Here is a 54,444-nt window from a genome sequence, read left to right as displayed (position 1 = left end):
AATGGCGCAAACAACCCGGAGCGGCGCAGATTATCGATCACAATCTGAGTCAATTCGCTGCCCAATTGCGGGTCGGTCGAGCTGAAGGTCGGAATGCCGATCGGCATCGGCTCAAAATCTCCACCAGTCACCACAATTTTCACCAACGCGGCGGCAGGCTGCGCGAAAACAGTCGCTCCCATGCTGGCGGCACCCAATTTCAAGGCATGTCGACGCGAGATCTTTATCATGTCCATCTCCTTTTCCGCCCCCTAAACGCAAAACCCGGACCGGCGTTGCATTTAACTATCTTATATCTCTTGGATCAAAAGTAACATCGACCTGACGCCACTCTTCATATTTTTCTGCGGCCAACTGATAGGGCCCACACCGGCGCACCGCCCGTTGGGCGGCAGAGGCCGTGGCCTGACCAACCTGTCCGGTTACCGAAATGTCCAACACTTGTGGCGTGCCCGCCACTGAGCCATCCCGGTTCAAATCTACCAGCAGCCGAACGGTCAGGCCATCGACATCCAGCGCTGAAATCGGTGGATTCCAGCATTTCCGCATCTGGGCGGCCAGGGCCGCCCGTTCGGATTGGGTTAAACGCGCCGCTGTGCCCGTTGTCTTGCCCGCAGTTTTCTGCCCGCCATCACCGGTGGTGCCGCCGCGACTATCTTCTTTGTTGATGATATCGGAAATCTTGTCCGCTTCTTCGCTCTTTTTCGCTTCTTCCGCCCGCTGCGCCTCAGCCAGTCGCTTGCGCTCTGCCTCTTGCGCCGCAAAAGCCTGGCGTGCCTTCTCGACCGCGCTGGTGGCTGCAGGCGGCGATGGGGGAACGGGGGTCGGTTCTGCCGCGGGTTCGTCACTGGCAACGTACTGTTCAACTGGTTCTTCCACCGGTTCCGGCGTTGGCTCTTCCACAGGTTCCGGCACGCTGGGCGCAGGCTCTTCCGGCTGGGTCGCCGGTTCCACAGGCTCGGGCGTTGGCGCGGGCGTCGGCGGCGTTGGTGGTGTCGGTTCAGGCGCTGAATTGTCGGTCGGCGCCGGGCTTGGCTCCGGCGTGTCCTTTGGCGTGGGCTGATCTTCCTCAGTGTTGCCGGTGGGCTGGGCCAACTCAGCAGGCGTTTCCGTATCCACCGCAGACGGAGTTTCGGTTTCAATCACATTGCTGTCCAGCGAGCCTTGCCGAATATTGGAAAACTCCTCAATCGGCACCAGCTCGATCGGGATCGCCTCGATCTCTTGCGGATCAAACGCATCGGCCTGGCCGAAGGACATCAGCCCAACAGCAATCAGGGCGGCGTGGGAAACCGCAGATATGGTGATCCCTAAACGCATCTTTACTGGCTTTGCTCCTGCTCGGTGATCAGGCCAATTTTGCTATAGCCTGCGCCGGACAATTGCCCCATCACCCGCATCACCGCGCCATAATCGGCCACATTGTCACCGCGCACATAAATGCGCTCTTCCGTGCCATTCACGGCAACTTCATCCAGTTTCGACAACAAGGTGCTGCGATCCACCAGCTCTTCAAGCACATAGATTTGCCCATCCGCGGTCACCGTGACCGTGACCGGCTCACTTTCTGTGTTCAGGCTTTTGGCCTGGCTCTGCGGCAAATCGATGGGTACACCCACTGTCAGCAACGGCGCGGCCACCATAAACACGATCAACAATACCAACATCACGTCGACCAGCGGCGTGACGTTAATCTCGCTCATCGGTTCAGACCGGCCCCGGCGTCTGCCACGACGGCGCACAGCTGACCCGCGTGAAATTCCTGCGCCCATTAGTGCTGCTCCCGGCTTTCCAATTGACGGGTCAAAATGGCGGAAAACTCATCCGCAAACCCTTCCAGACGCCCAATCAGCTTATTGGCGTCAGATGACAATTTGTTATAGGCAATCACGGCCGGAATGGCAGCCAACAGGCCAATGGCCGTGGCGAACAAGGCTTCGGCAATGCCCGGCGCTACAACCGCCAGGTTAGTGCTTTCCGATGCCGCGATGGATTGGAACGAATTCATAATGCCCCACACCGTGCCGAAAAGGCCGATAAAGGGCGCTGCCGACCCCACGGTCGCCAAAAAGCCCAGGCGGCTTTCCAGCACATCGCTCTCGCGGCCAATGGTGATGTCCAGCACCTTATCCAACCGCTGCTGCACCCCGATATAGGACGAGGCACCCTGCTCATGGCTGCGCTTCCATTCCTTCATCGCCGCAACAAATACGGCACCCATGCCGCGTGGTTCGTCTTCTGACAGGCGCTGATACAGATCTTCCAAGGATTGGCCAGACCAAAAATTCTTTTCAAACTTATTCATGGCGCGTTGCGCGCGACCATACATCACCCCTTTTTCGATGATGATCGCCCAAGTCCAGATCGAGGCACCCAGCAGCCCGAGCATAACCGCCTTCACCACCCAGTCCGCAGCCCAAAACAAAGCAAAAAGCGACAGATCGGCAGTGCCGTGCGCGGCAAGTTCTGCTTCCATAATAATCCCCTAATCCTTCACAATTAAAGCGGTCAGCTTGACACATCTCACCCGTCGCTTTTGGCATGACGGGCAATTTTGTCAAATTTAAGAAGTCACAACTCAACTTTGCGCAATTGTCACTTCAGCTTACCGGTTTACGCCGCCATGGTTCATTTATGGTTAATAAAGCGTTGCTGAAGGGGGAATGAATGGTGTCAGCCACATATTTTTCGCATCGTGAACTCCAATGGTCCGCGTTTGAAGTTCTGTGCCCAAAAATAAGCGAACATTATTGCAGCACCACAAAAGGTCAATGAAGCCAACCAGACCGCTTCGATGGTCTGGCCGGAAAGCATATCCAGCGCCTCCAGCGTGCCCATACCAATAAGAATGTGCGCCATATAAAGCGTCAGTGTTTGCCGCCCGGCAGGCAGCAGCACCGGCAAAAGTCTGATCTTTTGAAGCAACGGGGCCAGCAACAGGCACGCCCCGATCAGCACGCTCGCCCCACTGGCCCCGGCCAGCATGTAAAGCGGGGTGGGCGGCACCGGGGCCGTGCCGAACAAGAGCGCCAGTTCAGAATTAGTCACCGCCTGTTGCACCAGATTTGCCCCAAAATGGTTAGCCAGATAGACGATCAAGCCGCCGGCAACCATCACGCCTTGCACCCGCACTTCTCCCAGCTTTTGCCGACTGAGCCAAATGCCGAAAGCAAGAAAGCTGAGCCAGGGCAAGACTGGATGCCAGCCATTGAACATCAAATTGCGCACAAACCCCTCAAAGGTCCAGAAATCCACATAGTCAAACGTGATCCAGTTCCACCCGGCATCATAATCGAGCAACAACAACCCGGCCAAAAAGACGAGATTGATGCCGATAATTGCCCACCAAAGAGACTTGTTATTCAGCGTCAGCAGCCAGGCGGCGAACAGAAAATAGATGGCGTAATAATGAATAATGTCCGCGGGAAAGATCAGCAAATTGATCATGCCGATACCAAAGAGGAACGCGGCGCGCTTGAACAGCAGCGCATAATTGACCCGCTCTCGAAAGGCCAACCCCAGCCCAACGCCCGCCAACACCACAAAGCTGGCCGCGGCGCGCCCTTCCAGCCCTTGCGCCACGCCGAGGGCCATCGCGTTGCCAGCAATGGGCGCGCCCATCACCAGATTAAAATTGACCACCACCATGCCAATAAAGGCAAAGAGCCGCGCCAGATCCAACCCATCCAATCGCCCGGACATATATCACTCCAATTTCAATGAACATTCGTTCATTCATTTAAGCGTTGCGCGCGCGGATGCAAGGGGCTAAGAGACATTATGGTAAAGACTGAGCGGACCAAACGCGAAAAGGCCAAACACGCCAAGCGGCGTTTAATCGTCGAAAGTGCCATGACCTGTTTTATCAAACGGGGCATTGCCCAAACCGGCATCCGCGACATTGCCGATCATGCCAAGATCAGCTTGGGCAATCTCTATAATCATTTCGCCAGCAAAGACGCACTGGTGGCCGAGATTGCCCAGATCGAAGCAGAAGAGTTAAAGCACTTGCTGGAAGACCTGGCGGCGGGTCTGCCACTGCACGCATTTATGCTGCGCTATTTGGCACAAACTGCTAGCCCGGAACATGCTATATTTTCCGTAGAGATTTTGGCCGCCGCCCTGCGACAGCCCGAATTGGCGGCCCCCTTTGATGCCAACCGCAAAGCACTGATCAAAGCTTTGGTGATCCAGACCAACGCCCGCTCCTCAGACATGGAATTGCTGCTTGATGCCATCGAGGCGCTTGGCCTGCGTTGCGGGCTGGACCACCGCAAACCGAAACGAACAGAAATAGAAAGCCTCCAGAAACTGGCGGCAGCACTCACCTAGCCACCAAAGCGGGAACGCAATTCAGCAGGCAGGCGCGTGGGGCGGCCATTGGCCTTCATGGTCACCGCCACCACTCTGGCACGGGTGATCACCTCATCACCCCGGCGCAAAATCTGCTCAAGGATGAAGCGCGATCCTTTCATTTCCAGCACTCTTGTGGTGGCTTCCAATATATCGTCAATATGCGCCGCCCGGTCATAATCGATCTGCATGGAACGGACCGCAAAGGCGATCCCCTCCTCATCAAATAATTGCTGGTGGTGCACGTCATGCGCCCGCAAAAATTCGGTGCGCGCCCGCTCAAAAAACTTCAAATAAGCGGCATGATAGACATTGCCGGAAAAATCTGTGTCTTCATAATAAACCCGGACGGGAAAAATATGCGACCCGTCCGCCTGTAGCGCGCCACCAAACTTCACTTATTGCACCACCTTCGCACAAGTCATATCACCAACGCCATCGCATGGCCGATAGGTCATGACCTCGGTTTCACTGTCATCTTCAAACACGAGTTGTACAGAGAGGGTTTTTGCCGTTTGCGGCGGCAGATTGATCAGCGTCGCATCCCAGGGCGCGTCGCTTGGCAACGCAAAGGGCATATCCGGGATGCACCGCACCATTTCAAACCGCTCGTCAAGCGCATCTGAGTTCACCGAATAACGGATTTCTTTTAGGCGACACCTCGCGGTCAGAATATTTGAAAAATAGATCCATTGCTTGCCATCATATTCCCGAAAAGCCACCCAATTGCTCTTGCTGGCCTCCAGCATCGTCTTGAACATGGAGACTTCCGGCACGCCAGATTTATCCATCGCCATCCCGCTGGTCGGCCAAGCCAACCCAGCCATCACCACCAACGCCAATACTCGTTTCATAAGTCCTCTCGCTTTTCAGCCTTCAAACACAATGTGCAGCGGCAAGGGCGGCAGGTCAATAAAATGCGCATGCAAAGCACGCGGTTGCAGATCAAACTGCTTCAAGGTCGGGCCATTCAACTCGATCCAGCGATAACGATAAATCCGACCCTCTTCTTCATGGGTGTGACAATCCTGATCCGTGACAAACCGGACCTCAGGCGGACATTCAGCGACATAATAAAGGGCCAACTCGTGATAGCGCTCATCATGCAGATCAAAAAAGCTCTCGGCGATAATATGCGGCGCATCTACCTCGATCTTCGCATTCAGTTCTTCGCGAAATTCGCGCTTTAAGCCCTCGACCGAGGTTTCGCCGCGCTTGGGTCGCCCGCCGGGCAGAAACCAGAAACCAAGACCCTCAAAACTGGTGCATAGAATATGATCATGCTGCCGAATAATGGCAGCGCTGCGCACATTAAAATGTTCTTTTGAGGTGCTGAAGCTGAGATCTACCGCCATGGATCAATAATCCGGGTCGATCACACATTCATGCACAAAGGCCTGCGGCAGTTCCACCAGTCGTGAGCGCATGGCAAAGGGATGAAGATTGATCTCAACCAACGCGTCCGGGCTATTGTGCACCCATTCAAAACTGAGGGTCTTGCCATCATCTTCGCCTGTCATACACACGCCTTTTTCAAACGGCACATGCACCGGTTTTTCAATTTCATAATAAAAGCCGAATTCATGAAAACGCTTGCCATAGCGCCAGAAGAAATTCTCCAACATATAGCGCAATTGTGGCGCCTCGATCCGGGCGTTCAGCTCTTCATCCATTTCACGATGGATCGCATCCAAAGAGCTTTCGCCGCGCTGCACCCGCCCACCGGGCAGGCAGACAAAATCATCATCATCTTCCCGCACCACCAGCACATGATCTTCATGGCGAATAATGCCCGCGCAGCGCACATTGACGCGCTCAATGCCCTCATCAAATGTCAAATTGCTCATCAAAAAAACCCTAAAACAAATCAGCCCAGCTCAATCAGATTTATTTCAGGCGGCACCCCAAAGCGCAATGGCAAAACCGAGTAGCCCAACCCGCCTGACACGATCAGATGCCGATCATCCTCCACAATATGCCCATAGGAATATTGCGTGCCATAGCGTTTGCGCGCCGACTTCGCCTTTTTGCGCACCCGCACCTGGCCGCCATGGGTGTGGCCGCTTAATGTGACAGCCACCCTATCCGGCATTTTCTCAAAAATATTCGGCTCATGCGCCATCATCACGATCGGCTCGTTAGTGGTGACTTGCGCCAGCGTACCCTCCAGGTCGTCTAGCCCTTCAATATTGCGGCGGGGATAGCGTCGATTGGCCAACAACGCCAGCTGGCTTTCCAACCCGGCCAGCCAGAAGCCGTAACCGTCTTTCTCCAGCCGGGTTACGTCATTGCTGTAAAGCTTGATGCCGACCTCTTCCAGCGCCTTGCCCGCCATGGTGGGGCCGCCACGCCGCGCTTGCGCCTGCAAATCTTCCCACCAATCATGATTGCCCAGCACCGCATGCACCCCCAAAGGTGCTTTCAACCGCGCCAGCGACTCGGCCCAATGATCATGCGGTAGGCTTTTGAACATAAGATGCATGCCCGACAGATAGTCGCCGAGCAGCACGACAATATCGGGTTTGAGAGCATTGGCCTTTTTCACAATCTTGTCGATGCGTGGCACATTCATCCAAGTGGTGCAGGCGTGTATGTCGGCCAGCGCCACAATGCGCAGCTTAAAACCTGCGGGCCAGTTTGGCGGGGTGAACCGGTCATGTTTTACGTTCAAACGAACCATAAAGGCCTTTCATCGCGTTGGGGGTTGCCCCATCATCGCAAACAATCAGGCACCAATAGGGCAGCAACTATTGGTCGTCGCCTTCGCCCTCTTCGAACAGGCTGGCTTGCACGCCGACAAAACCCTGCGGCACACCCATATTGAGATGCTGGAACGCGCCAGCGGTCAACAGGCGACCACGCGGGGTGCGTTGGATGAAACCCTGCTGGATCAGATAGGGTTCCACAATTTCTTCAATCGCATCGCGCGGTTCCGAAAGCGCAGCGGCGATGGTTTCAATGCCCACCGGCCCGCCGCCATAATTGGTGGCGATGGTGCCCAGATAGCGCCGGTCCAACTGATCCAGCCCGCGCCCATCCACATCCAGACGCCCCAGCGCCTTGTCGGCCACGGGAGCCGTAATCTCGGCCACATCATCCACCTGCGCAAAATCCGCCACCCGGCGCAACAAGCGCCCGGCAATCCGCGGCGTCCCGCGTGAGCGCCGCGCAATCTCCATCGCGCCATCATCGCTCATGCCCACGCCCAAAAGCCGCGCGCCGCGCCGCACAATTTTCACCAGCTCTTCCGGCGTGTAAAACTGCAACCGCACCGGAATGCCGAACCGGTCGCGCAAGGGCGTGGTCAATAGCCCCGCCCGCGTCGTCGCCGCCACCAGCGTAAATTTGGCCAGATCGATCCGCACCGAACGGGCCGCCGGCCCTTCGCCAATGATCAGGTCGAGCTGGAAATCCTCCATTGCCGGATAAAGCACTTCCTCCACTTGCGGGTTGAGGCGGTGAATCTCGTCAATAAACAACACATCGCGTTCTTCCAGATTGGTGAGCAGCGCTGCCAGATCTCCGGCCTTGGAAATCACCGGCCCCGAGGTGGCACGAAAGCCCACGCCCAATTCCTTCGCCACAATCTGCGCCAAGGTGGTTTTGCCCAAGCCCGGCGGGCCAACAAACAACACATGGTCCAGCGCCGTGCCGCGCTTTTTGGCGGCATCGATAAAGACCTGCAAATTCTCGCGCGCCTTTTCCTGCCCCACAAAATCGTCAAACAAGGAAGGTCGCAAGCTGACATCCAACTCTTCCGGCTTCGGCTTTTCAATATTTCGAACGTCGCTATCGGACATAAAGGCCCACCTCTTTATTGGCCGCGTCTGGCCGTTGGGCTGGCCAGCATCCAAATCACCTGCGCCCAGATAAATGAAATCATGGTGCCCGCTATAACGCCTGTCACAAGACTAAACAATATTTGTCCCAAGCCAACGTTATTTAACCCCGAACCCAGCATCAGCCCTAAAGCCACGAGAACCGTGCCGCCAAAGATCGCCCCGGCCAACAAGGCCCGGCGGATGAAGATTGCCCGTTGCAGCACGCGCCCCTTCTTGATGGCCATAGCATAAGGCCCCAACACCAAAAGGCTGAAGGGCAGCGCGGCAACGCCGATAACAAGGGCCATGCCGAACACCCGACCAAGCTGCACCCAATAGCTTGAAACAAGCGGATTGGTGAGTGCGCGCCAAATATCGGAAAAGCTGAACAAGGTGATCAGCAACAGCGCGCTGGCCAGCGGCCCCACAAGGGCGCTGACCCAGACAAACCGTGCCGCTTTTTCCTGCGGGCCCTTTTCTTGAGGCTCTGGTTTGCGCTTGGGCGGCGGTTGGAATTTGACGACATTGCTCAAGAACTCAACTCCTTAAGCCCCATCCGGATCAGTTTTTCGGTGTCTACATCGTCGCCCTCTTTCGCCACAATGCGCGCCACGGCGGCGCTGGCCTGGGCCTGGGCATAGCCCAGATTGGTGAGGGCCGAGACCGCGTCGGCCACATTGCCGGCGGCCACGCCTTCGCCAAGGGCTTCTTGAAGCCCTTGAACGCCCGCATCGATGGTGCCGCCAACCGGGGCCTTGCCTTTGAGTTCAGACACGATCCGCTGTGCCACTTTCGGGCCAACGCCGGGGGCGCGGCCCACCATGGCTTTATCCTGCAAGGCAATGGCAGAAGACAATTCAGAGGCCGAAAGGGTCGACAAAATGGCCAAGGCCACTTTCGCGCCAACACCCTGCACCGTCATCAACAGCAAGAACCATTGTTTCTCGCTTTCGGAAATAAAGCCGAACAGTTTCAACTGGTCTTCGCGCACATAGGTTTCGATAAACAGCGCCACCGCCTCGCCCTTGGCAGGCATGGCCGTCAAGGTGCGGCCGGAACAATGGGTTTCATAACAAACGCCATTGACATCAATCAGCGCCTTGTCGTCGGCAACGCTTTCCACCAAGCCTTTCAACTTCCCAATCATAGACTTGCCTCTTTTCGATTCAGCGCCGGGCGATGGTGGGCATGGGCCACCGCAATCGCCAGCGCATCCGCCGCGTCCGCACCGTTAAACTTGGCCGTGGGCATCAGCACCTTGATCATCATTTGAATTTGTTTTTTATCCGCATGGCCCGCGCCTACCACAGACTTTTTAACCGCATTGGCAGCATATTCGCCCACGCGCAACCCGCACGAGGCCGGCGTCAACAAACACACGCCCCGCGCCTGCCCCAACAGCAGTGCTGAGCGCGGCCCGGCATTGACGAAGGTTTCCTCCACCGCCGCTTCATCGGGGGTAAATTCCTCAATTAGCTTTTTTATTTCGTCGTGAAGACAGAGGAGCCGCTCGCTTAAATCTGGTTCGGTGGGCGGCTTGATGGTGCCCGAGGCGACAAATTTGAGCCGGTTCCCCTCCGTGTCGATCACGCCCCAGCCGGTCTGGCGCAAGCCCGGGTCCAGCCCCAATATACGAATTGAATGTGCGCTCACCGCAGCCCCATCATTTGAATCAAAAGCGGCGCGCACATTGTGTGCACGCCGGTTCAGTTTGAACATGTTCTTGTTCTGTACGCAAGTCAGTTGGCGACATTTGCGCCAGTTTTAGTGGTTGTTATGATCCATGGCGGGCGCACCCAAGGGGGCTGCAGGGAACATCACATCCACGTCGCCCGCCTCTTCAAAGACAAGCGTAATGCTGATCATCTCATCCACTTTGATGGTTTGGTTGAGCCCCATCATCATAATGTGGAAACTGCCCGGCTTCAGCTCAACAGTTTCGCCCGGCTTGATCTCCAGCCCGGCTTCAAGCTGCTGCATATTCATCACGCCGTCCGTCATGTTCATTTCATGAATTTCGACATTTTTCGCCACATCTGACTTGGCATCAATCAGCCGATCTGCCGCTTCGCCCTGATTGGTCAGGGTCACAAAGGCCCCACCCGCCTTGGCGCCATTTGGCGTGGCGCGGGTCCAGGCTTTTTCGATCTTGATGTCGCCGGCCATCACCATTTTGGGATGTTCGGCAAAGCTGGGGGATAGGGTCGCCGCGATCAGCATCAGGGCGGTCATCAACACGCCCACCGGGTTTAAAAATTTGCTCATTTTAGTCCTCGTAAACTTGATTTGAATTGCTGGGTCACATTCAAATCACTTGAGGCGGGGCCCTTTGCGCTTGGGGCCGATAATCGTCCAGCCGTGAATACCCGGAAAAAGGCTCATTCACGTTTGGCAGGACGAGCAGACCAGCATCATGTGCGTCCAGTTCAATCACAGGCGCAATATGCGCCCCGAACCCGGCCAGTTGCGCCAGAACACAAAGCCCGTCTTCTTCGGTCGGCACGTGAGGCGTTTTCGGCACATCCTGCTGGCTGACATTGATCAGCCCATGCGATGTACACAGAATCAAGCCATCTTCATGATTGGAAGAGGAGAGCGCTGCCGCATAGCTGGGCAGCATGGCTTGAAACATCAAGAAAATGGCCAGCGCCACGCCGCACTCTTGTTTAGAGAAACGCGGCAGCAGCAAACCAGCCATTCTTAAACAGTGACGAAACATGGTTCGCCCGATCTTTGATAAGTGTCAGTTACTCTTCCGACAATTTCGCCATATCTTCATCAGACATATCGTAATTGACGTAGATGTTCTGAACATCATCATCATCTTCGAGCGCTTCCATCAACTTAAATAATGTCGCACCCTTTTCCGCATCGATCGGTGTCAGATTTTGCGGCTTCCAGATCGGGTTCACCGATTTGGGTTCCCCAAGGCTCTCTTCCAACGCCGTGGACACGTCGTTCAAATCCTCAAACACGCAATAAATGATGTGGCCATCTTCGCTTGATTCCACATCATCGGCACCCGCTTCAATCGCGGCCTCCATCACGGTGTCTGCGTCGCCAACTTCAGCCGGGTATGTGATTTCGCCCATGCGATCAAACATAAACCCAACAGAACCGGTTTCGCCCAATGCGCCACCATTTTTGGAAAAAATCGCGCGCACATTGGCTGCCGAGCGGTTGCGGTTGTCGGTCAAAGCTTCAACGATCACGGCCACGCCGCCCGGGCCATAACCCTCATACCGGATTTCATCATATGTTTCCGCGTCGCCGCCAATCGCCTTTTTAATGGCCCGTTCGATATTGTCTTTGGGCATCGACTGGGCCTTGGCATTTTGAACGGCAAGGCGCAAACGTGGATTCATTTCTGGATCCGGCATGCCCATTTTAGCGGCAACCGTGATCTCTTTCGACAGTTTTGAAAACTGCTTCGAGCGCGCCTTATCTTGACGGCCCTTGCGGTGCATAATGTTTTTAAACTTGGAATGGCCTGCCATGGTCTTACGGACATCCTTTTGATGAATGAGTGAGTTTGGCTCCTTATATGGCGGGACGCAGCGAAAATAAAGCCTTGCGATCCACTTTTCGTGCCCCGATGCAGCTCTACCCAATCTGCATTCATCCTGACGTGTGAACCAATCTTACTTCCTGGCAACAGCCCCATTATTCAGCAATTGCTGGAACATGTCTTCGAGTGCCGGTTCCAGCGGCCGATAGGTCAGCCCAAGCGCTTCTTTCGATTTGCTGTTGTCGGCGGCCCAAGGGTGATCCACATTTTTGGCCACCATTTCCCGCGTCAGCGCTTTGTTGGCCATTGGGCCAATCAACCACACCAACCACTTGGGCAAATAGCCCTTGGCAAAGGGATAGTGTTCGCCAAATTTGTCGCGCAGCACTTGGCAAATATAGAGAAAATCTCTTGTTTCTTTCGACACAATATGGCGCCCTGCGGCCTCGTCAATAAAACCGGCCCGCAAATGGGCTTCTGCCACGTCGCGCACATCCACCATACCGATTTCCATTTTCGGCACACCCATTTTGAAGGTGCCATCGCCTGCCTGCTTCACCAAATTAAAGCTCTCAGATGTTTGCGTTTCCGCGGTACCTGGCCCGATGATAAAGGATGGATTGATGGTCACTAACTGCCACCGATCTTGCGCCTTCTCCATTTCCCAGGCCGCCTTTTCCGCCTCCACTTTGGAAAAGGAATAAGCCTGATGGTCGAGCCGTGAAGTGGTGTTCCAATCCTTCTCAGTCAATTTGCTCCCTGACGATTTCGCCACATCCACAGCATCGCCATAAATGGCGGCGCAGGAGCTGGTGACCACCACACGTTTCACACTGTCGGTGCGGTTGGCCGATTGCAGTACATTGCGGGTGCCTTTAACCGCCGGATCCACCAGATCTTTTTGCGGATCTTTCACATCCGACGTGAATGGCGAGGCCGTGTGCATCACCACATCGCACCCGGCCATCGCCGCATCAAAACTGCCTTCGTCCAACAAATCGGCTTTGAAATATTTGATCTCACCGGGCAAATCAGCCGCCATCTTATCCAGATGGGCGATCTTTTGGCTGTTGTTCGGGTCGCGCACAGCGGCATGCACCGTTTTGCCCTCTTCCAACAGGCGTTTCACGATCCATCCAGCCAGATAGCCGGTGGCCCCGGTCACCAAAACAGGGGCTTTCGAGGAATAATCAGGTATAGATTGGGACATGTTCATCTCCGTTCGGCTTCGCCTCTGGTCAAATTTGTAATCAGGTGTATACTTAAGCAGTGAATCTATATAAGTCAACAGTTGATTACTTATCATGCCCCCTGCCACGCCAAAGCGCCGCAATGCCGAAAAGACCCAACAAGCCATTCTGGACGCCGCCCGCCAGACCTTTTTCGAAAAAGGCTATGATGCAGCCGGTACGCGCGAGATGGCCGATCGGGCCAATGTGAATGTGGCCCTGATCAATCGCTATTTCGGCTCCAAGGAAGGTTTGTTCAAAAAAGCCATCCTGCCTGAGCTGAATATTGAGTTTTTGTTGGCGGGGGATATGGCGGATTTTGGTCAACGTGTGGCCAATATGTTTGCGGCCAAGACCGGTGAAAAAGAATTTGATCCGCTGGTTGCCCTGTTACGCGCCTCCACCAGCAAAGAAGCGATCCCCCTGCTGCGCCAGACGGTTGAAGACCAGATCATCAAACCCTTGGCCTTGCGCCTTAACGGTAATACCGCGCACGAACGCGCCAGCTTGATTGTCACCCAACTGGCGGGCTACGATCTGTTAAACCGCGTTGTGGATGTGCAAACCACCAGTACCGGAGGGACTGAAGATATGGTCCGACTGTTGGGCAAAACCCTGCAGGATTTGGTGGATCGCGTTTAGCCGCTTGACGCCGTCCCGAACAAAAAGTGGCGTTCGCCACGCATTCTGATCTTAGGCAAGCTAAATCCGACTTGATCCCGGCTCAAGGCCGGGAATGCGCCAGAGGTAAAAGCAGGGTGACTATCAAATTGAGAAGCGTACGTAAGATTAGCTCTCCCCTAACCAAACTCACCACCGTCATTGCAAGACTTGATCTTGCAATCCATTTCACTTGAGCGACGCGGTAAGATCGTACGTTCTTTCACCTGCAGTGCATCGGGGAAACATGAAATGGATTACGCGGGCAAGCCCGGTAAGATAGTTAGTCTTGGTTAACTCTTTCAAAAATCCAATCTGATTTTTGGACCTAATCAAAGTCCGGCAGCGCCTGGCCGATTGAGCCGCCCACCCGCAAAGGCTGGATGGAGGTACAAAGACCTGTGCGATTGTCAGCTTCAATGGCAACGCCGCAAAGGCTCGGGCTGCCCTCTGCCGGGGTAAAGCGTTCGCGGGTGAGGCCGGTGAGAAACCGGTTGACCGGCTCTTCGGCGTCCATACCGATCACGCTGTCATAATCGCCGCACATGCCCGCATCGCTCATCAGCCCTGTACCGCCTTTCAACACACGATGATCGGCGGTTGGAATATGGGTATGGGTGCCCACGACCAGGCTGGCACGGCCATCCAGAAATTGGCCCATGGCCTGCATTTCTGAAGTGGCTTCCGCGTGAAAATCCAAAATGATGGCATCCGCCACTTCGCCCAGCGGGCAGTCGGCAATGGCTTTTTCAACCGCAAAAAAGGGATCTTCAATCGGGTTCATAAACACCCGCCCCAGCGCATTGATCACCAGCACGCGCTGGCCATTGGGCGCATCATAGAGCATGGCCCCGCGGCCCGGTGCCGCATCACTCATATTGATCGGGCGCAGCAGGCGATTGTCGCGGGCGATCACGCCAAAGGTTTCGCGCTGGTCGAAGGCATGATCGCCCAGGGTGACCATATCGGCGCCCGCATCCAGCAAGCATTCAAAATGCTTTTCGGTCAGCCCGCGCCCGTGCGACGCATTTTCCCCATTGACGATAACAAAGTCGAACCGATAGCGCTGCTTGATGTCGGGCAGATAATCAACAACTGCCCGTCGGCCCGCCCGGCCCATCACATCGCCCAAAAACAAAATCCGCATATAAACGCGCCCTGCTGTGCGGCCGGGGCCTAGCCCTCGGAAAACCGCCTTACTCCATTTTCCGTGACCACCATATCCAAGGGCACATCATGCGTGTCACGCGGCAAATGGTCAAATTCCTGCACGCCAAAGGCGTAGCCCACCAATAAGGGTTTTTGCGGCCAGGATGCAAGGCTGCGATCATAATATCCGCCCCCATAACCCAAACGCGTGCCCGTGCCATCAAAGCCAAGAAGCGGCGTCACCACAATATCGGGCACCACGGTTTCGGCGCCGGCGGGTGGCGCCATGGTGTTGAACCCGTTGGGCACGAGCGGATCGGTGGGCGCCCAGAGCCGCATTTCCAGCGGCAGATCGCGCCCCATCACCACCGGCAGGCAAACCCGATGTCCATCATCCATAAAGTGGGTGAGCAAGGGCGTGCAATCCAGCTCGTCGCGAATGGCCCAATAAATGGAAATGGTCTGGGCATAAGGCACCGGCACCGCGGCGATAAAGGTTTCTGCTGCGGCTTTGGCCGCCTCTTTGCGATAGGTATCCGAAAGGCTGGCGCGGCGCGCATGCGCCTCTTTGCGCATTTGCGCCTTTACCGCATCAATCGCGTCTTGCTGTTCCAATGTGGTGTCGGTCAACTTACCCGCCCTCAAAAATGAAATTGCCGCCCTGGCCGTCGGAAATTTAGATCCTGGAACCTACAATAGTAGGTGGGCGCCGTGATGAAAAAGCCCACGAGCCTAATCAGTGACAGCTCCCTTAAGGATCGGTAAGGCCCCGTGGATGCTTATTTCCGGCACGAACCGGGCAGCGGGTTAGATATAGTGAAGACAAAGGCAAAACGAAACCCCAAATTTCGGCTAATTTTGCATCTCTTCTTCGGCGTCCAGCTCCAGCTGTTTCGCAAGGGTTTCCACACGCTCCGCTATCATCACCACCTGATTGGCGAAATTTGCCTCCAACTGGTCGCGATCACTGATCAGATTGTTGCATTTGGACGAAAGTTTTTCCAAAGCGCCGCGTGCATCTTGCAGTTCATCTTCAAGCGCTTTCATATCATCCATCACGGTGAGCGCCGCCATGACGGTGAGCCGCACATCCCCTGCCTGGCCAAATTCTGATTTAAGGGCTTCCACATAGGCTGAAAACCGATCCGCCAAAGCCCGCACATGGCCTTCCTGGCCATCTTCACACGCCATGCGATATTTGCGCCCGTCAATTTCAACCTGTATGTCCGCCATAAAAAGATCCTGTTACGCTTCGTCTTCCCCATTTAGGGCCACTTGCACCTTTTCCATGGCACGCATTATCCGTTTTGAAACATCCTTTGCGGATTGTTCAACTGTGCGGGCATAGGCGCGCGTTTGATCCAGTTCGTTGGCCAGACGTGATCGATCGGTTGCCAGATTTTGCACTTGATGCTCGATCTTACTCGCATCGATCACCTTGGACCGAGCCCGATGCGCCAAGCGCTCCAAGCGGTCCAACGCCTTGTCGAGGCGCCGATTTGCGTCTTCAATCGAATATTTTTGTTCGCCCATAATCGTCCAACATCAAAGCGTAAGTATGGCTACATACGCCGAACTTTATTTTGATTCTCATAGATGTATAGCTAAAAGCTCACCTAAAAGACCATATTCGCCTAGCTTTGTACAACAAGTTTGGCGAAATTGGGGGAATTGACTCAAAAGGTGTAGCTGCTATGAGTGCGCCAAAATATTTCTTGCTTACGCAACAGATTTAACCGGGGCAGCATTTAAATGACTGATCTAGCCAAAACAAGCGCAATGGCCAACGCAATTCGCGCACTTTCTATGGACGCGGTGCAAAAAGCCAATATCGGGCATCCGGGTATGCCGATGGGCGCTGCCGACATTGCGACGGTTTTGTTCACCAAAATCATGAAATTTGATCCCAAAGCGCCAAACTGGGCCGATAGGGACCGTTTTGTGCTTTCCGCCGGTCACGGCTCCATGCTGCTTTACTCGTGCCTGCACCTGCTGGGCTATGAAGATATGACCATGGACGAAATCAAAAATTTCCGTCAGTTGGGGTCAAAAACGGCAGGTCACCCAGAATATGGCCACGCGACAGGTATCGAAACCACCACCGGCCCACTGGGGCAAGGCATTTCCAATGCCGTCGGCATGGCAATGGCCGAAGCCAAAATGGCCGCCGACTTTGGTGAAGATTTGGTCGACCACTACACCTATGTAATTGCTGGCGACGGCTGCCTGATGGAAGGCATCAGCCAGGAAGCGATTGGCCTTGCCGGTCACCTAAAGCTGAAAAAGCTGATCGTGATCTGGGACGACAACGACATCACCATCGATGGCAAAGTCTCTCTTTCTGACTCAACTGACCAGCATGCCCGCTTCCGCGCCGCCGGCTGGCACACCATTGCGGTGGATGGCCACGACGAAGATGCGGTGGAAAAAGCCATCCTCGAAGCGCAGAAATCTGACAAGCCCACCATGATCGCGGCAAAAACCGTTATCGGTTTTGGCGCCCCCACCAAGGCAGGCACATCTGCCGCCCACGGTGCGCCGTTGGGCGATGAGGAAATTGCCGGTGCCCGCGCAGCCCTCGGCTGGGATCACCCGCCATTCGAAATTCCGGAAGAGGTGTTGGACGCGTGGCGCTTGGCGGGTTGTCGCTCCACCAAGCACCGCACGGCATGGGAAGAGCGTTTGGCCGAAAAAGACGCCGACACCCGCGCTGAATTTGAACGTCGTCTGAGCGGTGAGCTTCCCTCCAGCTTTGCAGCCGACATCAAGAAATTCAAGCATCAGCTGGCCGACGAAAAGCCAAAGATCGCGACCCGTGTTGCCTCCAACAAGGCGCTCGAGGTGATCAATGGCATTATGCCGGAAATGTTTGGCGGCTCTGCCGATTTGACTGGCTCCAACAACACCAAGTCTGGTGAACAAGGCATTTTCACAGCCGACGACCGTTCCGGCAATTATGTGTATTACGGGATTCGTGAGCACGGCATGGCAGCGGCCATGAACGGCATTGCGCTACATGGCGGCCTGATCCCTTACGGCGGCACCTTTATGGTGTTCACCGACTATTGCCGTCCGTCCATCCGCTTGGCGGCCTTGATGGGCATTCGCTCCATCTTCGTGATGACCCACGATTCCATCGGCCTGGGCGAAGATGGCCCGACCCACCAGCCGGTTGAACATTTGACTGCGCTGCGCGCCATTCCAAACCTCACTGTGTTCCGCCCGGCGGACGCCACAGAAACGTTGGAATGCTGGGAACTGTCGCTAAAGCAAAAAGACAAGCCATCCATCTTGTCTCTGACCCGTCAGGGCGTTCCGGCTGTGCGCACCGAGTTCAATTCGGAAAACCGCTGTGCCAAAGGCGCTTACGTGCTTAAGGGCAATGAAGATGCCGATGTGGTGTTGTTTGCCTCCGGTTCGGAGGTTTCCGTGGCCATGGATGCCGCCAAAGAGCTGGAAAACAAGAAGGTCAGCGTCCGCGTTGTGTCTGTACCATCCATAGAATTGTTTGAGCAGCAATCAAATGATTACAAGGCTCAAATCTTTGGCAATGCCAAGGCCCGCGTGGCGGTTGAAGCCGGCATCGAGATGAGCTGGCAGAAATTCTTGGGCCCTACCGGTAAATTTGTCGGCATGGACTCATTTGGGGCCAGTGCCCCGGGCGATCAACTGTTTGAACACTTTGGTATTACGGCCAAAGTCGTGGTTGATGCAGCCTTGTCCCAACTGTAATTAACGCAAAAATTTCCTTCCCTCGCATTTGGAGAACAAAAATGGCAGTACGGGTTGCAATTAATGGTTTTGGTCGCATCGGCCGCAACGTCTTGCGCGCGATCATCGAGTCTGGACGCACCGATATCGAAGTGGTGGCGATCAACGATTTGGGACCGGTGGAAACCAACGCCCACTTGATCCGCTATGACAGCGTGCACGGCAAATTCCCCGGTGAAGTCAAAGTGGATGGCGACACAATTGATGTTTGCCGTGGCCCGATGAAAGTCTACGCCATCCGCGACCCTAAAGAACTGCCTTGGGGCGAACTGGATATCGACATTGCCATGGAATGTACCGGCATTTTCACCGCCCGTGACAAAGCCGCGATGCACTTGGAAGCTGGGGCCAAGCGTGTTCTGATCTCTGCACCTGGCGCAGATGCAGACATCACGGCCGTTTATGGCGTGAACCACGACAAAATCACAGCTGACCATAAAGTGATTTCAAACGCCTCTTGCACCACCAACTGCCTGGCCCCATTGGCCAAAGTGCTGCACGAAAAAGTGGGCATTGAAAAAGGCATGATGACCACAATCCACTCCTATACTGGTGACCAGCCGACTTTGGACACAATGCACAAGGATTTGTATCGTGCCCGCGCAGCCGCGATGTCCATGATTCCAACTTCAACCGGTGCAGCAAAAGCTGTTGGCCTTGTGTTGCCTGAACTGAATGGCAAGTTGGACGGCATGTCCGTGCGTGTACCGACACCAAACGTTTCAGTTGTGGATTTGAAATTCATTGCCTCACGCGAAACCACAGCCGACGAAGTGAACGAGATCGTGAAAGCCGCTGCCAATGGCGAGCTGAAGGGCGTGCTGGATTATGATCCGGAATCTAAAGTCTCCATCGACTTCAACCACGACCCCGCCTCTTCCAGCTTTGCGTCTCAACAGACCAAAGTGATGGACGGCAATCTGGTGTCTGTGATGAGCTGGTATGACAATGAATGGGGCTTCTCCAACCGCATGTCCGACATGGCGGTGGCGATCGCAAAGACCATTTAATCATCATCAGCATTGCTTATTTCGGAGGGGCTCTTTTGGGGCCCCTTCTTTTTAGCTACAATCAGAAGTGATTTGGCCCTTATTCAATGGGAAACAAAATGACCGATTTTAAAAAACTCGAAGATTTCGACTTTAACGGCAAAAAAGTGCTGGTGCGGGTGGATTTGAATGTACCTGTAGCCAATGGCGAGGTGACCGACAGCACCCGCATCGAGCGGCTGGCCCCCACCATGTCTTACATTATTGAACAAGGCGGCACGCCAATCCTGCTCTCACATTTTGGCCGCCCCAAGGGCCAGGTCAATAAGGGCATGTCGTTGAGCGTGGTGGTGCCCGCCATCCAGAAAGCCTTTGGTCAACCCGTTGAATTTGTGGACACAGACTGGACGGATGTCAGCGCGGCCAAAGAGCAAATCGCCAAGGGCGCGGCCGGCACCATCTATGTGATGGAAAATACGCGCTTCCATCCGGGCGAAGAGGAAAATGACCTCGAATTGGCCAAGCGCATGGCGAGCCTGGGCGATATTTACTTGAACGACGCCTTTTCATCCGCCCACCGCGCCCATGCCTCCACCGAAGCGCTGGCGCGCAAGCTGCCTTCGGGCGCCGGACGCGCCATGGAAGCAGAATTGTCTGCATTGCAAGCTGGTCTAGGCAATCCCAAAAAACCGGTAGTGGCAATTGTGGGCGGCGCCAAAGTCTCCACCAAGCTCGACCTGTTGGAAAATCTGTTGACCAAGGTGGAAGGTTTGGTGATTGGCGGTGGCATGGCCAACACCTTCTTGCACGCGGAAGGCGTGGATATTGGCAAATCCCTTTGCGAAAAGGACCTCGCCGAAACGGCACGCCGCATCTATGACAAATCGTCCGACGAGAACTGCGCCATTATCCTGCCCGTCGATGGGGTGGTGGCCTGGCACTTTGAAGCCAATGCCCCGCACCGCACCTATGGCCTTGAGGCCATGGACAAGGAAGGCATGATTTTGGATGCAGGCGAAAAATCCATTGAGCGCATCAAGGGCGCGATAGATGAAGCCAAAACCGTCATCTGGAACGGCCCGCTGGGCGCGTTTGAACTGGATCCCTTTGGCCACGCCACCATCGAGGTTGCCCGCTATGTGGCCGAGCGCACCAAGCAAGGCAAGCTGGTTTCTGTGGCTGGCGGCGGCGACACCGTGGCCGCGTTGGCCAAGGCAGGTGTGGTGCAGGATTTCACCTATGTCTCCACCGCTGGTGGGGCCTTCCTCGAATGGATGGAGGGCAAGCCTTTGCCCGGTGTGGAAGCCCTGAAAGCATAGCGATAGAAGCCCCGCCTGAGCAGGGCTTTTTATTCACTTCTGTTGCGCACGAAACTCAGGGACGGGCAGCCCGCCAATGCCCCAATTTTCCAGCGGCACTTCATCAATCACCACAAAAGTGGTCGCCGGGTCTTTGTGCAGCACTTTCTGCAGCAAATCGGTGGTGCCTTTGATCAGCGCTTTTTTCTGCTCACTGGTCACGCCTTCATCGGTGACTTCAATATGGACATAGGGCATTAGTTGTTCTCCTGAATGTGAAAGATTTTGGCCATGATTTTCCACTGGCCGCCTTCACGGACCAGGGTGAGAAAATCAACAAATTGCTTGGTGCCGATGCGACAGCGCACTTGCGCAAAGGCAGTGTTGGCCCCGGCAAACTGGATTTGATCAATCACATCATGCCGTTCTTCGCCGCGTGAGGCGGGCGATTGGCGCTGGGCCAGCACCTCAAAATAAGTCGGCATATCGCGATAAAGCAGCGGCGTTTCATCTGCCGTGGCGTAAACGGCCCGCGGGTGAAATATCCGTTTGAAGATATCGAGATCGCACGTATAGAGCCCGTCAAAATAGTCTTGCAACACCGGCAGCAACGCCTCGATCTGTTGCGCTGTAGGGGCCGGGCTGTCTTGGAGTTGCGGTTGAACTGTTTGCATCATCTTTCCTTTTCGGCAATGAGAGGCCTAATCTAGGCATGCAGTTTCTATTGACAACCCAGTAACTGATGGTAACTTTGAGTTAGAGGTTACCGCCGGGAAAGCTGGTGGCTGCGATGGAGCGTTGATTGGTGTCCAAGAATGGTCGCGCTGGCAGGGTTTTCCTCTTGCAATGATGAATCGAACGCCGGAAGGGCCGGAAACCATGTCGCTTAAGCTGCGCAAAAATCAAAGCCCCCCTCCGCCGCAAGGCTGCGCACTGACTGAATGCATGTCGCTGATCGCCGGGGCCTGGGCGCCCAATGTGATCTGGCATTTGCGGGCCGGACCGCGCCGGTTTAACGAGTTGCGCGTGGATATTCCGCCCATCTCGGCAAAAATCCTCTCCGCCCGCTTAAAAGAACTGACCGCCCGTGGTGTGGTTAAGCGCACTGTGCGCCCCACTTCGCCGCCTTCGGTGGAATATGAGCTGACGCCCCTGGGTGCCGAACTGGTGCCCGCCCTCGCCGCGATCGTGGAGGTGGGCTACAAACTGAAGCAGTCGGCTTGATACAGCCATAATTTATGCCCATCTTACCTTGCATGTTCCGCAGGCAAGAGAGGCAGCCATGAAGGCCTATATTTGCGAAAAATACGGCGCTGCCGACAATTTGCAGCTGAAGGATATTGAGATTCCCACCCCCGCCCCGGACGAAATTCTGATCAAGGTCCACGCCACCTCGCTTAACAGCTGGGACTGGGACAAATTGCGTGGCCATGTGTTTACCCGCTTTGAAAACATTAAGGTGCCAGCCCACCCGATTTTGGGCGGCGACGTTGCTGGCGTGGTGGCACATGTGGGGGATCAGGTCACCCAATTTGCCGTAGGTGATCGCGTGTTTGGCGATCTATCCCAAAGCGGTTGGGGCGCCTTTGCGGAATATGTGTGCGGCAAGGCAGAGAACATGGCGAAAATCCCCGAAGGCGTGAGCGATGAAGAAGCGGCCACCCTGCCTCAAGCTGGCCTGTTGGCGCTGCAAGCCACGCGCATGGGCAATATTCAGCCCTGCATGCATGTGCTGATCAATGGCGCTGGCGGCGGTGCAGGCATGTTCGCGGTGCAGCTGGCCAAACTTCAAGGCGCAGTGGTGCACGCCGTGGACAGGGCGGAAAAGCAGGAGGCCATGCACGCCTTTGGTGCCGACCATACCTATGATTTCAAGGCCACCGATTTCTCCCGCCTTGAGCAAAAGTTCGATGTGGTGATCGACATGGTGGCCCGCCGCCGCCCGGCCAAATGTTATGATGCACTCAAGCCCCATGGTCACTATATTGTGGTGGGCGGCAACGCCTTTATGCTGTTGCGCTTGTTTTTGGCCAGCCGCAAAACCCGCGAGGATGGCAAAAAGATCAGCATACTTGCCTGGGACAATGCGTCGGATCAAATGACCGAGATGGCGGAACTGGTGCGCGACAAAAAAATACGCTGCTTTATTGAGCAGATTTACCCGTTTGAACATCTCAAAGGGGCCATGGCCGCCCAGTCAGAAATGTTGGCCAAAGGCAAACATGTGGTGCGCATGGTGCCTGATGGCGCGCGCTACCTGCCCTACCCGGAAGCATCTTAAGCTATTGATATATAACCTTAAATCCGCCGAAAAGTGCCGGATAAGTCAAAATTTTGCGTCACAGTGTCAAAATTATTTGACACTTAGTCGAAAATATCATACATAACGTGCAACAAACATGACACCATGTATGAGTTTTACGACACAAGGACAGCGAAATGTCTTATCACGAACGCAATATCATCACCTATTTGATCACCGGCATCATTGTGATGACCCTCTACAGTTTTCATATGTATGACCAATATCAGGCTGGTCTGCTGGACGGGCCGGATGCAGGCATTCAGGTGGGCTGGAGCGCCATCAAATTGATTGCCGGATCGGTGGTGATCACCATCATCGTCACGGTGATTATCACAATCGTCAATGCCATCATCACCAAGAACACCGAATTTGATGAAGCCGACGAGCGCGACAAGCTGATCGATATGATCGGCATGAAGGTCGCCTTTATCACCTTCTCTGTCTTTTATGTGACGGGTATGATCTGGCTTGCCTTCGGAGCCCCCATGCAATTTATCCTGCTCGGCAGTATCTATGCCATGTTTATGACCAGCATGATTGAAGGCATCACCCGTCTGGTGCTCTATCGCCGGGGCTTTTAGGCATGGCGAAAAAGAACCAGAAGGGACAGATCACCAACAATATTCGCCGTTTGCGCTTTGACCATGATGAAATGAGCCAAAAGGCGCTGGCCGAAAAAGTGGGCGTTTCCCGCCAAACCATTGTGGCAATAGAGGCGGCCAAATACTCCCCGTCGTTGGAATTGGCGTTTCAGATCGCCCATGCGTTTAAAACGCCAATCGAAGACGTGTTTGGCTATATCCCGCCACCGGACGAATAGGCGAGAAGCCCAATAAATCGGGGCCACGGCCCCAGCGCGAAAGTAAAGTCAACTGAGTTTCGATTGTGACCATCAAGTCGGAAAGCGTTACAGCTATGTCTGAACAAAATATTCAATTCTGGGATAAGCGAGCGGCAAGCTATGACCGCGCTATGTCCGACCATGATCAAATTTATCGGGACCGAATGGCACGCCTACGCGCCGCGCTCAGTCCCCAGGATCAGGTCATGGATTTCGGCTGCGCCAGCGGCGAAATCGCTCTTGATCTCGCGCCCCATGTCAAAACCATCGAAGGGATCGATGTCAGCTCGAAAATGATCGAGCTGGCCCAGACCAAAGCCAGTGAGCGCCAGTTCAATAATGTGAGCTTTTTGGCCACCGACCTTTTTGACCCCCGGCTGGAGCCGGAGAGCTATGACGCGATCATCGCGCTCAATGTGCTGCATTTGGTGCGCGACCACATCGCTGTGCTGCCACGCTTGAAAGAGCTGTTGAAACCCGGCGGCAAATTACTGGTGGAAACACCCTGTCTGGGCGAAGCTTGCTGGTGGCAAAAGGGCTTGATCCGCGCCGCAGGCGCCATCGGCCTGGCTCCTTACGTCCACATCTATCAGGCGCAAGACCCGCAAAAAGAGCTGGCGCAATGCGGCTTCACAATTTTGGGGAGTACCTACGCCCCCACCCACGATCACCGCGCCACCGTGACGGCGCAAAAGAACGAACAGGAAATCAAATGACCAACCAAACCATGAAGGCCGTATATTACGAGCGATTTGGCGACCCCGACGTGCTGCAAATTCGCGACATGCCCATCCCGGCCCCAAAAGACAATGAAGTGCTGATCCGCGTTGAAGCGGTGCATATGGGAAATGGCGATGCCCTTGCCAGACGGGGCAAATCTCCATGGCCGCTTATGAAGATTCCGGCCAAACTGTTGTTGGGCTTATTCAGGCCCCGCAACCGCATTCTTGGCGGCGAATTTGCCGGCGTGGTCGACAAAGTCGGCAGCAAGGTCACCAAATATCAGCCTGGTGATCGCGTGTTCGGCTTTACCGATATGCAATTCGGTGCCCAGGCGGAATTTGTCTGCTTGCCGGAAACCGCTCCTTTCACCCATTGCCCGGACAATGTGTCGTTCGACGATGCGGCGGCCATTGGCGGGTCTAATGCGCAAACCGCATGGTATTTCATCAAAACGGCCAACATCAAACCCGGCGACAAGGTGCTGATCAATGGCGCTTCAGGCGGCATCGGCCGGGTGGCCGTGCAACTGGCCAAGCATTTCGGCGCCCATGTCACCGGCACCTGCTCTGCGCAGAATATGGAGTTGGTGCGCAAGCTGGGTGCAGATGAGGCCATTGATTATCGCGCCACTGACTTCACTAAGGGCAATGAGAAATATGATGTGATTATTGATTGCGCGGGCTTTCTGCCCTTTGAAAAAGTAGCACCGGTGCTGACCGACAAAGGCAAACATCTTTTGGCAATGTTTCATATTTCGCACCTGCTGCAGCAGCGCAAAACCAAGGGCAAGGGCGGCAAAGAACAATTATGTGTGCTTGCCCCTGCCGCGCCGGAAAGCCTGGCAGGCATTGCTGATCTTTTGTCAAGTGGCGAACTGAAACCAGTGATCTCCCATCGCTTCCCGATCGATCAGGCCGTCGAAGCTGCTCGCCTTTACGACACCAACAGCCAACAAGGCTGCATTATCATTCACCCACAGGATGGAAACTCACAATGACTCCTCTTGATCCCAAAAATCTGCGGCTTTATGCCATCGCCACCGGCCTATTCTTTATACTTCTCTTGGCCACTGGCCCTATCGGCCTGATGTATATGCCCGAACAGATTTTTAATCTGGCGGACGGCGCGCAGACCGCGCAAAATCTTGTCAGCCAATCCGGCCTGTTTTTTATAGGCATTGGCGCGCTGGTGATGATCGTGCTGGTGGAAATTGTGCTGTGCTGCCTGCTTTATGTACTCACCCGCCCCGTCAGCCAGCCGATCGCGCTGATGGCGCTGGCCGCGCGCCTTTCGATGACAGTGGTGATTGCCATGATCATCGTGCCGCTGTTAGTGGCGCAACAATTGGCCGCCGCCACCCCGACTGATGGCGCGACACAGAATCTGATCCTGGCGCTCCACCAGTCCAATCTGGCTGGCACCCTCATCTGGCAATTTATCTTTGCACTGCATCTGGTGTTGCTCGGCTATCTGGTGTTCAAAAGCACCTATCTGCCGCGGCTCTTAGGTATCGCCTTGCTTATCGGCGGCTTTGGCTATCTCGCCGACTCCGTGGGCCGCATGCTAGGGCTGATGGATATTGGCACCTATGCCGTCATCTCCAACAGCCTTCTCGCCGCAGGCGGCATCGGCGAAGTGGGCCTCGGGCTATGGCTGCTGATCAAAGGTGTCCATGTCGATAAGTTTAAAGCCAAAGCCCTCGCCGCTTGAACGCGCACTCATAATGGCCCGCTTCGGCTGGCCATTGCCAGATTCTGGGATTATGGTTACCGCTGCACAGCTGACCCAAACGCCTACAATATCGAACTAACCCCTTCAAAACCATACCAAATTGATACCACCCTCACCGAAAAGTCTATATCGACTTTGCGGTCAATAAACGCCAGAACCCGAACTAAGAATTGTCCAATTCAGGAGAGGTTTAATGGCCCGCATCACTTTGCGCCAATTGCTCGATCATGCTGCTGAACATGATTATGGCGTGCCTGCGTTCAACATCAACAATATGGAACAGGCCCTCGCGATCGCCGAGGCGGCAGACAAAACCGATTCTCCAGTGATCATCCAGGCCTCTCGCGGCGCACGGTCTTACGCACATGACGTGATGCTGAAACGCATGATGGATGCGATTGTGGAAATCTATCCGCATATTCCCGTTTGTATTCACCTCGACCATGGTAACGGCCCCGCCACCTGCATGACCGCCATCCAGGCCGGTTTCACCTCGGTGATGATGGACGGCTCCTTGGAAGAAGATGGCAAAACGCCTGCCGATTGGGACTATAATGTCGGCGTGACCAAACAGGTCACCGACACAGCACATTTGGGCGGCATTTCCGTTGAAGGTGAACTGGGCGTTCTAGGCAGCCTTGAAACCGGCGAAGGCGACAAGGAAGATGGCCATGGTGCCGAGGGCAAATTGTCCACCGAACAGCTTTTGACCGACCCGGACGAAGCGGTAAAATTCGTAAAAGAAACCAAGGTGGATGCGCTGGCGATTGCCATGGGCACCTCCCACGGCGCTTATAAATTTACCCGCCAACCGGACGGTGAAATTTTGGCCATGCATGTGATTGAAGAAATCCACCGTCGCCTGCCCGACACCCATTTGGTGATGCACGGTTCTTCTTCCGTGCCACAGGATTTGCAGGACATTATCAACCAATATGGCGGCGCAATTCCGCAAACTTGGGGTGTACCTGTGGAAGAAATTCAGCGCGGCATCAAAAACGGTGTGCGCAAAATCAATATCGACACCGATAACCGCATGGCGATGACCGGCCAGATCCGTCGCATTCTGGCAGAAAATCCAGGCGAGTTTGACCCGCGCAAATATCTCAAGCCTGCGCGCGAAGCCATGACCAAATTGTGTATGGAGCGGCTAGAGCTGTTCAACACTGCTGGTCAGGCCTCGAAAATCGGGAAGATCATTCCTTTGGCCGACATGGCCAAACGATATGCAGATGGACAGTTGGATCCGCAAATCGACTAGGTTTTTAGGGACAACCTGGACAATATTTGCGCACGACAGGGGCCAATAGCCCATCTGCTTTTAGAACCCCCGCTTTGGGACAAGGCGGGGGTTTTTTTGTTTCTTGGCTTGCATCCGTTCAACATTCTGCCCAAATTGCACGGCACGAAGAGGAAAAAGAAAGCCACGCTGAACATGCAGATTTATCTGATCGTCCCGCCCCAACCTGATGCGAAAACCCGGACCACCAGCCTGGCGCTGGCCGAAACCGGCCATGTGGCGGCCATGCTGGTGCAGCGCGGCACATTGGGTGAGGCGGAATATAAGGATTGGGCCAAAAGCCTGATCAAACCGGCGCAGAAAAACGATGTGGCGGTGCTGCTCGACAATCTGCCCGAGGCCGTCGCCCCCCTCAAAGCCGATGGGGTGCACCTGACCCAAAGCGCCAAAGACACCGGCCATTGGGCAAAAAAGCTGAAACCAGAGTCAATTTTGGGTGCGGGTGAAGTCTTTTCCCGCCATGACGCCATGACCAAAGGCGAAAAGGACATTGATTATGTCTTTTTCGGCCAATTGGCAGCGGACAAAAACAACAGTGAACACGAGAGCGCCGAAATGGCCAATTGGTGGGCGGAAACCTTTGAAGTGCCCGCTGTGGGTTTTGTTGAGGATGTAACCCTGTTGACCAAGCAGGTGGAGTTTTGCGCGGTGCGCGAACTGGTGTTTGAGGCAGACGACCCGGTGGCCGCGCTGAATGAAATTGTGGCGCAGGTGCAAAGCTGATGCGGGGCACGCCACCACATATCTTCGCGACGCTTTTGCTGAGCGCGGTGCTGGTGTTGCCCACCACGGCGCAGGACAGCGCCACGCCTGATGCCGAAGCGCCAGCGGAAACCGAATCTTCAGCGACAAGCGCCTCCACCGAGGCCACCGGTCCGGTGGATGAAGCCTATGGCGCCTATCAGCGCGGCATGTATCTCACTGCCTTGGCGCTCGCCCTGCCCCGCGCCAAGGAAGACGATGCGGCGGCGCAAACCCTGATTGCTGAACTCTATGCCAATGGTTTTGGCGTCGACCGCAATCTGGAACGGGCCGCTGGGTGGTATGACATTGCCGCCAAGAATGGCGACCCCCATGCGGCTTTTCAATTGGGCTTGCTCTATCAGCAGGGCGATGGCGTGGAGCGGGACCGGCAAAGGGCGGCCAAACTGATCCAACAGGCAGCGGATGCAGGTTTGGTGGAGGCCAAATATAATCTGGCGCAGTTGCATATTGAAGGGCGCTATGTTGAGCCCAACCTTACCTATGCCGCGCAACTGCTTGGCGTGGCCGCCGATCATGGCTTGGCTGAAGCGCAATATGATCTGGGCATAATGGTAATGGAAGGCGCAGGCGTGGAGCCAAACCCGCAACGCGGCGCAGAACTGATTGGAACTGCCGCCAGCCAAGGGCTGATCCCTGCGCAAATTGAATATGCGACCCTGCTGACGTTGGGTAAAGGGGTGCCTCAAGACTTCAACACCGCGTTCGTATGGTATGAGCGTGCGGCAGAACAGGGCAACCCTGTGGCCCAGGCCCGGCTTGGTCGACTATATGCTGCGGGTAAAGGCATCGATCAGGATTTTGTTGAAGCCGCCAAATGGCGTGCCCTGGCGCGGCGACAAGGGCTGAACGACGAAACATTGAGCAATCTGCTGACCGCCGCCACCCCAGCCCAGATTGAACAGGGTGAAGAATGGGCCAAAGTTTGGCCCGATAAACCGGACAGCGATTAAGCATTTTGCACCGCATATCGGCGGCAAACGGCTTTGCCACTTGCACTTCAGTCAATTCTGAGGCAAAAGGCAGGCCAACGTTTTTTGATGGCGCTTGGCCACTCTCATAAAATCTGTCAAAGGCATATCCATGAAACTTAATGGCAATGAAATTCGCCCCGGCAATGTGATTCAACACAAAGGATCCTTGTGGGTGGCCGTAAAGGTACAAAGCGTAAAGCCCGGCAAGGGCGGCGCATTTGCGCAGGTTGAATTGAAAGACATTGTTTCCGGCACCAAGCTCAATGAACGCTTCCGCGCCGCCGAAACAGTGGAAAAAGTGCGCCTGGAACAAAAAGAATATCAATATCTTTATGAGCAGGGCGACATGCTGGTCTTTATGGACAATGAGACCTACGAACAGCTGGAATTGCCCACAGAGTTTGTCGGTGACCGCGCTGACTTCTTGCAAGACGGCATGAATGTGACCGTGGAAAGCCATGAGGGCAAACCTTTGGGCATTTCCCTGCCGCAATTTGTGACCCTGACCGTGACCGAGACAGAACCGGTGGTGAAAGGCCAAACCGCGGCCAATTCTTTCAAGCCCGCTATTTTGGAAAATGGCATCAAGGTGATGGTGCCGCCCTTTATCGGTCAGGACGAAAAGATCGTCGTCGACACCAACGAAATCACCTATTCTAAACGCGCCGACTAGGACACATCTCAAATGGCTCAATCTGCACTGCTCACCATTATGACTGCCGCCGCCCGCAAAGCGGCCCGGTCGCTCAAACGCGACTTTGGCGAGGTGGAAAATCTGCAAGTGTCGCGCAAAGGCCCGGCTGATTTTGTGTCCGCCGCCGATAAGCGTGCGGAAAAAGCCATTTACGAGGAATTGCTGAAATCACGCCCCACCTATTCATTCCTGATGGAAGAAGGCGGCGAGATTGAAGGCAGCGATGGCCAGCACCGCTGGATCATCGACCCGCTCGACGGCACCACCAATTTCTTGCACTCCATCCCCATGTTTGCCATTTCCATTGGGCTGGAGCGCAATGGCCAAATGGTGGGCGGGGTGATTTACAACCCGATCACCGATGAACTGTTTACCGCCGAGCGCGGTAAGGGCGCCTTTTTGAACAATCGCCGCCTGCGCGTGTCCGGCCGCATTCATCTGGCCGATGCAGTGGCCGTGACCGGCATCAAGCAGACCTCAAATGCCCGCAACGATGCCGCCACCATTTCCGAAGTCTCTGCGATCAACGCCGCCTCCTCCGGCGTGCGCCGCACCGGCTCTGCCGCGCTTGACCTGGCCTATGTGGCCGCCGGCCGATTTGATGCCATGTGGGAACGCGATCTTGCCCCATGGGACATTGCCGCGGGCATGTTGATGGTGCGCGAAGCAGGCGGTCTGGTGACCGATCTCAACAATAAAGAGATCAAACCCGAAAGCGGCTCCGTGCTCGCAGCCAATGAAAAGCTGCACGCGCAAATGCGCAAGGCACTGAAAGCGGCATAAGCCGCCCAAATTCTTGGGCCGCAGCAAATATCGGTTGTTGCAACTCTGAACATGAGCACATTTATATGTGGAAATGTGAAATGGACCCCAAGATCAAGTCTTGGGGTGACGTGATGGAGTGAGGCGACATCACGGCACATCTCAAACTCATAAAATGGCTCGGTACTTCGCGTTGTGCAAAAATTCTCGTCACTAGCCCGTCATTGCAAGGCTCGACCTTGCAATCCATTTGCGGGTTGCCACACCGCACTTAGTCACCATATCCCTGCCACAGTTCGGCTTATAACTGAATGAAACGCAAAGGCGCGCATGCAATTTGACGCGCCCGATGGTGTGTGCACAATTAAATATTGTCACACCGCAGTACACTCTCTAGAATCGCGGCCAAGTGTTTAATGTGGTTCGCACTTTCGGGGAAGAGGGAATTTTTCAAGTATGGCACCGTCTTACGATCCTTATCGTTTATCCAGCCCAACTGTTTATCTGATTAAGATGATCATCTTTCTGATCATTGTCGCCATGATCGCCCTCATACTTGCCCCGCAATTGACCGAAGCCTTCTGGTCAAACCCGTTTATCAATCTTGTGATCTTGGGCGCTTTGGCTGTCGGCATTGTGCTGAGCTTTGTGCAGGTGGTTCGGCTATTCCCCGAGGTCAATTGGGTAAATGGACTACAAGATGGCAATCCCAATTCCGGCCAGCCGCGCCTGCTGATGCCCGTAGCGGCAATTCTGCGCGACCAGCTCGGCGAAACCGTCATTACGCCAGCTTCAATGCGCTCAATTTTGGATTCGGTCGGCAACCGGTTGGACGAAGCGAAAGACACCTCGCGTTATCTTACCGGCTTGTTGGTGTTCCTCGGCCTGTTGGGTACCTTCTATGGTTTGCTCCAAACCGTTAGCTCTGTCGGCGATGTGATCGCCTCGCTCGATGTAACCAACAGCGATTCCGGCAATTTGTTTTCCAATTTGAAAGATGGCTTGGAAGCGCCGCTTTCCGGCATGGGCACCGCCTTTGCCTCCTCTCTGTTTGGTCTGAGTGGCTCGCTGATTTTGGGTTTTTTGGATTTGCAGGCCAGTCAGGCACAAAACGCGTTTTACACCGATCTGGAAGACTGGATGTCCTCCATGACCGAACTAGACCACCCCATGACCCAGATGCAGGCCAACCAGATGGGCGTCGATGGCACCAGCATGCAGGCGATGGTCGAGCAATTGGGCGCCACCATGCAAAATTCATCCTCTTCGCAAAACGCCATCCGCGCCATGGCCGAGTTGGCGCACGGGCTGGATGGATTGACCAAACTGATCCGCAAACAGCAAGACGATTTACGCACCCACATCAATGACCAAGCCGAAAACAACGCCCAAATGCGTAAGCTGGTCGATGCGCTGCTGCAATCTGTTGAAGACGAGCAGGCCGAGAAAAAAGACAAGGGCAAGGGAGACGCATAAATGGCTCTTTCCCGCTCTCGCCGACAAGCGCGTCAGGACTATTGGCCGGGCTTTGTGGATGCCATGGCCAGCCTGTTGCTGGTTATCATCTTTCTTTTGTCGGTATTCATGCTGGCTCAGTTTTTCCTCAGTCAGGAGATTTTAGGCAAGGACACAGCCCTCACCCGTTTGAATTCGCAAATTGCCGAACTGACCGAACTGTTGCAGCTGGAGCGCGCCAATAATGACGATTTGGAATCCACCATTGCAACCCTTTCGGCCACATTGGCGGGCGCCGAAAGCGAGCGTGATCGGCTGCAGGCGCGCCTGGAAGGACTTGGTACAGGTGTTGAAGAAAAAGATGCACGCATCGCCGCCCTCACCAGCGAATTGGCTGAAGAACGCGAAATCAGCGATGAAGCCGCAGCACAAGTGGCGTTGCTCAACCAGCAACTCTCCGCCTTGCGCTCGCAAATTGCCGCGCTTGAACAGGCCCTTGAAGCCAGCGAACAGCGCGACCTTGAGAGCCGCACCCGCATCGCCGATCTTGGCCGCCGCCTGAATCTGGCGCTCGCCCAACGGGTGCAGGATCTTTCCCGCTACCGATCTGACTTTTTTGGCCGCCTGCGCGAAATTCTCGCCGACCGCAGCGACATTCGTATTGAGGGCGACCGCTTTGTATTCCAATCCGAAGTGCTGTTCAGCGCCGGCAGTGCAGAGGTGGCCGAGGAAGGCTTGGACGATTTGAACGCGCTGGCCGACGCCATCAAGGAATTGGAAAACGAAATTCCACCGGAAATCCCCTGGGTACTGCAAATTGGCGGCCATACGGACAAACGCCCGATCAACACGCCGCGCTTCCCCTCAAACTGGGAGCTTTCCGCCAGCCGCGCCATCTCCGTGGCCAAATATCTGGTGGATCAGGGCATCTCGCCCCAGCGCTTGGTGGCCGCAGGCTTTGGCGAATTCCAGCCCATCGATGATGGCGACACCGAAGAAGCCTTCCGCCGCAATCGCCGGATTGAATTTAAGCTGACGAACTAAACGTTCCGCCACTGAAACACCAAAATCGTCACCACCGGGCTTGATCCAGTGGTCCAAGCCCCTCCACTTAGAACCTTGCATGCAGCTAGGATTGCCGGTGCGGGCCCGGCCATGACGTGTGGGCTGCAGTCCTACTGCTGAAACTGCAATTTCGCCAGCTCCGCATAGCGACCACCTTTGGCGATCAGCTCTTCATGGGTGCCTTCATCAATCACCTTGCCACCTTCCATCACGACAATTCGGTCGGCATTTTTAATGGTGGCGAGGCGGTGGGCGATGACGAGGGTGGTGCGGCCTACCATCAAACGCTCAAGCGCGGCCTGCACTTTGGTTTCGCTTTCTGCATCCAAAGCGCTTGTGGCTTCATCGAGCAGCAGGATTGGTGCATCTTTCAGCAAGGCGCGGGCAATGGCCACACGCTGCTTTTGTCCGCCAGAGAGCATCACCCCACGTTCGCCCACAATTGACTGGTAGCCATCTTCAAGCTTGGCGACAAAATCATCCACCAACGCGGCTTCCGCGGCGGACTTTACCTCTTCATCGCTGGCGTCGGGTTTGCCGAACCGAATATTGTCGGCAATGGTGCCGGAGAACATCACGGAATCTTGCTCCACATAGGCAAAGCGCTGACGCAAGGGTTCAAATCCGACCTGCCGCACATCCACCCCATCGACTTTAACGCTGCCCGCCGAGGCATCATAAAAGCGCTGCAACAGTGAAAAGAGGGTGGATTTACCCGCACCAGAGGCCCCGACCAAAGCCACCGTTTCGCCGGGTTTCACATCCAAATTAATGCCGTTTAGCACCGGCTCATCCTGGCGCGTGAGATAACGGAACTCCACATCTTCAAAGGTGACGGTTCCCAACGGCGGCTCCGGCAACGCCAGAGGTGCAGTTGGCGTTTCAATGGTCGGCTGGGTGTCCAATATCTCGGTGATCCGTTCACTGGCCCCCGCCACGGTTTGCAGTGTGCCCAAAATCTCGGAAATGCCAGTCAATGTGCCGGTGGCCAGCATGGCATAAATCAAAAACTGACTCAGTTCCCCTACCGTGATCTGATCGCTCATCACCAATTGGGTCCCCAACCACACCAAGGCCACAAGTGCTGTTGCGGTCAGAAAAATGACAAATGCAATCATGCCCGCACGCACCAATAAACGAGCAACCTCCGATTGGTAGCTCCCCTCAGCGTAACCACCATATTCATCGTTGCGATGCTTTTCCTGGGTGAAGGCCTTGATGGTTTTGATCGCCCCGAAGGTTTCAGTAGCCATGGCGGCCAGATCGGCGATCTTGTCCTGCTGACGGCGGGATAGATTGCGGATATAACGCCCCAGCCAGACCACCGGGAACACCAGCAGCGGGATAACAACAATTACAGTGGCCGCCAAATAGGGCGAGGTCACAAACATCATCAATACCGCGCCAAACAGCATGACGCTGGAGCGCAGGACCACCGGCAGTGCCGAATCGAGCGCGCCGCGCACAATGCCCACATCGCTGGTGATACGCGAAATCAGCTCGCCGGTGCGATTGGTGTCAAAAAAGGTGATGTCCATATCCACCAAATGTTTGAACACTGCCCGACGAATATCGGTGATGACCCGCATGCCAATGACGGAAATAAAATAAAAGCGCGCGGCAGACGCCACCGCCAAAACCCCGGCAATGGCGATAATGCCGAAAGAATATTGATTAATAACATCAAGATTTTGGGCCACAAAGCCCTCATCAATAATATCGCCGATCAGGGCCGGAATGGTCAAAGACGCAATCGCCGCAGCCAACAGGAACAGCGCGGTAAGACCCAGCCGCACTGGATAGCGAAGAACAAAGGGCAGCAAGGCGCGTAGGGGCTTAATGCTTTTACCGGGTTGGCGCTCGGAAAGAATGATCTGCTTTAAACGTTCATCACTCGGCTTGGAGGGGGCCGCGCTTTGCTCTGACATAGGAATGATCCACCTGTTGTGTGGGGCCAAAATAGGTATTGTCCGCCTGAACATCAATAGCGGGCGGTAGAATAGCTGCGCCTGTTGCGCAAATGCTTGAAAGTCGCTCTTGCGCCAAACGCAAACTTGATATAGAACCCCGGCAACGAAACGATTTAGCGGGTCGCGCAGGGCTTGAATTGCGCCATGGTTTGCATGTTGACTCGCCTTTTACACTTTTTGAAGGTAAGCAAAAGATGAAAAAAGATCTTCATCCTGATTATCACATGATCAAAGTGGTCATGACTGATGGCACAGAATATCAGACCCGCTCAACCTGGGGTTCTGAAGGCGACACAATGCAGTTGGATATCGATCCAAAAACCCATCCGGCTTGGACAGGTGGCTCAGGCCAGTTGATGGACCGTGGTGGTCGTGTGTCTCGCTTTAAAGAGAAATTCAAAGGCATTTTGGGCTAAGCCTCAAAATCGATATTTTGAAACAAAAACCCGGCCTTGCGCCGGGTTTTTTGTTTTGGTGACCTGTCTTTGAAACTGGCCATAGCCTAACGCTGAAAAGCGTCCTTCAACCGAGCCAGTTGATTCACCACCGGATTATCGACCGGCATTGTAGCTTCTTCCCGCTCCATAGCATCCAGCGCCAATATCCGTTTGTGCAGGGCGTTGGCGCGGCTGATCATATCGCGCATCCTTTCCGGCAATAATGCCACATCCAGATGATCCTCATCCAGCGCCATAGCATTCAGTTCCACCCGCCGATCTTCATTGCGGGCATCGTCCATGGAAATCTCACCCTCTTTCACCGCCCGGCGCAGCAACAGCCAGCTGGCCAACTGCATCAAACGTGTGGTGAGCTGCATGCTTTGATTGGCATAGAGCAATGCAGCATCACGGCCCAGCGCTTTGGATTCCGCCCGACCTTCGCCATCCAGATAGGCCGCTACCTCTTCCACCAGCGCCATGCCCTCGCGATAAAGCTGGTTAAACCCACCAGCCTCCACCAATTTGGGGCCGAGTGAATGTGCGCCCTGCTCATTGTTGTTTTCGCTCACGCCAACAATCCCTTATCTCGTCACCATCCATGCGTCGCCGCCCATTATAATGGCAAAGCCTTAACAAACAAACATGGCCAGATACGGGCAATGCCCCACCTTTGAACGGTTTTCAAAGGCCCAAAAAGAAAAAAGAGCCGACAATGCGGCTCTCAAAGTTAACAGGGAGGCGTCAAACAGAGTGTAAAAACCGCTCTGCTAGATCCAGACCATGCTGGATAAAAATAAGTTAACCGCAAATGTTTAATGCAACCTTAATCGGAGTCATTTTTTTAACCTTACCCATTTGCTCCCGCTTAAGCTTAATCAAAATTGACCCAGCCAAAGCCTCGCCGCACCGCTCAAAAATCCCGCACTTTCATCAGGTTGTCCAACCCGTCCGGTTCAGACAAAATGTTGAATTTTAGAATTTAAAAACTGAATCAGCGGCACTCTTGCTACTCTTTTTATCTTCAATTGCCGCTTCCAGCCGCTTGATCTCGGCTTTCAGCGCATCAATCCGCTCATGCAACTCGTCAATGGAAATATCATCCAAGGGTGCACCAAGCTCGTGAATGGAGGCTTTCTTGGAGGATCGTGAAACATCTTCGCCCATTTGTCGTTCTCCTTAAACCTGCTAACTGTTGATCTTAACAATCGTAATTTTGATTGCGTCAAATCAAAAGGAAATTCTTATGAGCTCGTCAGAAAAAATGCGCGCTATTGAAATCAAAACGCCCGGCGGTCCGGAAGAGCTGGCCGTTACACAAACAACCAAACCCTATGCCTATCCGGGCCAAGTGCTGATCAAGGTGAAAGCAGCCGGTATCAACCGGCCCGATATTTTGCAACGAAAGGGTCTCTATCCCGCGCCAGACGGCGCCTCGCCGCTGCCTGGCCTTGAAGTCTCTGGTATTGTCGAAGCAATTGGCCGCACCACGGATCAAACGCCAACCTCGCTGCAAGTGGGCGATGAAGTCATCGCGCTAACCAACGGGGGTGGCTATGCCGAATATGTCAGCGTGCCGTGGGGTCAGGTGCTGCCAAAGCCAAAAGGCTGGAGCTTTGCTGAAGCCGCCACCATTCCGGAAACCTTTTTTACCATACAGCAAACCTTGATTGACCGTGGCAAACCTACTGCGGAAGATTGGGTGCTTGTGCATGGTGGTTCGGGCGGCATTGGCGCCACCGCCATCCAGCTGGCCAAATTGGCGGGCGCAAAGGTGCTCACCACCGCGTCCACTGATGAGAAACTCAGCTATTGCAAAGAGATGGGCGCCGACGTCACCATCAATTATATGACGGAAGATTTTGTCGAGCGCACCAAAGCAGAGACCGGCACAGGCGCTAATATCATTGTCGATTTTATCGGCGGCGATTACGTCGACCGCAATTTGCGCGCAGCCGCCCCCGATGGCACCATCATCCAACTCGCCAATCTAGCAGGTCGCGAGGCCACGGTGACCATGGGACTGGTTGTGGCCAAACGACTGACCCTGTTCGGCTCCACTTTGCGCGCGCAGCCCGACGATGTGAAAGCCCGGATCGGCCACAATCTGATGGAGCAAGTGCTGCCCGCCATCGAAAATGGCACCATCAAAAAACCAAAGCTGAAAACCTTCCCGATGGAAGACGCCCCCAAAGCCCATGAGGCGATGGATGCGCAGGATCATATTGGTAAAATCGTACTGGAAATGGGGACGTAGGTCGAACGCAGATAATTTATAATTGCAATAAACCGGCCAAATCACTATAAAAGGGGCAATCCCCCATATTTTCAGCGTGAAAGGGGCGTGCAAATCCAGACCGGTTTGCACCCAAAGGAAGATATTATGGCAAATTCACTTTTGATGCCCAAAGCAACTGCCGTTTGGTTGGTCGACAATACTGGCCTGACCTTTGATCAGATTGCCCATTTCTGCAGCCTGCACCCGCTTGAAGTGCAAGGCATTGCTGATGGTGATGTGGCCGGTGGCATTAAGGGCGCAAACCCCATCCAAATGGGGCAGTTGACCCGGGAAGAAATTGAAAAGGGCGAAAAAGACTCCAGCTACCGCTTGCAGCTTTCTGGTCCCAAAACCATCGTGGCCAAACAAAAGCGCCGCGGTCCGCGCTATACGCCAGTGTCCAAACGCCAGGAAAAGCCTAATGCCATTTTGTGGCTGGTGCGCAACCACCCTGAATTGAAGGACGCCCAGATTATGCGGTTGGTGGGTACCACCAAGCCGACCATCGAATCCGTGCGCGAGCGCACCCACTGGAACGCCGCCAACCAAACACCGGCTGATCCGGTGACTTTGGGACTGTGCACCCAGGTGGAGCTGGATATGGAAGTGCGTAAAGCTGCCAAGGATCGTCCGCCTGAGCAACAGCGCGTGGAAGAATCCGGCCTGCTGACAGCCGAAGAAGCCATGGCCCGCGCTTCAGACCAGGTAAGCCGCAGTGACAATCCGTTTGATTCATCCGATGCTGATCAACCTCAGGCAGACGACGAACCTGAATATGATGTGGACAGCGTTTTTGGCAGTCTGGGCAGCCTGAAGTCAGACGACGACGACGACAAAAACTCTTAAAAAACATATTGAAAACCACACCGGGTTCGCCGCATCATAGATCCAAGATGATTTGGAGATCTATATGGCGAACCCGGTGCTTTTTGTGATTGCCCACCCCGATTTAGGCCAATCGCGGGCCAACCGACATTTTGCCGCCAGCGCCAAATCTGTTGAGGGGGTCGAAGTTCTCGACCTCTACAAAGTCTATCCCGACATGTTTGTCGATGGCAGCCATGAGCGCCACCGCGTCGACAATAAATCCAGCATTGTGCTGCAATTTCCCATTTATTGGTACGCTGCCCCCGGTCTGTTGAAAGAATGGATTGACCGAACCTTTTCCTATGGCTGGGCCTATGGCACCAACGGCAAGGCGCTCAAGGGCAAAAACTTTATGTTGTCGGTAGCGACGGGATCGGAAAAGCGGGCCTATGGCAAAAATGGGGTCCATAATCATCCTCTGGATGCATTTTTGTTGCCCTATAAGCAAACCGCCGCATTTTGCGATATGAATTGGCTCGACCCGCTGGTCTATTATCATGCGCGCGCCAGCGAAAAGGAAGAATTGTTGGCCCATGGCGAACTACTAAAGTCTCGTTTGCGCGAACTGGTGGCGCTGACCGCCCCGCAGCAACGCGAACAGGAGGCTTCGCATGGAGCATAGTTTCCTTCTTGCCTGCTTCATCTTTCTATCCGCCGCCGTAATCGTGGTGCCGTTTGCCAAGGCCACCGGTCTTGGCTCGGTGCTGGGCTATCTGCTGGCGGGCATTTTTATTGGCCCCTACGGGCTGAAACTGGTGACCGACCCGGAAACCATTTTGCACTTCTCCGAATTTGGTGTGGTGATGATGCTGTTTCTGATCGGGCTGGAATTGCAAGTGCGCGAACTCTGGTCAATGCGCAACAAGCTTTTTGGTCTCGGGCTGCCACAGGTTTTGCTGACCGCCCTTGTGTTGGGCTTGATCGGGTATCTCGCCAACATGCCTTGGCAATCCGCGATCATTATGGGATTGGGCCTTGCCCTTTCTTCCACCGCCATTGTGCTTAAAATTATTGAAGAGCGCGGAATTATGGCCACCAATACCGGTCGATCCGCTTTCTCGGTCTTGCTGCTGCAAGATATTGCCGTGATCCCCATTTTGGCGATCATCCCGCTGCTCGCGCTACCGGAACTGGCTGGGCATACCCCGGTGGACGATGGCCATGGTCCCGGCGAGGTTGCCCCCGAGGGCGGCTGGCAGGTCGCGGCCAAAACCGCCTTTGTGTTTGCCTCCATGTATTTGTCAGGCCGATATTTGCTGCGTCCCGTCTTGCGTTTCATTGCTAAAAGCGGTGTGCGCGAAATCTTCACCGCCCTTTCGTTGCTGTTGGTGGTGGCCTCTGCGCTGTTGATGGAGTGGATCAATGTCTCCGCCGCTTTGGGCGCCTTTATGGTCGGTGTGATTTTGGCCGATAGCGAATATCGCCACGAGCTGGAAAGCGACATTGAACCTTTTAAAGGCTTATTGCTCGGGCTGTTCTTTATCTCCGTGGGCATGAGCATTGAGTTTGAAGTGCTGATGAACAACCCCTTGCTGATCGCCAGCATGGTGGCGGGATTGGCCATCATCAAAATGGCCATTCTTTGGGGCTTGGGCATGGTCTTCAGATTTCACATCGCCGATCGCATGCTATTTGCCATCATATTGGCCCAGGGCGGCGAATTTGGCTTTGTCCTTTTCCAATTCGCCACGGCGTCTGGCGCCTTGCTGCCTGAACATGCGGACCTACTCAATGTCACGGTCGCCATCTCCATGGTGATCACACCGATCCTCATTCTGATTTATGACCGACTGCTCTCGCCCAAAATGGTGCGCGACGCCCAAACCGAGCGCGAGCCGGACGATATTTCTGTGCGCAATCGGGTGATCGTGCTGGGCTATGGTCGTTTCGGCCAGATCGTGACCCGCCTGATCACCGCGCAAGGCTTTGAAGCGACCTTGATCGACCATGATGCCGAACAGATTGAACTGGTTAAGCGGTTCGACACCAAGGTGTTTTTTGGTGATGCCCGGCGGGCCGATCTGCTGGCGGCGGCCGGGGCGCACGAGGCCCAAATCCTGATCATTGCCATTCACAACCCCAATACGGTGACCGAAATTGCAGCCATGGTGAAAAAGCACTTTCCGCACATCACCATTTTGGCGCGGGCACGCGACCGCAACCACGCCCATGAATTGATGGATGTCGGGGTCAAACATTTTGTACGCGACACCTTCCACTCCGGCCTGCAATTGGGCATTAAAGCGCTGGTTGCGCTGGGATATGAAGAACACCGCGCCTATCGGCTGGCCAAAACCTTCGCCCGGCACGACATCAAAATGCTGCATGAAGCCTATGAGATCAAAGATGATATGGAGGCCATCATCGGCCATGCCCGCACTGCCAAGGAACTGCTGGCCCAAGTCATGGAATCGGATCTTGTGGATCTTGACCCGGCGAACGCCACCAACTGGACCTCCGATAAGAACCCCGACGATATAGAACGCGAAAACAAGGCCCGCTCTCAGGAATAATCCGTTTGACCTTATTTGATATCGACCCGAACCTTTATATGGTGGCGGCGCTGGCCATTTTTTTGGTGGCCCTGTCCAAATCCGGCCTGATCGCCGCGTTGGGCATTATCGGCGTCCCCCTGCTCACCCTGGTGATGCCCGCACGCGAGGCCGCTGGCATGATGTTGCCGCTGCTGCTGTTTATGGACGCCATTGGCCTCATCGCCCTGCGCAAGCAGGTTTCCTGGCCCAACATACGCATTTTGCTGCCCGCCGCCCTTGTGGGCATCCTCTTGGGTTGGATCTTTTTCGCCTTCATTTCTGAAGCCATGGTGCGGCTGATGATCGGCATCATCACCGTCATTTTTTGCCTTGATGCGTGGTTGCCGCTGCGCAAAGCGTTGACGGGCCTGCCGCCCTCAAAGCCTTGGGGCTATTTTTGGGGGTCGCTGGCTGGCTTCACCAGCTTTGTCAGCCATACGGGCGGGCCGCCCTTCCAAATCTATATGTTGCCCCAGCGCCTGGCGCCGGTGCTTTACGCCGGCACCACGGTTATCTTTTTCACCACCGTAAATTTGGTCAAACTGATTCCCTATGCAGCACTAGGACAATTGTCCGTCAGCAATCTCAAACTGGCCGCCAGCCTGTTGCCCGTCGCAGCCCTGGGCATGGCGATTGGCATTTTCCTGGTCAAGCGTATAAATGCCAAATTGTTTTACAACATCGCCTATATATTGGCGTTCATACTGGGGTTGAAGCTGCTCTATGATGGTGTCATGGCCTTCATCTAACAAAGACCTTTCTCAAGACAAACAAAAAGGCCGCGGGGTGCCCCGTGGCCTTCATCATCCAAACGCTTAAATTTATTGGACTTTCACTTACACTACTTATTGACGCGTTTGCGCCTGCAACCTCGACATTTCGTCTTTTAGCTCGAGTTTTTTACGCTTTAGCATCCCGATCTTGATTTCGTCGTGTGCCGGTCGTTGCATCTCTTGATGGATTTGCTCATCCAGTGATGCATGCCGCCGCTCGAGCGCGTTGAGGTGGGAAGTTGTGGTCATGAAGTCTTCCTTTCTCTCATATGAACAAAGAAAGTGTGACAAAAAAATGTACGCCTGTCCAATGGCAATTTTGTGGCGATTTTGCCCAATTTTTTACGCTTTTGTTAAAACTCAGTGCAATCTATTGAAATATGAGGTAAAATGAGCCGGTATTGCGTAACAACCGAACAGACGGTCTTTCTGTCATGATGCATTTAACCACCGAACAACAAGCTAAAATGGGCACAGAATTGGCGGCCAAACGTCAAGAGCACAAGGATTTGGATGCTTCAATCAATGCTCTTATGGCCACGGGGTGTAAGGACGCCATGATGCTACAGCGACTTAAAAAGAAGAAGCTGGCGATAAAGGACCGCATCATTTATCTCGAACAATTCGTGCTGCCCGATATTATCGCCTGAGGTTGTACGGCAATAGCCCTGCGATAGCTTGCAAAATGTAGTTTATTGGGCTACACGCCTTTTTTGACATTTTGCGAGGGGCTGAAATGCCAACCAACCCGCCAATTGCCATCGTTATGGGGTCTCAATCCGATTGGGCCACCATGCGCCATGCCGCCGACACGCTAGATCAACTCGATATTGAATATGAGGCGCGCATCGTTTCTGCACACCGCACGCCGGACCGCATGTATGAGTTCGCCAAATCGGCAGAGGATTTGGGGTTTAAAACCATCATCGCCGGGGCCGGCGGCGCAGCACATTTGCCCGGCATGGTTGCGGCGCTGACCCACCTGCCCGTATTTGGCGTGCCGGTCCAATCCAAAGCCCTTTCGGGCCTAGACAGTCTATATTCCATCGTGCAAATGCCAGCGGGCATTCCCGTGGGCACCTTGGCCATTGGTCAAGCGGGCGCAACAAATGCAGCCCTTTTGGCCGCAGCGGTGGTGGCGCTATTTGATGAAGACGCCCGCGATGCCCTGATCGCCTATCGCAAAGAGCGCACAAATGCCGTCAAAGACTTTCCAATAGACGAGTGATCATGAATAACATGCTGCAACCCGGCGCAACCATTGGCATCCTTGGCGGCGGACAGCTTGGGCGTATGCTCGCCCTCGCCGCCCACAAATTGGGCCTCAAGGCACACATCTATTGCCCCGACCCACAAAGCCCGGCCTTTGAAGTCACCCCGCACAAAACCGTTGCAGATTATGAGGACGAGGTAGCACTCAAAAACTTTGCCGAAGCGGTTGATCTGGTCACCTATGAGTTTGAAAATGTGCCCGCCGCGACAGCCCAAAAGATTCTTGAACTCAACGTGCCGTTGGCCCCTGGTACAAAGGCGCTGGCCACGGCCCAGGACCGCCTGACGGAAAAGAGCTTTATCGAGCAGGCTGGCGTGCCCGTCGCCCCTTTTGCCAATGTGGAAAGTCAGGGGGATCTGGAAGAGGCTGTGCAAACCATCGGCCTCCCGGCCGTGCTCAAAACCCGCCGGTTTGGCTATGACGGTAAAGGCCAACTCTTCCTGCATAAACCTGAAGATGTGCCCGGTGCATTCAAAGCATTGGGCGAAAATCCCTGCGTGTTGGAAGGTTTTGTTGCCTTTGATCGCGAAATATCTGTGATCATCGCCCGTTCGGCCAATGGCGATATCACCGCTTATGACCCGGCGGAAAATGTACACCAGAACGCCATTTTGCACACAAGCACTGTGCCGGCCAACATCTCCGATCATGTGGCGCAACAAGCCGTAGACGCGGCAAGCAAAATTGCCACTAGTCTCAATTATGTTGGCGTGATGGGCGTTGAGTTTTTTGTGAGCGATGACAACGCACAATTGGTGGTGAATGAAATTGCGCCGCGGGTGCACAATTCCGGCCACTGGACAGAGGCCGCCTGCGTGATTTCGCAGTTTGAGCAACACATCCGCGCCATCGCCAATTGGCCCCTGGGGGACACGTCCCGCCATTCCAATGTGGTGATGACAAATCTGCTCGGCGAGAACATCGCCAAGGTGACCCAACCGGTTTCACCGGGCGCCATGGTGCATCATTATGGCAAATATGAAGTTCGTCCCGGTCGCAAACTCGGACATATCAACCAGATTTCACCGAAAATCGACTGATTTTCGCGGCAAAATCGCCCGCATTCGCTGGACAAATGAGATTCAATTTGCTATTGACCACGCCAACGATAGCTGGATGGTCCAGCTCGCGTTGGCAGGATATTGGCCAATGCGCGATTTCAACAACCAATTTAAAGGCGGTGTAGCGCGTGCAAGTAGTCGTTCGCGATAACAATGTAGATCAAGCTCTTCGGGCTTTGAAAAAGAAACTTCAACGCGAAGGTGTATTTCGTGAAATGAAGTTGCGTAACTACTATGAAAAGCCTTCTGAGAAAAAGGCACGTCAAAAGGCTGAAGCCGTTCGTCGGGCCCGTAAGTTGGCACGCAAGCGTGCACAGCGTGAAGGCCTAGTTGGCGGTCGCTAAGATTTACGCCTTTTGCTAAGAATCAAAAACGCCGCTCCAATGGAGCGGCGTTTTATTTTGTCTAAAGCTTTTTGCAGCTTATGCTGGCTGATCCGGTGCCGGCATCGGTTCACCGGACAAAATCTGCTGGAACACCTGATCAAACACTTGGTCAGGCTGCGCGCCGGACATGGCATATTGCTCATTGAAAATGAAGAAGGGCACACCCTGCACCCCTTGTTTGCTGGCATCCGCCGCCGCCTTTTCGATATGTTCTTTCAAATCTTCGCGCTGTACCAGATGGAAAATTTCTTCCCGGTCGAAGCCGTGGATTTCGGCCAGGTCCGCCAAGAAGTCAGGATCTGAAATATTCTCTGCGTGCAGATAATTGGCCTGGCTCAGTGCCAAGGCCACCTCCTGCTGCAACTCTTTTTCCTTAGCAATAGCAATCAAGATTTGCGCCCGCTGGGTCGGATAGCGTACTTCCTGCTTGCGCATATCCAGATCAAGTCCGGCCTTTTTGCCTTCCTCTTCCAGTCGGTCCCACATTTCATCCGGGGCTTGGCCATATTTCATCTGCAAAACCTCCCGCGCATTCTCGCCGCCCTCGGGCGTATTTGGGTCCAGCAGATAGGCATGGTGGGTCAACTCCACCTCCACATCCGGTTCCAACCGTTTTAAGGCTTGATCAAACCGTGTCAGTCCCACCAGGCACCACGGACAGGCAGGATCTGAAAACAGGTCGATCTTGATTTTCTTCGACATAAAAAGGCTCCCATGATTCGTCGCCCCAGCCTAGGGGGTTTGACCGGCCATGACAAATCACGGATGCCTGAATTCAGTCCGCTTTTCCCGTCTCGATTGGCAGCAGGCTAGGCGTAAAATCACCCCGGCACGCCAGCATATCTTTTTGGAAAGCGTCGCGCTCGGCTTCGCTCAACGCGTGATAATTCACAATCGTTTTGACAATGTTTAATTTGCGCTGCAATGCCGGTTGCTCGAAATGCGTTTCCAGATCAAATAAGATTTCGTCCTGTTTGGTAATGCTGTAGGACACACCAAAATGGTCCAACATGATATAAGCGGCAAACAGCTCGGCAAAATCCTCAAACTGATTATTGCGCCCATAAAAGGAGTTGAAACCTGCCTCTTCCAGATCAAGTAGTCGTTCGCTGGATTCTTCAGTGCTTAAAATGTCTGAAAAAATCGCTTCATAGCCGGCAAGCTCCGTACTTGTTTGATAGTCGGACTTATTCAACGCTTGATGCGCAAATTCGCAATGGAGGAGTCCTAGATTCGGGCGGCTATTATAGGCTGGGTTGGTATCGATAATATGCGCCAACTCATGAATGAGCACGCTGGCAAAAGAATATCTCAAACCCCAATTATTCGACTCTGCAATTTTCAGGACCAATTCAAGGTCGTTCCCATCTTCGAAATAACGAGACTCTCCGTTCAACCAATTCCAGCGATATTGCGTTGGCGCAGCCGTCTCTTCGTCATTTCTCAAGAGCAGGTAAAACAGCAACTGTCGGTCAAAATAGATCGTGGTACCCCGCACAAATGCGACGGTGCCCGTGAGGTGATAATTCTTCACCACTCGAATTTCTTCTACCGCACAAAAGGCATCCTTGATAATGCGCGGCGATTTTTCAAAAACCAAATCAAATTGCGGTTCGACCGGATAGGCAGCATAGCTGTCAGGGAGCGGATTGCACCTTTCCTGAAAAGGATACTCCGCATAGCAAATCTTATCTGAAGGCGGTGTCGCGCACACTTCCGCATTTGCTGCAGACACGCCAGAAAGGCACGCAAAAACCATAGCTGCTGCACGAATGCTATTTTTGATGGGCATATGCGACCTCCCTGAGCATTTGTCACCATAGCCGATACGTATCAAGCCCCCTTCAAGTTCACCGCATCACGCATCAGCCGCACATTAGTGCTGACCTTGTCCGGATCGGGGTGGGTGTCGGTCCAATAAAGTGTGTGGGTCACAAAGCGGGATTTGCTGCCAAAGCGCTCATAAGTCATTTCAACATTGCGATCGCAAATGCCCTGACCAAACCGGCCCGCGCCGGCCAGCGGCCCGCCCAGCACATCGCCCTGCCAGAAAAAGAACGGGTGGTGCTTGTCATAAAAATTAGTCCAGCGCACGGCAGAAAATACGGCGCCGTGATGGGCGAAGGCATGTTCGGCCCCTACCGCCCATTCGGTGCGGGTTTGGGGGATGGGTTTTTCGGCGACGAAATCGATGGGATCGTTAGAATAGAGCACGCCAAAATCATCATTGAACACCTGCGGTGGCGCGGTGGGGAACAGCCGTTCCTTCTTCAATTTACCGAAATTATGCGCGCCCCGCGCCAACAAGAATTGCGCATGGCTTAGGGGAGATCCCGCGGTGACAAAATCCGTAATCTTCCAATATGACCGGCTTTTGCGCCCATCCTTGCGCGGCACCGGCCCCTGCGCCCGAATGGCATCAGCCACCCGCGACTGCACGTCGCGATAGCGCTTTAAATCCGCATCGGACCAAGGCTTGGCGCCATAGCGCTTGTTCAGCTCCAGCACCAGATGGTCATGATCGGCCAGCGCCTGACGCACCTTTTGGCCCGGTGGGTTTTCATTGGTGGGCCCTAGCTCCTCCCACAAAAGGTGCAAAATGTCATAGGCCACCACCGACCCGAGCGAATGGGCCACGATCACTATCCGCTCATAGGCAGGGTCTTCATGCAGGCGGCGCAGCAATTGCAACCCACGGTCGCGCACCAGATGCCGCCCGTGCACCGTGTCCGGATGCGCGCCCATATAGCCCGCCACGTCGCCCAGATAGGGCAAAAACACCAACGAGGTGGCAAAGGACAACAGGATCGTGAAGCTCACCACTAGCGTCCGCAGGGTGAGGTCTTCAGTCAAAAAAATCAAATAATAAACCACCAACCCGATCACCGCATAGCTGGGCCATCGCAACAGCCAACGCAGGGAGGTAATGCGGGCGGCCACCAAGATCATCAGGATGAGACAGAGTGCGCCTAAAAAGCTTACGCCAGGCACACTGAGTCGCGCCTGCTTGGCCGCTTCCGACCATAGATCGATGTCGAATTGGGTGGCGACACCGAGAAACAGCACGGACAGAAAAACCCAAAGGATCAGCACCACGAGAAAGCACAACGCGGTCCACGGCCATACCATGCGCTCTAGCACATATTCAGGCCGCACCTTGATCACCCGCAACAGCCAGCGCCACAGATTTTTAAGTTTGGCATTATCGAGAATGTCGGCATAGTAAAACTCAAAAAAGTCCGTGCGGCAGCCATCCTGCATAGCCGGGGTGGTGATGCGCTGCAGATCATGACTGCCGGTCTTTATGTCCGGCACAATCCAGCTTTTATTGCCATCCTCATCGCGGTTTTGCGGGTCATCCAGCTTGATCGAGCGATCGGTGGTCCAAAGCGCATCCACAATGGTGCGCATCGTGCCCATAGGGCGCTGCTCGCCCATACCATGCACCACAATCACTGCCTGTTTTTTCCGCGCCATACTGATCCCGCTCCGCCCTTGGCCGCTCCCCCCTCAGAATCGGATGAGAGTGCTGTTGCGGCATTATTGTTCAAACGTGCCTAGAGATCAAAAAGCATTTCTTGTGCCCCCACCTCCATCTCCGCCAATAGGGTGTCATTTATTTGACGATAGAATGTAGACAGGTCTCTTTTCTTTTCCCCTTGGGCAACAATTTGCACAATGGGGTGCGCTCAAATGAAATAGCCATAAAAAAGGGCGCCGACGGCGCCCTTTAATTTGCGATAAAGTGGATCGGCCTAGTGATCGAAGGCCTTCACAATATCTTCTGTCATTTTCTTGGCATCGCCAAACAACATCATGGTGTTGTCGCGGAAGAACAATTCGTTCTGCACACCCGCATAACCGGCTGACATGCCCCGCTTCAGGAACAACACAGTACCGGCATTTTCCACATCCAGAATTGGCATGCCGAAGATCGGTGACGCCGGATCGGTTTTCGCCGCAGGGTTGGTCACATCATTCGCGCCAATCACAAAGGCCACATCCGCCTGCTGGAATTCAGAGTTGATGTCTTCTAGCTCAAACACCTCGTCATAAGGCACATTGGCTTCCGCCAGCAACACATTCATATGGCCCGGCATACGGCCCGCCACAGGGTGAATGGCATATTTCACTTCAACGCCTTCAGCCTTGAGCAAGTCTGCCATTTCCCGCAAGGCGTGCTGCGCTTGCGCCACGGCCATGCCATAGCCCGGCACGATCAACACTTTTGACGCGTTCTTCATCAGGAAGGCCGCATCGTCCGCTGCACCGGATTTAACCGGACGTGTTTCTTCTTCGCCGCTGCCAGCTGCCGCAGAATCGGAGCCAAAGCCGCCAAGGATCACCGAGATAAAGCCACGGTTCATCGCCTTACACATAATGTAAGACAGGATCGCACCGGATGAACCAACCAACGCACCGGTGATGATCAGCGCGGTGTTGCCCAAGGTGAAGCCAATGCCTGCTGCGGCCCAGCCTGAATAAGAGTTCAGCATGGACACCACAACCGGCATATCTGCGCCACCAATCGGGATGATCAGCAAACCACCCAGCACCAGCGCCAGAATGGTGATCAGCCAGAAATAGATCGGGTCAGCCGTTTGCACAAACAACACGACCAGCACCACAAGCGCCACCGCAATGGCGATATTGATCATGTGCCGCGCGGGCAACATGATCGGCGCGCCGGACATGCGGCCATCCAATTTCAAAAAGGCAATTACTGAACCGGTAAAGGTCAAGGCACCAATCGCAGCGCCCAGGCTCATTTCAACAAGGCTGGCCCCGTGAATATCGCCCGGCGTACCGATGCCAAAGGCTTGCGGCGCATAAAGCGCAGCGGCAGCCACGAACACCGCGGCCAAGCCCACAAGCGAGTGAAACGCCGCCACCAATTGCGGCATAGAGGTCATGGGCACCCGGCGGGCAATGACCGCACCGATGCCACCACCAATGGCGATACCGCCAATGATCAAGCCAATAGCCAACGGGTCTTTCGGCCCCGCCACCAGCAAGGTGGTGACCACGGCAATCGCCATCCCGATCATGCCAAAATTGTTACCCTGACGCGCCGTTGTCGGATGCGACAACCCCCGCAACGCCATGATAAATAGAACCCCGGCGGCCAAATAAAGAAGGGCCGCAATATTTGCAGAAATCATTATGGATTATCCCTTCTTCTTGTACATCGACAGCATACGCTGCGTGACGAGAAAGCCACCAAAAATATTGATGCTTGCCAATATGAGCGCGATAAAGCCGAACCAACGGGCAGGCCCCTGGTCATCGACCATAGAAATCCCCACGGCCAACAATGCGCCCACCACGATCACGGAAGAGATCGCGTTGGTCACAGACATCAATGGCGTATGCAAGGCGGGCGTTACGCTCCACACCACATAATAACCCACAAAGATCGCCAAAACGAAAATTGCAAAGCGGAAGGTAAACGGAGCAATTGCACCTTCACCAGCCGCGCCAGACGCGGCAGCAGCGCCGCTTGCCAAAAATTCCATCAAAACCATTTACGCCTCCTTCTTTTCAGCAAAGGTCGGGTGCACAACGGCCCCATCCCGTGAAAGATTTGTGGCCGCAACCAACTCGTCTTCCCAATCAATCGCCAAATCCTGGCTTTCCTTGTCAATCAAAGTCTCAAGGAAGGCATAAAGATTTTTGGCATAAAGCTGTGAGGCAGATGCCGCCAACCGGCTGGGCAGATTTTCATAACCAATGATTTTCACACCCTTATGGTCGACCATCTCGCCACGTTTGGACAATTCAACATTGCCCCCGCGCTCAACAGCCATATCCACAATCACCGAACCCGGTGCCATGGATTCAACCATTTCTTTGGTGATCAGTTTCGGGGCCGGACGACCCGGAATAAGTGCAGTGGTCACCACCACATCCTGTTTGGCAATGTGCGCAGAAACCAGCTCAGCCTGTTTGGCTTGATATTCCTTGCTCATTTCCTTTGCGTAACCGCCTGCGGTCTCCGCTTCTTTGAACTCGTCATCCTCTACGGCAACAAATTTACCGCCCAAAGATTCAACTTGTTCTTTCGCTGCCGGACGCACGTCCGTTGCTGATACAGCCGCGCCCAAACGCTTGGCCGTGGCAATGGCCTGAAGGCCCGCCACACCAGCGCCCATCACAAAGGCTTTGGCCGGACGAATTGTGCCGGCCGCTGTCATCATCATGGGGAAAGCCCGGTCAAAGGCATAGGCAGCTTCAATCACCGCCTGATAACCAGCAAGGTTCGCCTGTGAGGACAGAACGTCCATCACTTGTGCCCGCGTGATCCGCGGCATAAATTCCATGGTGAACAGGGCATAGCCCGCTTTCGCAAGCGCCCCGATTTCTTTTTCATGGCCAAACGGATCGAGCATGCCCATCACAATGGCGCCCTTTTTGGCACCTTTGAGCTGCTCTACTGTGGGGCGACGCACGGTCAACACCACATCTGCGCCCTTCACAGCCGTTGATGCAGAGGTCGCAATGGTCGCCCCTGCGTCCTTATAGTCTTTATCCAAAAGGCGCGACCCTTCACCCGCGCCTTTCTCTATGGCGACCTTGGCCCCAAGCCCCACATATTTGGCCACCATTTCCGGGGTGACCGCAATGCGGGTCTCATTGGCCATTTGTTCGCGCAAAACCGCTATTCTCATGCCAATTCCTTTTTAGTTGCGCACATACAAGGTAATGCGCCGCCCCCCAACCAAATGCGGCACGATGAAAGTTTATCGCCTTGCGTTAGGCGACAAACCAGAAATAAAGCGCAATCAAAACCACCGCGATGATGATGGCTGACCATTTGGCCAACTGCAAAAAGCCGTGATAGGTTTTGGATTGCTCTTCATAAAGTTTTTCAGCTTCAGTGCTCATTTTTTTCTCCACTTAACGGGCCTGATCCAGCGCTTCCAGCTCATCGATCAGCCCTTCAATCATCCCCAACCCAAGCGACCAAAAGTCCGGGTCTTTGGCATCCAGACCAAAGGGGGCCAACAATTCTGAATGGTGTTTTGAACCGCCAGCCTTAAGCAATTCAAAATACCGTTCCACAAATCCGTCATCCGACTGCTGATATTTCGCATAAAGCGAGTTCACCAGGCAATCACCAAACGCATAGGCATATACATAAAAAGGCGCGTGAATGAAATGCGGTATATATGACCAAAATGTCTCATATCCTTCATTCAGCTCCACAGACGGCCCAAGGCTCTCGCGGCTGGTCTCAATCCAGATCTTGTCCAGCTCTTCGCTGCGCAGTTCGCCCTCGCGCCGTTTTGTGTGCACTTCGCGCTCAAAACTGTAAAAGGAAATCTGCCGCACCACCGTGTTGAGCATATCCTCTACCTTGCCCGCCAACAGCGCAAAGCGTTGTTCGGGATCATCGCTGGCTTTCAGAAGTGAGCGGAAAGTGAGCATCTCGCCAAACACGCTCGCCGTTTCGGCCAACGTCAGTGGGGTTTGCGCCATCAGCGCCCCCTGCTCTGCCGCGAGCACCTGATGCACCCCATGGCCCAGCTCGTGCGCCAGGGTCATCACATCGCGCGGCTTGCCCAAATAATTGAGCATCAAATAGGGATGGGCGCTGGGCACGGTGGGGTGGGCAAAAGCGCCTGGCGCTTTACCATCGCGCACGGGCGCATCAATCCATCCACTATTGAAAAACGGCTTGGCTACATCCGCCAGTTTCGGTGAAAAGTCCGCATAAGCGTCCATCACCATTTTCTGGGCGCTGTCCCAATCAAAAATGCGATCATCGCTGGTGGGCAAAGGCGCATTGCGATCCCAGGCATTCAGCTTGTCCTGCCCCAGCCATTTCGCTTTCATTTTGTAATAGCGGTGCGATAGGCGCGGATAGGCATCGCGCACAGCTTTTTCCAGCGCATCCACCACTTCGCGTTCAACCGAATTGGCCATGTGCCGACTATCGGCCACATCTTCATAACCGCGCCAGCGATCAGAAATCTCTTTGTCCTTGGCCAACACATTGGTGATATGCGTGAAAAGCCGCTTATTTTCACCCAGCGTCTCTACCAATCCTTTATACGCGGCTTCGCGTTTGGACTGGTCTTTGTCGGTCATCATGGTCAAGGTGGGCTCAAGCGATAGCTCTTCCCCATCCACATCGAACTTAAGGCTCGCCATGGTTTCATCAAACAGGCGATTCCATGCGGTGCGGCCGGTTACCGACTTGTCGTGGAACAATTCTTCCACCCGGTCTTCCAGCTGATAGGGCTTGGCCTTACGCAATTCATCAAACCACGGCTTATAGCGACCAAGTTGAGCGTCTTCTGCCAGCGCTTTGTCCAAAACCGCATCGTCAATCCGGTTCAATTCAAGCGAAAAGAACAAGAGCGGCGTGGTGAGCGCGGTCAGCTTTTCATTGAGATCGCCCATAAACTTGGCGCGTTCACCATCTGCCGTATTTTGGGCATATTGCAGATAGGCGAAGGAGCCCAACCGCCCCATCTTGTCGGACATGGCTTCATAGCGGGTTACCGCGTCGACCAGCCCGCCATTGGCGGCTAGATCAGCCAACTTACCCTTAAAATCTTCAGCAAATTTTTTGGCGTCCCGTTCACAGTCCGCCAGATCTTTTTTCAATGCGTCGCTGTCTGCCCCCGGATAAAGGTCAGACAAATCCCACTCGGGCATGACCCCAAGGTCCTGCGCAACATCTTTATTGCTCATGCATCGATCTCTCATTTGGCCCGTTTTGGCGCAAACCTTATCATATGCGCCTCGCTTGCCAAGACCGTATTGCCGCTTGGCGTACACCAATCGCGGGAACACCCCCTTCATGCGGCAAATTCAATATCCTTAATCCACTGTTAAGAACTCGCACCTAGCCTGACCCAAATTAGGACAGTTTGTGATTCGACAGGCAGTTAGCCCGTCAAATAAGAGAGCTTATGGCCAATATTCTTGTTATTGATGACGATCCCATTCAATGTCGCCTCAGCGAAGAGATGCTCAAAACTCATGGCTATGAGCCCCTGATTGCCCAATCGGGCGCCGAAGGGCTGGATATTTTGGAGAGTCAGAATGTTCAGGCGGTGATTCTTGACCTGGTGATGCCGGAAATGGATGGCATGACGGTCCTCACCAAAATGCGCGAAAGGGGATATGCTCAACCCGTTATCGTCCAAACAGCTCATCCGGAAATTGAAAATATCATCTCCGCCATCCGCCTGGGTGCCACAGACTTTTTCGCCAAGCCAATTTCGCAGGAACGGCTGGTTATCTCTTTGCAAAATGCGCTCAAACGCTATGAGCTTGAAAACTGTTTGCGCACAGAAACCCATCGGCATAAAGGCGCACTCAGCTTTGCTGACATGGCCGCCAAGTCCCCCGCGATGAAGAAATCCATCGCCCATGGCGAAAAGGCGGCAGCCACACAAATTCCGGTGCTGATTGAAGGTGAAGCCGGCACGGGTCGCGATATGATGGCCCGCGCCATCCACCA

The 54,444-nt window shown here is 54.4% G+C and carries 65 protein-coding genes, 1 other RNA gene and 1 pseudogene (2 of these 67 running past the window's edge); 30 read left to right on the top strand and 37 right to left on the bottom strand.

What is annotated here, in order from left to right; genetic code table 11:
* The 5 genes from tolB to L1I42_RS14430 all read right to left on the bottom strand — a co-directional run.
* On the bottom strand, window positions 1–236 hold the start of the coding sequence (gene tolB, locus L1I42_RS14450; RefSeq protein WP_439651508.1) for a Tol-Pal system beta propeller repeat protein TolB. Its footprint begins 1,084 nt before the window's first position; only the first 236 of its 1,320 coding nucleotides appear in the window; its start codon is at window positions 234–236; the stop codon falls past the left edge of the window.
* 49 nt (window positions 237–285) lie between these two features.
* Window positions 286–1,320, bottom strand: coding sequence for a cell envelope integrity protein TolA (gene tolA / locus L1I42_RS14445; RefSeq protein WP_236115371.1), 1,035 nt, complete (start codon window positions 1,318–1,320; stop codon window positions 286–288).
* 2 nt (window positions 1,321–1,322) lie between these two features.
* Window positions 1,323–1,772 carry a protein TolR gene (tolR, locus tag L1I42_RS14440; RefSeq protein WP_236115370.1) on the bottom strand — a complete coding sequence of 150 codons (450 nt, stop codon included), beginning with the start codon at window positions 1,770–1,772 and terminating at the stop codon, window positions 1,323–1,325.
* Complete coding sequence (gene tolQ / locus L1I42_RS14435; protein ID WP_236115369.1) at window positions 1,772–2,476, bottom strand: protein TolQ; 705 nt, start codon at window positions 2,474–2,476, stop codon at window positions 1,772–1,774. Before tolQ ends, tolR begins: the two co-directional genes overlap by 1 nt.
* Window positions 2,477–2,673: 197 nt before the next feature.
* Window positions 2,674–3,702 carry a DUF418 domain-containing protein gene (locus L1I42_RS14430; protein WP_236115368.1) on the bottom strand — a complete coding sequence of 343 codons (1,029 nt, stop codon included), beginning with the start codon at window positions 3,700–3,702 and terminating at the stop codon, window positions 2,674–2,676.
* Between the two features lie 78 nt (window positions 3,703–3,780).
* Here L1I42_RS14430 and L1I42_RS14425 point away from each other — a divergent pair, with 78 nt between their 5' ends.
* A complete protein-coding gene (locus tag L1I42_RS14425; protein WP_236115367.1) occupies window positions 3,781–4,332 on the top strand; it encodes a TetR/AcrR family transcriptional regulator in 552 nt (183 codons plus the stop codon).
* Here the strand turns inward: L1I42_RS14425 and ybgC are convergent.
* From ybgC to L1I42_RS14360, 13 genes are all read right to left on the bottom strand, one after another.
* A complete protein-coding gene (ybgC, locus tag L1I42_RS14420; RefSeq protein WP_236115366.1) occupies window positions 4,329–4,751 on the bottom strand; it encodes a tol-pal system-associated acyl-CoA thioesterase in 423 nt (140 codons plus the stop codon). The genes L1I42_RS14425 and ybgC overlap by 4 nt on opposite strands.
* Entirely contained in the window at window positions 4,752–5,207 is a 456-nt protein-coding gene (locus L1I42_RS14415) for a hypothetical protein (protein WP_236115365.1), read from the bottom strand.
* 15 nt (window positions 5,208–5,222) lie between these two features.
* A complete protein-coding gene (locus tag L1I42_RS14410; protein WP_236115364.1) occupies window positions 5,223–5,708 on the bottom strand; it encodes an NUDIX hydrolase in 486 nt (161 codons plus the stop codon).
* A 3-nt stretch (window positions 5,709–5,711) separates the two neighbouring features.
* Window positions 5,712–6,200 (bottom strand): NUDIX hydrolase, encoded by a 489-nt coding sequence (locus tag L1I42_RS14405; protein WP_236115363.1) that lies wholly within the window; start codon window positions 6,198–6,200, stop codon window positions 5,712–5,714.
* Window positions 6,201–6,220: 20 nt separating this feature from the next.
* A complete protein-coding gene (locus tag L1I42_RS14400; protein WP_236115362.1) occupies window positions 6,221–7,033 on the bottom strand; it encodes a metallophosphoesterase in 813 nt (270 codons plus the stop codon).
* Between the two features lie 67 nt (window positions 7,034–7,100).
* Complete coding sequence (gene ruvB, locus L1I42_RS14395; protein WP_236115361.1) at window positions 7,101–8,153, bottom strand: Holliday junction branch migration DNA helicase RuvB; 1,053 nt, start codon at window positions 8,151–8,153, stop codon at window positions 7,101–7,103.
* A gap of 14 nt (window positions 8,154–8,167) precedes the next feature.
* On the bottom strand, window positions 8,168–8,707 hold the full coding sequence (locus tag L1I42_RS14390) for a hypothetical protein (RefSeq protein WP_236115360.1): 540 nt from the start codon (window positions 8,705–8,707) through the stop codon (window positions 8,168–8,170).
* Entirely contained in the window at window positions 8,704–9,321 is a 618-nt protein-coding gene (ruvA, locus tag L1I42_RS14385) for a Holliday junction branch migration protein RuvA (RefSeq protein WP_236115359.1), read from the bottom strand. The genes L1I42_RS14390 and ruvA overlap by 4 nt, the downstream gene beginning before the upstream one ends.
* Complete coding sequence (ruvC, locus tag L1I42_RS14380) at window positions 9,318–9,827, bottom strand: crossover junction endodeoxyribonuclease RuvC (RefSeq protein ID WP_236115518.1); 510 nt, start codon at window positions 9,825–9,827, stop codon at window positions 9,318–9,320. The genes ruvA and ruvC overlap by 4 nt, the downstream gene beginning before the upstream one ends.
* A gap of 111 nt (window positions 9,828–9,938) precedes the next feature.
* Window positions 9,939–10,439, bottom strand: coding sequence for a copper chaperone PCu(A)C (locus L1I42_RS14375; RefSeq protein ID WP_236115358.1), 501 nt, complete (start codon window positions 10,437–10,439; stop codon window positions 9,939–9,941).
* 40 nt (window positions 10,440–10,479) lie between these two features.
* Complete coding sequence (locus L1I42_RS14370) at window positions 10,480–10,893, bottom strand: DUF2946 family protein (protein WP_236115357.1); 414 nt, start codon at window positions 10,891–10,893, stop codon at window positions 10,480–10,482.
* A gap of 28 nt (window positions 10,894–10,921) precedes the next feature.
* On the bottom strand, window positions 10,922–11,671 hold the full coding sequence (locus L1I42_RS14365) for a YebC/PmpR family DNA-binding transcriptional regulator (protein ID WP_236115356.1): 750 nt from the start codon (window positions 11,669–11,671) through the stop codon (window positions 10,922–10,924).
* Between the two features lie 144 nt (window positions 11,672–11,815).
* Window positions 11,816–12,892 carry an NAD-dependent epimerase/dehydratase family protein gene (locus L1I42_RS14360; RefSeq protein ID WP_236115355.1) on the bottom strand — a complete coding sequence of 359 codons (1,077 nt, stop codon included), beginning with the start codon at window positions 12,890–12,892 and terminating at the stop codon, window positions 11,816–11,818.
* Window positions 12,893–12,986: 94 nt separating this feature from the next.
* On the opposite strand from L1I42_RS14360, the gene L1I42_RS14355 reads away from it, so the two are divergent.
* The gene (locus L1I42_RS14355) at window positions 12,987–13,553 is read left to right on the top strand and encodes a TetR/AcrR family transcriptional regulator (protein ID WP_236115354.1); all 567 of its coding nucleotides are present in this window, start codon (window positions 12,987–12,989) and stop codon (window positions 13,551–13,553) included.
* A gap of 346 nt (window positions 13,554–13,899) precedes the next feature.
* Here the strand turns inward: L1I42_RS14355 and L1I42_RS14350 are convergent, their stop codons facing one another.
* The 5 genes from L1I42_RS14350 to L1I42_RS14330 all read right to left on the bottom strand — a co-directional run bounded on the left by L1I42_RS14350 (window position 13,900) and on the right by L1I42_RS14330 (window position 16,253).
* Window positions 13,900–14,718, bottom strand: coding sequence for a TIGR00282 family metallophosphoesterase (locus tag L1I42_RS14350; protein ID WP_236115353.1), 819 nt, complete (start codon window positions 14,716–14,718; stop codon window positions 13,900–13,902).
* A gap of 29 nt (window positions 14,719–14,747) precedes the next feature.
* A complete protein-coding gene (locus tag L1I42_RS14345; protein WP_236115352.1) occupies window positions 14,748–15,350 on the bottom strand; it encodes a 5-formyltetrahydrofolate cyclo-ligase in 603 nt (200 codons plus the stop codon).
* A 19-nt stretch (window positions 15,351–15,369) separates the two neighbouring features.
* A non-coding RNA gene (gene ssrS / locus L1I42_RS14340) (6S RNA) lies at window positions 15,370–15,529 on the bottom strand.
* Window positions 15,530–15,572: 43 nt separating this feature from the next.
* A complete protein-coding gene (locus L1I42_RS14335; RefSeq protein ID WP_236115351.1) occupies window positions 15,573–15,953 on the bottom strand; it encodes a cell division protein ZapA in 381 nt (126 codons plus the stop codon).
* Window positions 15,954–15,965: 12 nt separating this feature from the next.
* The gene (locus tag L1I42_RS14330) at window positions 15,966–16,253 is read right to left on the bottom strand and encodes a DUF4164 family protein (RefSeq protein ID WP_236115350.1); all 288 of its coding nucleotides are present in this window, start codon (window positions 16,251–16,253) and stop codon (window positions 15,966–15,968) included.
* 219 nt (window positions 16,254–16,472) lie between these two features.
* Between L1I42_RS14330 and tkt the strand changes: the two genes are divergently transcribed.
* The 3 genes from tkt (at window position 16,473) to L1I42_RS14315 (ending at window position 20,799) form a co-directional block, all read left to right on the top strand.
* Window positions 16,473–18,452, top strand: coding sequence for a transketolase (tkt, locus tag L1I42_RS14325; RefSeq protein WP_236115349.1), 1,980 nt, complete (start codon window positions 16,473–16,475; stop codon window positions 18,450–18,452).
* A gap of 41 nt (window positions 18,453–18,493) precedes the next feature.
* A complete protein-coding gene (gene gap / locus L1I42_RS14320) occupies window positions 18,494–19,501 on the top strand; it encodes a type I glyceraldehyde-3-phosphate dehydrogenase (RefSeq protein WP_236115348.1) in 1,008 nt (335 codons plus the stop codon).
* 98 nt (window positions 19,502–19,599) lie between these two features.
* Window positions 19,600–20,799 (top strand): phosphoglycerate kinase, encoded by a 1,200-nt coding sequence (locus L1I42_RS14315; protein WP_236115347.1) that lies wholly within the window; start codon window positions 19,600–19,602, stop codon window positions 20,797–20,799.
* 33 nt (window positions 20,800–20,832) lie between these two features.
* Here L1I42_RS14315 and L1I42_RS14310 read toward each other — a convergent pair whose 3' ends face one another.
* Window positions 20,833–21,036 carry a tautomerase family protein gene (locus tag L1I42_RS14310; protein WP_236115346.1) on the bottom strand — a complete coding sequence of 68 codons (204 nt, stop codon included), beginning with the start codon at window positions 21,034–21,036 and terminating at the stop codon, window positions 20,833–20,835.
* Window positions 21,036–21,452, bottom strand: a complete 417-nt coding sequence (locus L1I42_RS14305) for a nuclear transport factor 2 family protein (RefSeq protein WP_236115345.1) — start codon at window positions 21,450–21,452, stop codon at window positions 21,036–21,038. Before L1I42_RS14305 ends, L1I42_RS14310 begins: the two co-directional genes overlap by 1 nt.
* 172 nt (window positions 21,453–21,624) lie before the next feature.
* Between L1I42_RS14305 and L1I42_RS14300 the strand changes: the two genes are divergently transcribed.
* From L1I42_RS14300 to L1I42_RS14235, 14 genes are all read left to right on the top strand, one after another.
* On the top strand, window positions 21,625–22,002 hold the full coding sequence (locus tag L1I42_RS14300; RefSeq protein WP_236115344.1) for a winged helix-turn-helix transcriptional regulator: 378 nt from the start codon (window positions 21,625–21,627) through the stop codon (window positions 22,000–22,002).
* Window positions 22,003–22,060: 58 nt separating this feature from the next.
* The gene (locus tag L1I42_RS14295) at window positions 22,061–23,059 is read left to right on the top strand and encodes an NAD(P)-dependent alcohol dehydrogenase (RefSeq protein WP_236115343.1); all 999 of its coding nucleotides are present in this window, start codon (window positions 22,061–22,063) and stop codon (window positions 23,057–23,059) included.
* A 158-nt stretch (window positions 23,060–23,217) separates the two neighbouring features.
* A complete protein-coding gene (locus tag L1I42_RS14290) occupies window positions 23,218–23,664 on the top strand; it encodes a hypothetical protein (protein ID WP_236115342.1) in 447 nt (148 codons plus the stop codon).
* Window positions 23,665–23,666: 2 nt separating this feature from the next.
* Window positions 23,667–23,903 (top strand): helix-turn-helix transcriptional regulator, encoded by a 237-nt coding sequence (locus L1I42_RS14285; RefSeq protein ID WP_439651507.1) that lies wholly within the window; start codon window positions 23,667–23,669, stop codon window positions 23,901–23,903.
* A 95-nt stretch (window positions 23,904–23,998) separates the two neighbouring features.
* Window positions 23,999–24,640: a class I SAM-dependent methyltransferase gene (locus tag L1I42_RS14280; protein WP_236115341.1), complete on the top strand. Its 642-nt coding sequence runs from the start codon at window positions 23,999–24,001 to the stop codon at window positions 24,638–24,640.
* On the top strand, window positions 24,637–25,644 hold the full coding sequence (locus L1I42_RS14275) for an NAD(P)-dependent alcohol dehydrogenase (RefSeq protein WP_236115340.1): 1,008 nt from the start codon (window positions 24,637–24,639) through the stop codon (window positions 25,642–25,644). Before L1I42_RS14280 ends, L1I42_RS14275 begins: the two co-directional genes overlap by 4 nt.
* Window positions 25,641–26,357: a DUF4386 domain-containing protein gene (locus L1I42_RS14270; RefSeq protein WP_236115339.1), complete on the top strand. Its 717-nt coding sequence runs from the start codon at window positions 25,641–25,643 to the stop codon at window positions 26,355–26,357. Before L1I42_RS14275 ends, L1I42_RS14270 begins: the two co-directional genes overlap by 4 nt.
* Window positions 26,358–26,571: 214 nt before the next feature.
* Entirely contained in the window at window positions 26,572–27,639 is a 1,068-nt protein-coding gene (gene fba, locus L1I42_RS14265; RefSeq protein WP_236115338.1) for a class II fructose-bisphosphate aldolase, read from the top strand.
* 96 nt (window positions 27,640–27,735) lie between these two features.
* Entirely contained in the window at window positions 27,736–28,401 is a 666-nt protein-coding gene (locus L1I42_RS14260) for a thiamine phosphate synthase (RefSeq protein WP_236115337.1), read from the top strand.
* Entirely contained in the window at window positions 28,401–29,393 is a 993-nt protein-coding gene (locus L1I42_RS14255; RefSeq protein ID WP_236115336.1) for a tetratricopeptide repeat protein, read from the top strand. The genes L1I42_RS14260 and L1I42_RS14255 overlap by 1 nt, the downstream gene beginning before the upstream one ends.
* A gap of 130 nt (window positions 29,394–29,523) precedes the next feature.
* A complete protein-coding gene (gene efp, locus L1I42_RS14250) occupies window positions 29,524–30,087 on the top strand; it encodes an elongation factor P (RefSeq protein WP_236115335.1) in 564 nt (187 codons plus the stop codon).
* A 12-nt stretch (window positions 30,088–30,099) separates the two neighbouring features.
* Window positions 30,100–30,891 (top strand): inositol monophosphatase family protein, encoded by a 792-nt coding sequence (locus L1I42_RS14245; protein WP_236115334.1) that lies wholly within the window; start codon window positions 30,100–30,102, stop codon window positions 30,889–30,891.
* Window positions 30,892–31,326: 435 nt separating this feature from the next.
* The gene (locus tag L1I42_RS14240) at window positions 31,327–32,346 is read left to right on the top strand and encodes a flagellar motor protein MotA (protein WP_236115333.1); all 1,020 of its coding nucleotides are present in this window, start codon (window positions 31,327–31,329) and stop codon (window positions 32,344–32,346) included.
* A complete protein-coding gene (locus L1I42_RS14235; protein WP_236115332.1) occupies window positions 32,347–33,369 on the top strand; it encodes a peptidoglycan -binding protein in 1,023 nt (340 codons plus the stop codon).
* 131 nt (window positions 33,370–33,500) lie between these two features.
* On the opposite strand, the gene L1I42_RS14230 is transcribed toward L1I42_RS14235, so the two are convergent.
* Window positions 33,501–35,318, bottom strand: coding sequence for an ABC transporter transmembrane domain-containing protein (locus L1I42_RS14230; protein WP_236115331.1), 1,818 nt, complete (start codon window positions 35,316–35,318; stop codon window positions 33,501–33,503).
* 236 nt (window positions 35,319–35,554) lie between these two features.
* Between L1I42_RS14230 and rpmE the strand changes: the two genes are divergently transcribed.
* Window positions 35,555–35,776, top strand: a complete 222-nt coding sequence (gene rpmE / locus L1I42_RS14225) for a 50S ribosomal protein L31 (protein ID WP_236115330.1) — start codon at window positions 35,555–35,557, stop codon at window positions 35,774–35,776.
* A gap of 86 nt (window positions 35,777–35,862) precedes the next feature.
* On the opposite strand, the gene rcdA is transcribed toward rpmE, so the two are convergent.
* Window positions 35,863–36,369 (bottom strand): protease adaptor protein RcdA, encoded by a 507-nt coding sequence (gene rcdA, locus L1I42_RS14220; protein ID WP_236115329.1) that lies wholly within the window; start codon window positions 36,367–36,369, stop codon window positions 35,863–35,865.
* A gap of 403 nt (window positions 36,370–36,772) precedes the next feature.
* Window positions 36,773–36,964 (bottom strand): DUF1192 domain-containing protein, encoded by a 192-nt coding sequence (locus tag L1I42_RS14215; protein ID WP_236115328.1) that lies wholly within the window; start codon window positions 36,962–36,964, stop codon window positions 36,773–36,775.
* Between the two features lie 79 nt (window positions 36,965–37,043).
* Here L1I42_RS14215 and L1I42_RS14210 point away from each other — a divergent pair, with 79 nt between their 5' ends.
* From L1I42_RS14210 to L1I42_RS14190, 5 genes are all read left to right on the top strand, one after another.
* Window positions 37,044–38,054, top strand: coding sequence for an NAD(P)H-quinone oxidoreductase (locus tag L1I42_RS14210; RefSeq protein WP_236115327.1), 1,011 nt, complete (start codon window positions 37,044–37,046; stop codon window positions 38,052–38,054).
* A gap of 126 nt (window positions 38,055–38,180) precedes the next feature.
* On the top strand, window positions 38,181–38,921 hold the full coding sequence (locus tag L1I42_RS14205) for a DUF1013 domain-containing protein (protein ID WP_236115326.1): 741 nt from the start codon (window positions 38,181–38,183) through the stop codon (window positions 38,919–38,921).
* Between the two features lie 64 nt (window positions 38,922–38,985).
* Window positions 38,986–39,564 (top strand): NAD(P)H-dependent oxidoreductase, encoded by a 579-nt coding sequence (locus L1I42_RS14200; protein WP_236115325.1) that lies wholly within the window; start codon window positions 38,986–38,988, stop codon window positions 39,562–39,564.
* Window positions 39,554–41,455, top strand: coding sequence for a monovalent cation:proton antiporter-2 (CPA2) family protein (locus tag L1I42_RS14195; protein WP_236115324.1), 1,902 nt, complete (start codon window positions 39,554–39,556; stop codon window positions 41,453–41,455). Before L1I42_RS14200 ends, L1I42_RS14195 begins: the two co-directional genes overlap by 11 nt.
* A gap of 5 nt (window positions 41,456–41,460) precedes the next feature.
* Window positions 41,461–42,225, top strand: a complete 765-nt coding sequence (locus L1I42_RS14190) for a sulfite exporter TauE/SafE family protein (RefSeq protein ID WP_236115323.1) — start codon at window positions 41,461–41,463, stop codon at window positions 42,223–42,225.
* 96 nt (window positions 42,226–42,321) lie between these two features.
* On the opposite strand, the gene L1I42_RS14185 is transcribed toward L1I42_RS14190, so the two are convergent.
* Window positions 42,322–42,498 carry a YdcH family protein gene (locus L1I42_RS14185; protein WP_236115322.1) on the bottom strand — a complete coding sequence of 59 codons (177 nt, stop codon included), beginning with the start codon at window positions 42,496–42,498 and terminating at the stop codon, window positions 42,322–42,324.
* Window positions 42,499–42,683: 185 nt separating this feature from the next.
* Here L1I42_RS14185 and L1I42_RS14180 point away from each other — a divergent pair, with 185 nt between their 5' ends.
* The 4 genes from L1I42_RS14180 to rpsU all read left to right on the top strand — a co-directional run bounded on the left by L1I42_RS14180 (window position 42,684) and on the right by rpsU (window position 44,927).
* The gene (locus tag L1I42_RS14180) at window positions 42,684–42,899 is read left to right on the top strand and encodes a YdcH family protein (RefSeq protein WP_439651511.1); all 216 of its coding nucleotides are present in this window, start codon (window positions 42,684–42,686) and stop codon (window positions 42,897–42,899) included.
* An 86-nt stretch (window positions 42,900–42,985) separates the two neighbouring features.
* Window positions 42,986–43,477 carry a 5-(carboxyamino)imidazole ribonucleotide mutase gene (purE, locus tag L1I42_RS14175; protein ID WP_236115321.1) on the top strand — a complete coding sequence of 164 codons (492 nt, stop codon included), beginning with the start codon at window positions 42,986–42,988 and terminating at the stop codon, window positions 43,475–43,477.
* A 2-nt stretch (window positions 43,478–43,479) separates the two neighbouring features.
* A complete protein-coding gene (locus L1I42_RS14170; RefSeq protein ID WP_236115320.1) occupies window positions 43,480–44,562 on the top strand; it encodes a 5-(carboxyamino)imidazole ribonucleotide synthase in 1,083 nt (360 codons plus the stop codon).
* 149 nt (window positions 44,563–44,711) lie between these two features.
* Window positions 44,712–44,927, top strand: coding sequence for a 30S ribosomal protein S21 (gene rpsU, locus L1I42_RS14165; RefSeq protein WP_133572023.1), 216 nt, complete (start codon window positions 44,712–44,714; stop codon window positions 44,925–44,927).
* A gap of 78 nt (window positions 44,928–45,005) precedes the next feature.
* On the opposite strand, the gene L1I42_RS14160 is transcribed toward rpsU, so the two are convergent.
* The 8 genes and pseudogenes from L1I42_RS14160 to L1I42_RS14125 all read right to left on the bottom strand — a co-directional run bounded on the left by L1I42_RS14160 (window position 45,006) and on the right by L1I42_RS14125 (window position 53,669).
* On the bottom strand, window positions 45,006–45,671 hold the full coding sequence (locus L1I42_RS14160; protein ID WP_236115319.1) for a DsbA family oxidoreductase: 666 nt from the start codon (window positions 45,669–45,671) through the stop codon (window positions 45,006–45,008).
* Window positions 45,672–45,744: 73 nt separating this feature from the next.
* On the bottom strand, window positions 45,745–46,761 hold the full coding sequence (locus tag L1I42_RS14155; protein ID WP_236115318.1) for a putative zinc-binding metallopeptidase: 1,017 nt from the start codon (window positions 46,759–46,761) through the stop codon (window positions 45,745–45,747).
* Between the two features lie 41 nt (window positions 46,762–46,802).
* On the bottom strand, window positions 46,803–48,446 hold the full coding sequence (locus L1I42_RS14150) for a hypothetical protein (RefSeq protein WP_236115317.1): 1,644 nt from the start codon (window positions 48,444–48,446) through the stop codon (window positions 46,803–46,805).
* Window positions 48,447–48,724: 278 nt separating this feature from the next.
* On the bottom strand, window positions 48,725–50,128 hold the full coding sequence (locus tag L1I42_RS14145) for an NAD(P)(+) transhydrogenase (Re/Si-specific) subunit beta (RefSeq protein ID WP_236115513.1): 1,404 nt from the start codon (window positions 50,126–50,128) through the stop codon (window positions 48,725–48,727).
* A 9-nt stretch (window positions 50,129–50,137) separates the two neighbouring features.
* Window positions 50,138–50,464 (bottom strand): annotated as a pseudogene (locus L1I42_RS14140) (proton-translocating transhydrogenase family protein); the annotation flags it as partial.
* 30 nt (window positions 50,465–50,494) lie between these two features.
* On the bottom strand, window positions 50,495–51,637 hold the full coding sequence (locus L1I42_RS14135; RefSeq protein WP_236115315.1) for a Re/Si-specific NAD(P)(+) transhydrogenase subunit alpha: 1,143 nt from the start codon (window positions 51,635–51,637) through the stop codon (window positions 50,495–50,497).
* A gap of 85 nt (window positions 51,638–51,722) precedes the next feature.
* Window positions 51,723–51,854 (bottom strand): aa3-type cytochrome c oxidase subunit IV, encoded by a 132-nt coding sequence (locus L1I42_RS14130; RefSeq protein ID WP_133572032.1) that lies wholly within the window; start codon window positions 51,852–51,854, stop codon window positions 51,723–51,725.
* A gap of 12 nt (window positions 51,855–51,866) precedes the next feature.
* Window positions 51,867–53,669 (bottom strand): M3 family oligoendopeptidase, encoded by a 1,803-nt coding sequence (locus tag L1I42_RS14125; RefSeq protein ID WP_236115314.1) that lies wholly within the window; start codon window positions 53,667–53,669, stop codon window positions 51,867–51,869.
* Window positions 53,670–53,890: 221 nt separating this feature from the next.
* Here L1I42_RS14125 and L1I42_RS14120 point away from each other — a divergent pair, with 221 nt between their 5' ends.
* A protein-coding gene (locus L1I42_RS14120; RefSeq protein WP_236115313.1) for a sigma-54-dependent transcriptional regulator crosses the window boundary here: on the top strand, window positions 53,891–54,444 show its 5' portion. It continues 901 nt past the right edge of the window; 554 of the gene's 1,455 nt are visible here — the first part of the coding sequence; the start codon lies at window positions 53,891–53,893; its stop codon lies beyond the right edge, outside the window.

It is taken from the genome of Maritalea mediterranea, assembly GCF_021568695.1.
Taxonomy (GTDB): Bacteria; Pseudomonadota; Alphaproteobacteria; order Rhizobiales; family Devosiaceae; genus Maritalea; species Maritalea mediterranea.
Note: the sequence above shows the minus strand (reverse complement) of the source record. Positions and strands in the feature narration are given on the sequence as shown.

What these genes read in the sequence shown, in the direction of transcription:
- tolA (WP_236115371.1), bottom strand. Translation starts at nt 1,320, where the DNA reads ATGCGTTTAGGGATCACCATATCTGCGGTTTCCCACGCCGCCCTGATT.
- tolR (WP_236115370.1), bottom strand. Translation starts at nt 1,772, where the DNA reads ATGGGCGCAGGAATTTCACGCGGGTCAGCTGTGCGCCGTCGTGGCAGA.
- tolQ (WP_236115369.1), bottom strand. Translation starts at nt 2,476, where the DNA reads ATGGAAGCAGAACTTGCCGCGCACGGCACTGCCGATCTGTCGCTTTTT.
- L1I42_RS14430 (WP_236115368.1), bottom strand. Translation starts at nt 3,702, where the DNA reads ATGTCCGGGCGATTGGATGGGTTGGATCTGGCGCGGCTCTTTGCCTTT.
- L1I42_RS14425 (WP_236115367.1), top strand. Translation starts at nt 3,781, where the DNA reads ATGGTAAAGACTGAGCGGACCAAACGCGAAAAGGCCAAACACGCCAAG.
- L1I42_RS14415 (WP_236115365.1), bottom strand. Translation starts at nt 5,207, where the DNA reads ATGAAACGAGTATTGGCGTTGGTGGTGATGGCTGGGTTGGCTTGGCCG.
- L1I42_RS14410 (WP_236115364.1), bottom strand. Translation starts at nt 5,708, where the DNA reads ATGGCGGTAGATCTCAGCTTCAGCACCTCAAAAGAACATTTTAATGTG.
- L1I42_RS14405 (WP_236115363.1), bottom strand. Translation starts at nt 6,200, where the DNA reads ATGAGCAATTTGACATTTGATGAGGGCATTGAGCGCGTCAATGTGCGC.
- L1I42_RS14400 (WP_236115362.1), bottom strand. Translation starts at nt 7,033, where the DNA reads ATGGTTCGTTTGAACGTAAAACATGACCGGTTCACCCCGCCAAACTGG.
- ruvB (WP_236115361.1), bottom strand. Translation starts at nt 8,153, where the DNA reads ATGTCCGATAGCGACGTTCGAAATATTGAAAAGCCGAAGCCGGAAGAG.
- ruvA (WP_236115359.1), bottom strand. Translation starts at nt 9,321, where the DNA reads ATGATTGGGAAGTTGAAAGGCTTGGTGGAAAGCGTTGCCGACGACAAG.
- L1I42_RS14375 (WP_236115358.1), bottom strand. Translation starts at nt 10,439, where the DNA reads ATGAGCAAATTTTTAAACCCGGTGGGCGTGTTGATGACCGCCCTGATG.
- L1I42_RS14370 (WP_236115357.1), bottom strand. Translation starts at nt 10,893, where the DNA reads ATGTTTCGTCACTGTTTAAGAATGGCTGGTTTGCTGCTGCCGCGTTTC.
- L1I42_RS14365 (WP_236115356.1), bottom strand. Translation starts at nt 11,671, where the DNA reads ATGGCAGGCCATTCCAAGTTTAAAAACATTATGCACCGCAAGGGCCGT.
- L1I42_RS14360 (WP_236115355.1), bottom strand. Translation starts at nt 12,892, where the DNA reads ATGTCCCAATCTATACCTGATTATTCCTCGAAAGCCCCTGTTTTGGTG.
- L1I42_RS14355 (WP_236115354.1), top strand. Translation starts at nt 12,987, where the DNA reads ATGCCCCCTGCCACGCCAAAGCGCCGCAATGCCGAAAAGACCCAACAA.
- L1I42_RS14350 (WP_236115353.1), bottom strand. Translation starts at nt 14,718, where the DNA reads ATGCGGATTTTGTTTTTGGGCGATGTGATGGGCCGGGCGGGCCGACGG.
- L1I42_RS14335 (WP_236115351.1), bottom strand. Translation starts at nt 15,953, where the DNA reads ATGGCGGACATACAGGTTGAAATTGACGGGCGCAAATATCGCATGGCG.
- L1I42_RS14330 (WP_236115350.1), bottom strand. Translation starts at nt 16,253, where the DNA reads ATGGGCGAACAAAAATATTCGATTGAAGACGCAAATCGGCGCCTCGAC.
- tkt (WP_236115349.1), top strand. Translation starts at nt 16,473, where the DNA reads ATGACTGATCTAGCCAAAACAAGCGCAATGGCCAACGCAATTCGCGCA.
- gap (WP_236115348.1), top strand. Translation starts at nt 18,494, where the DNA reads ATGGCAGTACGGGTTGCAATTAATGGTTTTGGTCGCATCGGCCGCAAC.
- L1I42_RS14315 (WP_236115347.1), top strand. Translation starts at nt 19,600, where the DNA reads ATGACCGATTTTAAAAAACTCGAAGATTTCGACTTTAACGGCAAAAAA.
- L1I42_RS14310 (WP_236115346.1), bottom strand. Translation starts at nt 21,036, where the DNA reads ATGCCCTATGTCCATATTGAAGTCACCGATGAAGGCGTGACCAGTGAG.
- L1I42_RS14305 (WP_236115345.1), bottom strand. Translation starts at nt 21,452, where the DNA reads ATGCAAACAGTTCAACCGCAACTCCAAGACAGCCCGGCCCCTACAGCG.
- L1I42_RS14300 (WP_236115344.1), top strand. Translation starts at nt 21,625, where the DNA reads ATGATGAATCGAACGCCGGAAGGGCCGGAAACCATGTCGCTTAAGCTG.
- L1I42_RS14295 (WP_236115343.1), top strand. Translation starts at nt 22,061, where the DNA reads ATGAAGGCCTATATTTGCGAAAAATACGGCGCTGCCGACAATTTGCAG.
- L1I42_RS14290 (WP_236115342.1), top strand. Translation starts at nt 23,218, where the DNA reads ATGTCTTATCACGAACGCAATATCATCACCTATTTGATCACCGGCATC.
- L1I42_RS14285 (WP_439651507.1), top strand. Translation starts at nt 23,667, where the DNA reads ATGGCGAAAAAGAACCAGAAGGGACAGATCACCAACAATATTCGCCGT.
- L1I42_RS14280 (WP_236115341.1), top strand. Translation starts at nt 23,999, where the DNA reads ATGTCTGAACAAAATATTCAATTCTGGGATAAGCGAGCGGCAAGCTAT.
- L1I42_RS14275 (WP_236115340.1), top strand. Translation starts at nt 24,637, where the DNA reads ATGACCAACCAAACCATGAAGGCCGTATATTACGAGCGATTTGGCGAC.
- L1I42_RS14270 (WP_236115339.1), top strand. Translation starts at nt 25,641, where the DNA reads ATGACTCCTCTTGATCCCAAAAATCTGCGGCTTTATGCCATCGCCACC.
- fba (WP_236115338.1), top strand. Translation starts at nt 26,572, where the DNA reads ATGGCCCGCATCACTTTGCGCCAATTGCTCGATCATGCTGCTGAACAT.
- L1I42_RS14255 (WP_236115336.1), top strand. Translation starts at nt 28,401, where the DNA reads ATGCGGGGCACGCCACCACATATCTTCGCGACGCTTTTGCTGAGCGCG.
- efp (WP_236115335.1), top strand. Translation starts at nt 29,524, where the DNA reads ATGAAACTTAATGGCAATGAAATTCGCCCCGGCAATGTGATTCAACAC.
- L1I42_RS14245 (WP_236115334.1), top strand. Translation starts at nt 30,100, where the DNA reads ATGGCTCAATCTGCACTGCTCACCATTATGACTGCCGCCGCCCGCAAA.
- L1I42_RS14240 (WP_236115333.1), top strand. Translation starts at nt 31,327, where the DNA reads ATGGCACCGTCTTACGATCCTTATCGTTTATCCAGCCCAACTGTTTAT.
- L1I42_RS14235 (WP_236115332.1), top strand. Translation starts at nt 32,347, where the DNA reads ATGGCTCTTTCCCGCTCTCGCCGACAAGCGCGTCAGGACTATTGGCCG.
- L1I42_RS14230 (WP_236115331.1), bottom strand. Translation starts at nt 35,318, where the DNA reads ATGTCAGAGCAAAGCGCGGCCCCCTCCAAGCCGAGTGATGAACGTTTA.
- rpmE (WP_236115330.1), top strand. Translation starts at nt 35,555, where the DNA reads ATGAAAAAAGATCTTCATCCTGATTATCACATGATCAAAGTGGTCATG.
- L1I42_RS14215 (WP_236115328.1), bottom strand. Translation starts at nt 36,964, where the DNA reads ATGGGCGAAGATGTTTCACGATCCTCCAAGAAAGCCTCCATTCACGAG.
- L1I42_RS14210 (WP_236115327.1), top strand. Translation starts at nt 37,044, where the DNA reads ATGAGCTCGTCAGAAAAAATGCGCGCTATTGAAATCAAAACGCCCGGC.
- L1I42_RS14205 (WP_236115326.1), top strand. Translation starts at nt 38,181, where the DNA reads ATGGCAAATTCACTTTTGATGCCCAAAGCAACTGCCGTTTGGTTGGTC.
- L1I42_RS14200 (WP_236115325.1), top strand. Translation starts at nt 38,986, where the DNA reads ATGGCGAACCCGGTGCTTTTTGTGATTGCCCACCCCGATTTAGGCCAA.
- L1I42_RS14195 (WP_236115324.1), top strand. Translation starts at nt 39,554, where the DNA reads ATGGAGCATAGTTTCCTTCTTGCCTGCTTCATCTTTCTATCCGCCGCC.
- L1I42_RS14185 (WP_236115322.1), bottom strand. Translation starts at nt 42,498, where the DNA reads ATGACCACAACTTCCCACCTCAACGCGCTCGAGCGGCGGCATGCATCA.
- L1I42_RS14180 (WP_439651511.1), top strand. Translation starts at nt 42,684, where the DNA reads ATGATGCATTTAACCACCGAACAACAAGCTAAAATGGGCACAGAATTG.
- purE (WP_236115321.1), top strand. Translation starts at nt 42,986, where the DNA reads ATGCCAACCAACCCGCCAATTGCCATCGTTATGGGGTCTCAATCCGAT.
- L1I42_RS14170 (WP_236115320.1), top strand. Translation starts at nt 43,480, where the DNA reads ATGAATAACATGCTGCAACCCGGCGCAACCATTGGCATCCTTGGCGGC.
- L1I42_RS14160 (WP_236115319.1), bottom strand. Translation starts at nt 45,671, where the DNA reads ATGTCGAAGAAAATCAAGATCGACCTGTTTTCAGATCCTGCCTGTCCG.
- L1I42_RS14155 (WP_236115318.1), bottom strand. Translation starts at nt 46,761, where the DNA reads ATGCCCATCAAAAATAGCATTCGTGCAGCAGCTATGGTTTTTGCGTGC.
- L1I42_RS14150 (WP_236115317.1), bottom strand. Translation starts at nt 48,446, where the DNA reads ATGGCGCGGAAAAAACAGGCAGTGATTGTGGTGCATGGTATGGGCGAG.
- L1I42_RS14135 (WP_236115315.1), bottom strand. Translation starts at nt 51,637, where the DNA reads ATGAGAATAGCGGTTTTGCGCGAACAAATGGCCAATGAGACCCGCATT.
- L1I42_RS14130 (WP_133572032.1), bottom strand. Translation starts at nt 51,854, where the DNA reads ATGAGCACTGAAGCTGAAAAACTTTATGAAGAGCAATCCAAAACCTAT.
- L1I42_RS14125 (WP_236115314.1), bottom strand. Translation starts at nt 53,669, where the DNA reads ATGAGCAATAAAGATGTTGCGCAGGACCTTGGGGTCATGCCCGAGTGG.